Origin of the sequence: Micromonospora sp. NPDC005979 (genome assembly GCF_040614415.1) — a bacterium.
In the GTDB taxonomy this organism is placed as follows: Bacteria; Actinomycetota; Actinomycetes; order Mycobacteriales; family Micromonosporaceae; genus Micromonospora.
On sequence record NZ_JBEXUR010000008.1, the window covers coordinates 54,907 to 112,382 of the forward strand.

Annotated in this window: 50 protein-coding genes and 2 tRNA genes (2 of these 52 only partly in view); 19 read left to right on the top strand and 33 right to left on the bottom strand. The window is 72.6% G+C overall.

The features are described 5' to 3' along the window. A protein-coding gene (locus tag ABZ272_RS15210; protein WP_355050557.1) for an extracellular solute-binding protein crosses the window boundary here: on the top strand, positions 1-67 show its end. Its footprint begins 1,265 nt before the window's first position; the window shows 67 of its 1,332 coding nt (coding positions 1,266-1,332); its start codon lies off the left edge, out of view; its stop codon occupies positions 65-67. A gap of 51 nt (positions 68-118) precedes the next feature. Here ABZ272_RS15210 and ABZ272_RS15215 read toward each other — a convergent pair whose 3' ends face one another. Next, positions 119-370: a hypothetical protein gene (locus ABZ272_RS15215; RefSeq protein WP_355050558.1), complete on the bottom strand. Its 252-nt coding sequence runs from the start codon at positions 368-370 to the stop codon at positions 119-121. A gap of 172 nt (positions 371-542) precedes the next feature. Between ABZ272_RS15215 and ABZ272_RS15220 the strand changes: the two genes are divergently transcribed. Next, a complete protein-coding gene (locus ABZ272_RS15220) occupies positions 543-4,319 on the top strand; it encodes a S8 family serine peptidase (protein ID WP_355050559.1) in 3,777 nt (1,258 codons plus the stop codon). A gap of 110 nt (positions 4,320-4,429) precedes the next feature. Here the strand turns inward: ABZ272_RS15220 and ABZ272_RS15225 are convergent. From ABZ272_RS15225 to ABZ272_RS15250, 6 genes are all read right to left on the bottom strand, one after another. After that, positions 4,430-4,506 (bottom strand) — tRNA-Met (locus tag ABZ272_RS15225). A gap of 132 nt (positions 4,507-4,638) precedes the next feature. After that, positions 4,639-4,712, bottom strand: a tRNA-Met gene (locus ABZ272_RS15230). Positions 4,713-4,772: 60 nt separating this feature from the next. Beyond that, the gene (locus tag ABZ272_RS15235) at positions 4,773-5,711 is read right to left on the bottom strand and encodes a hypothetical protein (protein ID WP_355050560.1); all 939 of its coding nucleotides are present in this window, start codon (positions 5,709-5,711) and stop codon (positions 4,773-4,775) included. Then, the gene (locus tag ABZ272_RS15240; RefSeq protein WP_355050561.1) at positions 5,701-6,210 is read right to left on the bottom strand and encodes a SigE family RNA polymerase sigma factor; all 510 of its coding nucleotides are present in this window, start codon (positions 6,208-6,210) and stop codon (positions 5,701-5,703) included. The genes ABZ272_RS15235 and ABZ272_RS15240 overlap by 11 nt, the downstream gene beginning before the upstream one ends. A gap of 187 nt (positions 6,211-6,397) precedes the next feature. Next, complete coding sequence (locus ABZ272_RS15245) at positions 6,398-9,394, bottom strand: UPF0182 family protein (protein WP_355050562.1); 2,997 nt, start codon at positions 9,392-9,394, stop codon at positions 6,398-6,400. 96 nt (positions 9,395-9,490) lie between these two features. Next, entirely contained in the window at positions 9,491-10,504 is a 1,014-nt protein-coding gene (locus ABZ272_RS15250; RefSeq protein ID WP_355050563.1) for a PDZ domain-containing protein, read from the bottom strand. A 115-nt stretch (positions 10,505-10,619) separates the two neighbouring features. Here ABZ272_RS15250 and ABZ272_RS15255 point away from each other — a divergent pair, with 115 nt between their 5' ends. Continuing rightward, a complete protein-coding gene (locus ABZ272_RS15255; RefSeq protein ID WP_355050564.1) occupies positions 10,620-11,951 on the top strand; it encodes a zinc-dependent metalloprotease in 1,332 nt (443 codons plus the stop codon). Positions 11,952-12,252: 301 nt separating this feature from the next. On the opposite strand, the gene ABZ272_RS15260 is transcribed toward ABZ272_RS15255, so the two are convergent. Further along, positions 12,253-12,861, bottom strand: coding sequence for a hypothetical protein (locus tag ABZ272_RS15260; protein ID WP_355050565.1), 609 nt, complete (start codon positions 12,859-12,861; stop codon positions 12,253-12,255). A gap of 365 nt (positions 12,862-13,226) precedes the next feature. Then, positions 13,227-13,757 carry a M48 family metallopeptidase gene (locus ABZ272_RS15265; protein WP_355050566.1) on the bottom strand — a complete coding sequence of 177 codons (531 nt, stop codon included), beginning with the start codon at positions 13,755-13,757 and terminating at the stop codon, positions 13,227-13,229. 526 nt (positions 13,758-14,283) lie between these two features. On the opposite strand from ABZ272_RS15265, the gene ABZ272_RS15270 reads away from it, so the two are divergent. The 3 genes from ABZ272_RS15270 to ABZ272_RS15280 all read left to right on the top strand — a co-directional run bounded on the left by ABZ272_RS15270 (position 14,284) and on the right by ABZ272_RS15280 (position 17,115). Further along, a complete protein-coding gene (locus ABZ272_RS15270) occupies positions 14,284-14,451 on the top strand; it encodes a DUF5679 domain-containing protein (protein WP_007464795.1) in 168 nt (55 codons plus the stop codon). 209 nt (positions 14,452-14,660) lie between these two features. After that, positions 14,661-15,758, top strand: a complete 1,098-nt coding sequence (locus ABZ272_RS15275; protein ID WP_355050567.1) for a hypothetical protein — start codon at positions 14,661-14,663, stop codon at positions 15,756-15,758. A 10-nt stretch (positions 15,759-15,768) separates the two neighbouring features. Continuing rightward, complete coding sequence (locus tag ABZ272_RS15280; protein WP_355050568.1) at positions 15,769-17,115, top strand: AarF/ABC1/UbiB kinase family protein; 1,347 nt, start codon at positions 15,769-15,771, stop codon at positions 17,113-17,115. A 458-nt stretch (positions 17,116-17,573) separates the two neighbouring features. Here the strand turns inward: ABZ272_RS15280 and ABZ272_RS15285 are convergent, their stop codons facing one another. The 3 genes from ABZ272_RS15285 to ABZ272_RS15295 form a co-directional block, all read right to left on the bottom strand. Further along, entirely contained in the window at positions 17,574-17,939 is a 366-nt protein-coding gene (locus ABZ272_RS15285) for a WhiB family transcriptional regulator (protein ID WP_355050569.1), read from the bottom strand. A gap of 131 nt (positions 17,940-18,070) precedes the next feature. After that, positions 18,071-18,322, bottom strand: coding sequence for a hypothetical protein (locus ABZ272_RS15290; RefSeq protein WP_355050570.1), 252 nt, complete (start codon positions 18,320-18,322; stop codon positions 18,071-18,073). Between the two features lie 122 nt (positions 18,323-18,444). Further along, positions 18,445-20,610, bottom strand: a complete 2,166-nt coding sequence (locus tag ABZ272_RS15295; protein ID WP_355050571.1) for an ATP-dependent DNA helicase UvrD2 — start codon at positions 20,608-20,610, stop codon at positions 18,445-18,447. 93 nt (positions 20,611-20,703) lie between these two features. Between ABZ272_RS15295 and ABZ272_RS15300 the strand changes: the two genes are divergently transcribed. Further along, on the top strand, positions 20,704-20,946 hold the full coding sequence (locus ABZ272_RS15300; protein ID WP_355050572.1) for a mycoredoxin: 243 nt from the start codon (positions 20,704-20,706) through the stop codon (positions 20,944-20,946). A gap of 71 nt (positions 20,947-21,017) precedes the next feature. On the opposite strand, the gene ABZ272_RS15305 is transcribed toward ABZ272_RS15300, so the two are convergent. Next, positions 21,018-22,307, bottom strand: a complete 1,290-nt coding sequence (locus tag ABZ272_RS15305) for an MFS transporter (protein ID WP_355050573.1) — start codon at positions 22,305-22,307, stop codon at positions 21,018-21,020. A 215-nt stretch (positions 22,308-22,522) separates the two neighbouring features. Between ABZ272_RS15305 and ABZ272_RS15310 the strand changes: the two genes are divergently transcribed. The 3 genes from ABZ272_RS15310 to ABZ272_RS15320 all read left to right on the top strand — a co-directional run bounded on the left by ABZ272_RS15310 (position 22,523) and on the right by ABZ272_RS15320 (position 24,309). Further along, positions 22,523-23,503 (top strand): helix-turn-helix transcriptional regulator, encoded by a 981-nt coding sequence (locus ABZ272_RS15310; protein ID WP_355050574.1) that lies wholly within the window; start codon positions 22,523-22,525, stop codon positions 23,501-23,503. A gap of 74 nt (positions 23,504-23,577) precedes the next feature. After that, positions 23,578-23,817: a DUF397 domain-containing protein gene (locus ABZ272_RS15315; RefSeq protein ID WP_355050575.1), complete on the top strand. Its 240-nt coding sequence runs from the start codon at positions 23,578-23,580 to the stop codon at positions 23,815-23,817. 216 nt (positions 23,818-24,033) lie between these two features. Beyond that, complete coding sequence (locus tag ABZ272_RS15320) at positions 24,034-24,309, top strand: hypothetical protein (protein WP_355050778.1); 276 nt, start codon at positions 24,034-24,036, stop codon at positions 24,307-24,309. A 127-nt stretch (positions 24,310-24,436) separates the two neighbouring features. On the opposite strand, the gene nudC is transcribed toward ABZ272_RS15320, so the two are convergent. From nudC to ABZ272_RS15335, 3 genes are read right to left on the bottom strand one after another with little or no spacing between them, the layout of a single operon-like run. Continuing rightward, positions 24,437-25,396: an NAD(+) diphosphatase gene (gene nudC, locus ABZ272_RS15325; protein ID WP_355050576.1), complete on the bottom strand. Its 960-nt coding sequence runs from the start codon at positions 25,394-25,396 to the stop codon at positions 24,437-24,439. After that, positions 25,393-26,742 carry a pitrilysin family protein gene (locus ABZ272_RS15330; protein ID WP_355050577.1) on the bottom strand — a complete coding sequence of 450 codons (1,350 nt, stop codon included), beginning with the start codon at positions 26,740-26,742 and terminating at the stop codon, positions 25,393-25,395. Before ABZ272_RS15330 ends, nudC begins: the two co-directional genes overlap by 4 nt. Further along, complete coding sequence (locus ABZ272_RS15335; protein WP_355050578.1) at positions 26,739-28,049, bottom strand: pitrilysin family protein; 1,311 nt, start codon at positions 28,047-28,049, stop codon at positions 26,739-26,741. Before ABZ272_RS15335 ends, ABZ272_RS15330 begins: the two co-directional genes overlap by 4 nt. A gap of 218 nt (positions 28,050-28,267) precedes the next feature. Between ABZ272_RS15335 and ABZ272_RS15340 the strand changes: the two genes are divergently transcribed. From ABZ272_RS15340 to ABZ272_RS15355, 4 genes are read left to right on the top strand one after another with little or no spacing between them, the layout of a single operon-like run. Then, positions 28,268-29,332, top strand: coding sequence for an ABC transporter substrate-binding protein (locus ABZ272_RS15340; RefSeq protein ID WP_355050579.1), 1,065 nt, complete (start codon positions 28,268-28,270; stop codon positions 29,330-29,332). Beyond that, positions 29,329-30,108, top strand: coding sequence for an ABC transporter ATP-binding protein (locus tag ABZ272_RS15345; RefSeq protein ID WP_355050580.1), 780 nt, complete (start codon positions 29,329-29,331; stop codon positions 30,106-30,108). Before ABZ272_RS15340 ends, ABZ272_RS15345 begins: the two co-directional genes overlap by 4 nt. Then, positions 30,098-30,982, top strand: coding sequence for an ABC transporter permease (locus ABZ272_RS15350; RefSeq protein WP_355050581.1), 885 nt, complete (start codon positions 30,098-30,100; stop codon positions 30,980-30,982). Before ABZ272_RS15345 ends, ABZ272_RS15350 begins: the two co-directional genes overlap by 11 nt. 3 nt (positions 30,983-30,985) lie before the next feature. Continuing rightward, entirely contained in the window at positions 30,986-31,423 is a 438-nt protein-coding gene (locus ABZ272_RS15355; RefSeq protein WP_355050582.1) for an Rrf2 family transcriptional regulator, read from the top strand. 216 nt (positions 31,424-31,639) lie between these two features. Here the strand turns inward: ABZ272_RS15355 and ABZ272_RS15360 are convergent, their stop codons facing one another. From ABZ272_RS15360 to ABZ272_RS15390, 7 genes are all read right to left on the bottom strand, one after another. Continuing rightward, positions 31,640-31,840: a hypothetical protein gene (locus ABZ272_RS15360; RefSeq protein WP_355050583.1), complete on the bottom strand. Its 201-nt coding sequence runs from the start codon at positions 31,838-31,840 to the stop codon at positions 31,640-31,642. A gap of 201 nt (positions 31,841-32,041) precedes the next feature. Further along, positions 32,042-33,358: a DEAD/DEAH box helicase gene (locus ABZ272_RS15365; protein ID WP_355050584.1), complete on the bottom strand. Its 1,317-nt coding sequence runs from the start codon at positions 33,356-33,358 to the stop codon at positions 32,042-32,044. A gap of 224 nt (positions 33,359-33,582) precedes the next feature. Further along, on the bottom strand, positions 33,583-33,786 hold the full coding sequence (locus tag ABZ272_RS15370) for a cold-shock protein (protein ID WP_007464836.1): 204 nt from the start codon (positions 33,784-33,786) through the stop codon (positions 33,583-33,585). 226 nt (positions 33,787-34,012) lie between these two features. Next, positions 34,013-37,435 carry a UvrD-helicase domain-containing protein gene (locus ABZ272_RS15375; protein WP_355050585.1) on the bottom strand — a complete coding sequence of 1,141 codons (3,423 nt, stop codon included), beginning with the start codon at positions 37,433-37,435 and terminating at the stop codon, positions 34,013-34,015. Further along, complete coding sequence (locus ABZ272_RS15380; protein WP_355050779.1) at positions 37,432-40,932, bottom strand: ATP-dependent DNA helicase; 3,501 nt, start codon at positions 40,930-40,932, stop codon at positions 37,432-37,434. The genes ABZ272_RS15375 and ABZ272_RS15380 overlap by 4 nt, the downstream gene beginning before the upstream one ends. A gap of 126 nt (positions 40,933-41,058) precedes the next feature. Next, on the bottom strand, positions 41,059-41,604 hold the full coding sequence (locus ABZ272_RS15385) for a TIGR00730 family Rossman fold protein (RefSeq protein ID WP_355050586.1): 546 nt from the start codon (positions 41,602-41,604) through the stop codon (positions 41,059-41,061). After that, positions 41,604-42,467, bottom strand: coding sequence for a TIGR00730 family Rossman fold protein (locus ABZ272_RS15390; protein ID WP_355050587.1), 864 nt, complete (start codon positions 42,465-42,467; stop codon positions 41,604-41,606). Before ABZ272_RS15390 ends, ABZ272_RS15385 begins: the two co-directional genes overlap by 1 nt. Before the next feature lie 154 nt (positions 42,468-42,621). Between ABZ272_RS15390 and ABZ272_RS15395 the strand changes: the two genes are divergently transcribed. Continuing rightward, positions 42,622-42,792 (top strand): hypothetical protein, encoded by a 171-nt coding sequence (locus ABZ272_RS15395; RefSeq protein WP_355050588.1) that lies wholly within the window; start codon positions 42,622-42,624, stop codon positions 42,790-42,792. Between the two features lie 38 nt (positions 42,793-42,830). Here ABZ272_RS15395 and dapE read toward each other — a convergent pair whose 3' ends face one another. Beyond that, positions 42,831-43,904, bottom strand: coding sequence for a succinyl-diaminopimelate desuccinylase (gene dapE, locus ABZ272_RS15400; RefSeq protein ID WP_355050589.1), 1,074 nt, complete (start codon positions 43,902-43,904; stop codon positions 42,831-42,833). A gap of 78 nt (positions 43,905-43,982) precedes the next feature. On the opposite strand from dapE, the gene dapD reads away from it, so the two are divergent. After that, complete coding sequence (gene dapD / locus ABZ272_RS15405) at positions 43,983-44,942, top strand: 2,3,4,5-tetrahydropyridine-2,6-dicarboxylate N-succinyltransferase (RefSeq protein ID WP_355050590.1); 960 nt, start codon at positions 43,983-43,985, stop codon at positions 44,940-44,942. 51 nt (positions 44,943-44,993) lie between these two features. On the opposite strand, the gene ABZ272_RS15410 is transcribed toward dapD, so the two are convergent. Beyond that, positions 44,994-48,398, bottom strand: coding sequence for a S8 family serine peptidase (locus tag ABZ272_RS15410; protein WP_355050591.1), 3,405 nt, complete (start codon positions 48,396-48,398; stop codon positions 44,994-44,996). Between the two features lie 96 nt (positions 48,399-48,494). Here ABZ272_RS15410 and ABZ272_RS15415 point away from each other — a divergent pair, with 96 nt between their 5' ends. Then, positions 48,495-49,052, top strand: coding sequence for a sugar O-acetyltransferase (locus tag ABZ272_RS15415; protein ID WP_355050592.1), 558 nt, complete (start codon positions 48,495-48,497; stop codon positions 49,050-49,052). On the opposite strand, the gene ABZ272_RS15420 is transcribed toward ABZ272_RS15415, so the two are convergent. The 5 genes from ABZ272_RS15420 to fdxA are packed head-to-tail and all read right to left on the bottom strand — an operon-like array spanning position 49,049 to position 52,980. After that, complete coding sequence (locus ABZ272_RS15420) at positions 49,049-49,684, bottom strand: nucleoside/nucleotide kinase family protein (protein WP_355050593.1); 636 nt, start codon at positions 49,682-49,684, stop codon at positions 49,049-49,051. The genes ABZ272_RS15415 and ABZ272_RS15420 overlap by 4 nt on opposite strands. Then, positions 49,684-50,331: an SIMPL domain-containing protein gene (locus ABZ272_RS15425; RefSeq protein WP_355050594.1), complete on the bottom strand. Its 648-nt coding sequence runs from the start codon at positions 50,329-50,331 to the stop codon at positions 49,684-49,686. Before ABZ272_RS15425 ends, ABZ272_RS15420 begins: the two co-directional genes overlap by 1 nt. Before the next feature lie 10 nt (positions 50,332-50,341). Further along, a complete protein-coding gene (locus tag ABZ272_RS15430; RefSeq protein ID WP_355050595.1) occupies positions 50,342-51,535 on the bottom strand; it encodes a prephenate dehydrogenase/arogenate dehydrogenase family protein in 1,194 nt (397 codons plus the stop codon). Positions 51,536-51,550: 15 nt separating this feature from the next. Continuing rightward, positions 51,551-52,657, bottom strand: coding sequence for a succinyldiaminopimelate transaminase (gene dapC / locus ABZ272_RS15435; protein WP_355050780.1), 1,107 nt, complete (start codon positions 52,655-52,657; stop codon positions 51,551-51,553). Beyond that, entirely contained in the window at positions 52,654-52,980 is a 327-nt protein-coding gene (fdxA, locus tag ABZ272_RS15440) for a ferredoxin (protein WP_007464872.1), read from the bottom strand. The genes dapC and fdxA overlap by 4 nt, the downstream gene beginning before the upstream one ends. Positions 52,981-53,059: 79 nt before the next feature. Between fdxA and ABZ272_RS15445 the strand changes: the two genes are divergently transcribed. Then, positions 53,060-54,022, top strand: a complete 963-nt coding sequence (locus tag ABZ272_RS15445) for a GNAT family N-acetyltransferase (protein ID WP_355050596.1) — start codon at positions 53,060-53,062, stop codon at positions 54,020-54,022. Positions 54,023-54,135: 113 nt separating this feature from the next. Here ABZ272_RS15445 and ABZ272_RS15450 read toward each other — a convergent pair whose 3' ends face one another. From ABZ272_RS15450 to mshB, 3 genes are all read right to left on the bottom strand, one after another. After that, on the bottom strand, positions 54,136-54,600 hold the full coding sequence (locus tag ABZ272_RS15450; RefSeq protein ID WP_355050597.1) for a hypothetical protein: 465 nt from the start codon (positions 54,598-54,600) through the stop codon (positions 54,136-54,138). Between the two features lie 78 nt (positions 54,601-54,678). Next, the gene (locus ABZ272_RS15455) at positions 54,679-55,116 is read right to left on the bottom strand and encodes a hypothetical protein (protein WP_355050598.1); all 438 of its coding nucleotides are present in this window, start codon (positions 55,114-55,116) and stop codon (positions 54,679-54,681) included. A 17-nt stretch (positions 55,117-55,133) separates the two neighbouring features. Then, complete coding sequence (gene mshB / locus ABZ272_RS15460; RefSeq protein WP_355050599.1) at positions 55,134-56,060, bottom strand: N-acetyl-1-D-myo-inositol-2-amino-2-deoxy-alpha-D-glucopyranoside deacetylase; 927 nt, start codon at positions 56,058-56,060, stop codon at positions 55,134-55,136. Between the two features lie 87 nt (positions 56,061-56,147). On the opposite strand from mshB, the gene ABZ272_RS15465 reads away from it, so the two are divergent. After that, positions 56,148-57,476 carry the 5' portion of a prolyl oligopeptidase family serine peptidase gene (locus tag ABZ272_RS15465; protein WP_355050600.1) on the top strand. The gene runs 816 nt beyond the window's last position, so 1,329 of the gene's 2,145 nt are visible here — the first part of the coding sequence; its start codon is at positions 56,148-56,150; its stop codon lies off the right edge, out of view.

Genomic DNA, 57,476 nt, shown 5'->3' on the forward strand with positions numbered 1-57,476 from the left:
GCGGGACGGCACCCGGGAGGCCACCGCCCGCTTCCTGTCCCAGGCCATCGGCGCCCTGGCGGGCTGAGCCCGGGTCGTCAGCGCGACGGGCCGCGCCTCGACCCGTGGGCGCGACGGATCAGCGCGGCGGGCCGCCGCGACGGTTACGCGTGAGACGCAGCACCAGGAACACGATGATCGCCACCACCACGAGGCAGCAGAGCAGACCGAGGAAGCCGAAGCCGCCGCCGCCCCGGCGCCGCCGCGCGGCCTCCATCACGACCTCGCCGGTCCCCGTGGACGCCCAGGCCGCGACCGGCACGAAGACCGCCAGGACGACCGCACCGAGGACCGCGCTGAGCCGGCCCCACCACTTGCCGAAGGAAGACATGCGCCCATCCTCGCCGAAGGGCGCAACCTCGGCACGGCGGTAAACGCCAAATTCACGGGACCGGGCACGGCCGGCCGCGCAATGCGCCCGCAACCACACGGTAAAAGAGATGATCTTTACATCAATCCATCCAGATGATCGGATTCGGCAACTGGTCATCTCAGGAGGCACCGTGCGGTTCTCTCTCACCCGAAGATCTGCGACAGCAGCGGTAGGCGTCACCCTCGTCGCCGCTCTCGTCACCCCGACGACGGCCCACGGCGCTCCGGCGTCCCCACCCCCGACGGCGCCGCCGGGCCGGGCGGCTGACGCCCAGGCGGCACCCGTGACGGTCACGCTCGTCACCGGCGACCGGGTGACTCTGACCCCCGGGCGCGACGGCACGACGCCCACGGTGGACGTCGTCCGCGCCCCGGGCGCCACCGGCGCCGTACGCATCGCCACCGAGGGCCGCGACACCTACGTGTACCCGGACGAGGCGCTGCCGTACCTGGCCACCGGTCGCCTCGACAAGCAGCTCTTCGACGTCACCCAACTCGTCGCTCAGGGCTTCGACGACGCGCGAGCCGACGCGCTCCCCCTGGTCGTCACCCGCACCACGGGCTCGGCGGCGCTGCGGAGCCGCACCGACCTGCCGGGCGCGGAGACCACGTTGGACCTGCCGTCGGTCCGTGGCCAGGCGATCCGCGCCCACCGCCCCCGGGCCGCCGACTTCTGGTCGGCCCTCATCGGCGGCCGCCAGCCCGGCGGGACGGCGTCGACGGCCCGCGCCGCCGCCGCGACGCCCTCCTTCACGGCCGGCATCGACAAGGTGTGGCTCGATGGCAGGGCGAAGGCCGCCCTCGCCGACACCACCGCTCAGATCGGCGCACCGGCGGCCTGGGCCGCCGGTGGGACGGGCGCAGGCGTACGGGTGGCCGTGCTGGACACCGGAGTGGACACGACCCATCCGGACCTGGTGAACCGGATCGTGGCGTCCCGAAGCTTCATCCCCGGCCAGGATGTCATCGACCGTAACGGGCACGGCACCCACACGGCCTCCACGGTCGGCGGGACGGTCGCCGCGTCGGATGGTCGGGAGCGGGGCGTCGCCCCCGGCGCCGACCTGGTGATCGGCAAGGTCCTCGACGACTTCGGAAGCGGCTCGATCTCCGGGATCATCGCCGGCATGGAGTGGGCGGCACGGACCGAACACGCCAAGGTGATCAACATGAGCCTGGGCGTCAGCGCGTGGCACAGCCAGGACGATCCACTGAGCCAGTCCGTCAACCAACTGACCGCCGAGACCGGCGCGCTCTTCGTCGTCTCGGCCGGCAACAGCGGTCCCGACCCGTACACCCTGGGCGCGCCCGGGACCGCGGACGCCGCGCTCACCATCGGCGCGGTGGACGCCACCGACCACCTGGCCGACTTCTCCAGCGCCGGGCCCCGGATGATCGACGACGGCCTCAAGCCCGACCTGACCGCCCCCGGCGTCGACGTGCTGGCGGCGCGCTCGCAGCACATCGAGTGGGGCGAGGGCTTCTACCGTCTGGACAGCGGCACCTCGATGGCGGCGCCGCACGTCGCCGGAGCCGCCGCCCTGCTGGCGCAGAAGCACCCCAGCTGGAGCGCCAGCCAGATCAAGGACGCCCTCATGGGCACCAGCGTGCCCACGCCCGACTACAGCGCCTACCGGGCCGGTAGTGGTCGGTTGAACGTGGCCGCCGCCTACCACCAGGACCAGATCATCGCGACCGGATCGGTCGACGCCGGACTCGTCCCGTGGTCGCCCGGTGCGCAGCCGAAGCCGATCACCCGGAAGATCACCTACACCAACACCACGGACAGCGCCATCACCTTGACGCTCGCCGTCGAGGGCGCCGACGCTCCCGCCACGACGTTCGCGGTCGGTGCCGGCCAGGTGACGGTCCCCGCGCGGGGCACCTCGGCGGTCGACGTCGTGGTGGACCCGAAGGCGCTGACCGCCGGCCGGTACTCCGCCCGGGTCACCGCCCGCCACGCGGCCGGCGTCGTGCACACGGCCGTCGGGATCGCGGTGGAATCCAGGAAGTACGACCTCACGATCCACCTGAGGGACCGCGGCGGCCGGCCGATGAGCGGCGAGGTCGAGATCGTCAGCGCCGACGGCGTCTCCACCTTCATGTGGGTACGGGATGGAAAACTCGTCAGCCGATGGGCCCCCGGCTCCTACACGGTGGTCGGCGCGGTCGACGTCGAGGGCCTGCACGGCGACGGCTCCCTCGGCCTCGCGATGCTGACCGTGCCCGAGGTCGAGCTGACGACCAACCGGGTCGTCGTACTCGACGCCTCGGCGGCCCGTCAGGTGAAGGTGGCGACAGCGCAGCCGACGGCCGTCACCAACAGCCGCATCGACGTCTACCGCTCGTTCACCTCGCGCGAGCCGACGCCCAGCGACTCGAGCGCCGTGCGCGAGACGTTCTGGCCCGGCGCCACCTACGACAGTCTGTGGGCGCTCCCCACCAGGGGCGCGGTGCGGCAGGGCAGCTTCGTCTTCACCACCCGGATCCGGGCGGAGCAGACGCCACTGGAGATCAGCCACGACGGCCGTCGTACCGGTGACCCACTCGCCCAGCCGGGCGCCCGCCCGCTGACCGACGGCACCAGGCGCCTGGACGCCGTCTTCGCCGGCACCGGCGCGACGGCGGACTACGCCGGGGTCCCGGCCCGCGGCAAGGCCGTCGTCGTCCGGCGCGACGACGCCGTGTCCCCGTCGGACCGGGTCAAGGCGGCGACCGCCGCCGGCGCGGCGCTGCTCCTGGTCGTCAACGACGGCGAGGGCCGCGCCAGCGAGTGGTATGGCGAATCCGACGGTACGACGAACGGGCCGCTCCCGGTCGCGTCACTGGTCGCGGGCGAGGGCGAGAGCCTGATCGGCAAGATCACCGCCGCCGGCCGCAAGGGGGTACGCCTCACCGTCACCGCCCACCCGTCGTCGCGATACCTGTACGACCTGGTCGACTATCACCGTGGCGGCGTACCCGTCGACCCGTCGCCCAGGACCGACCCGAAGCACCTCGCCCGGATCGACCTCGTGTTCGCCCCGCCCCCTGGCCAGCAGGCCGCCGAGACCCGGACGGACTTCCCGCCGTACGAGTGGGCGGCCGCTCGTGGGTTCCGCTTCCAGCCGGTGGCCCCCGGACCGCGTACCGACTGGGTCTCCGCCGGCGACGGCGTCCGGTGGAAGCAGTTCGCCGATGTGCTCGACTGGGGGCGGTCGTACACGGATGAGATCGCGTACCGGCCGGGCAGCGTGCAGAAGGACCGCTGGTTCGGGCCCATCACGCGGCCACGCCTGCTGACGTACGACATCCCGTTCCGGGGCGAGTTCGGGATCAGCGCCTACATCCAGGGATTCGGCGACGGGGGATCCGCGCACAGCGGCGGGGCCGCCATGCTGCAACGAATCTCGTTCTACCAGGGCGACCGACAACTGGTGCAGTTCGAGAACTGGCCGGAGCTGTTCGCCGGTGACCTGCCGGCGGAGCGGTCACCGTACCGGCTGGTCGTCGAGACGGAGACCAAGCCGGAGTTCAGCCCGTACTCGTCGAGCACGCGTACCGACTGGACCTTCTTCTCCGGCGCTGTCACCGGCACGGACGTGCAGGCGATGCCGCTGGTCCAGTTGGACTACGGCACCGACGTGGACCTGGCGGGCCGCGCCCCGCGCCGGAACGACCTCACCATCACCCCGGTGGTGGTCGGCAGCACGGCCGCGAAGGACGGCGTCTCCTCGCTCGGTCTCGAGGTGTCGTACGACGACGGACGCACCTGGCAACGGCAGAGCCTCAAGGAGCGCAAGGGCGCCTGGACGGCGGCCCTGAACGCGCCGGGCCGGGCCGGGTACGTGTCGATCCGGGTCACCGCCAAGCAGCGCAACGGCGGTGGCGTCACCCAGACCGTCATGCGGGCCTTCGGCCTGCGGTGACATGTGTGCGGGGGCCGGTTCGCGCCGGCCCCCGCCCGCGCGGGCGGCGACGTCGACCGGAATGAGGAGAACCCGGTCCCCTCAGGGGACCGGGTTCTTGTCGTACCTCGTGGTAGCGGGGACAGGATTTGAACCTGCGACCTCTGGGTTATGAGCCCAGCGAGCTACCGAGCTGCTCCACCCCGCGTCGGCTGTTAAAGCTTAACCCACTCGTCCCGGCGATGATCAGCGGGGGTCACCGCCGGGCCATCGCGCGCGAGCGGACGCGACGATGACGAAAGCCCGCCTCCGGAAGATCGGAGACGGGCTTTCTCTCTCGTAGCGGGGACAGGATTTGAACCTGCGACCTCTGGGTTATGAGCCCAGCGAGCTACCGAGCTGCTCCACCCCGCGTCGGCTCGCTAACCGTAGCGCACCGACCCGGGGCACCGCAAAGCGACTCCGATACCGCCGTCAGCCCAGCCAGTTCTCGATCGCCGCCACCGCACGCCGACTGTCGGCGTCCACCTGGGCGCGCTCGGCGGCGGTGTACTCCCAGCCCTGCTCCCAGAGCACCGTCACCACGTCGTCGACCCGGACCATCCGGACCAGCCGCACCTCGTACGCGCCCGGGTCACCCATGCCCGTCGGGTACGGGGCGCGCAGCTCGAACAGCACCGACTCGTCGCCGTACGTCCCCGGGTCCAGCAGGCGCTGCCGCCACACCCTGGCGTCGTCGGGCGACTTCTGTTCCGGGCAGGCGCGGACGGCCTGTCGCAGCTCCCGCAGCGCGTCGTCGGCGCGGCCAGGACGGTAGATGGTGATGCTGTGCCGGTAACTGCCGTCCGGCACGTTCCCTGCCGGGGTCTCCGGCCGCTTGTAGGCGATCGACCGGGCGCGGCGCTGCACCACCGCCGACTCGCTGGCGTACCGGGCGCCGCACAGCGTCGGCAGGACCGGCCCGGCGGCGGTCGATTCCAGACCGGTCCGATTGGCGGCCGCCAGGACGAAGAAGGCCCGGTCCGGGATCGAGGTGGGCGCGTGGGCGGTCGCCTGGCCGGTGGGCGCGACCGACCGCGTACCCGCTGCGGTGGTGTGCGACGGCGTCGGGGACGACGATTGCGGCGTGGGCGGCGCGGACGCCGACGGGGTGGGTGTGGAACTGCCCGCGACCGACGGCGGGGCCGGCGTGTCGGCCGGTGGCGGCAGCGGCGCGGATCCGTCCACGGGAAACACCAGGCGTCCACCGACGGCGGCCCCACCGAGCAGCACCGCGACCGCCAGCGCGCTACCCGCCGCTCGGACGCGGGCCCGCCGGTCGGCGTGCCGCCGGACCACCTCGGGATGCGCCACCGTCACGTCGTCCGCGGCGACGGTGAGCGATCGGTACAGGTCGGAGAGTTCAGCGGACATCGTTCGCCTCCAGTTCGTCGATGTGGACGTCGGGCAGCAGGACGGCCAGCCGGCACCGGCCGCGGGACAACCAGGACTTGACGGTGCCGACCGGCACGTCGGCCTCCCGGGCGATCTCCTCGACCGACATGTCGAAGAGGTAGTGCAGAGCCAGCGCCTGTCGCTGCGCGGCCGGCAGTTGACGGAGCGCGCCCACGAGCAGCACCCCGTCCTCGCCCGGAGGGGGCGCGGTCGGCGGCGGACCGCTGCGGCTCAGCAGGAGCCGCCGACGGTGCAGGTGCCGCCACCGGTCGTTCGCCAACCGGGAGACCACCAGCCGCAGCCACGCCTCGGGCGCCGGGTGCTCGGCGAGCCGCCCCCATTGCCGCCACGCCCGCGCGAACGCCTCCTGCACGACGTCCTGCGCCTCGGTGTGGTCACCGGTCACCGCGTAGCCGTAGCGGATCATCCGCCGGACGGTGCCACGGTAGAAATCGTCGAAGCTCTGTGCGTCCCTCACGACTGCCCCCTTGTCCGCGCCCCGATGCATCAAGGACGGCAGGGGGCCGGCCGGGGTTGCGGGCCGGCTGGACAAAGCGTGTCGGAGAGGCGACAGGCCGGCATTCGGAACGGATGCGACGGAGCCCCCGACGTCCGGACCCGGGGGTCCGACGTCGAGGGCTCCGGTGTGCCGGACGAGCGGCTGGTTAGCCGCCCGGCGTGGCGCTCGGGGTGCCGGACGGCGGGGGCGCGCCGCCGCTCGCCTGCTGCGCCTGCTGGAACGCGGTCAGCGCCTCGTCCAACGCCTTCAGCGCGCGGCCGTACCGCTCGAAGTCCCCGGAGGTCTGCGCGGCGCGGACCTCCGTGATGGCGGACTGCACCCGGTCCGCGGCGACGGCCAGATCGCCGGCCGGCGGGGCGGTGCCGCCCGGCGTCGGGGTCGCGCTCGGGGTCGCGCTCGGCGTCGCGCCCGGCGACGGGCTGGTCGGGTTGCCACCCGTGGTAGGCGGCGGCGAGGTGCCCTGCCCGGCCTTCTTACCCTGATCGACCAACTGCTTGATGCCGTCGTTGATGTTGTCGGCGAGCGCCACGAACGAGCCGCCGTCACCGTAGGAGAGCAGCACCTTCTGCAACAGCGGGTACGCGTCCTGCTGGTTGCTCTTCACGTAGACCGGCTCGACGTAGAGCATCCCGTCGGCGAAGGGCAGCGACAGCAGGTTGCCGTACTGCACCTGCGCCTGGTTGCTGGAGAGCAGGTTGAGCTGCTGACGGATGTTCGCGTTGTTGGTCATCTGCTGATGCACCTGCACCGGCCCGGAGATCCGGGTCTGGTCCGGCAACTCCAGCACCTCGAGTCGGGGTTTCCCGTCGACGTACGACCCGGAGATCAGCGCGGCCAGGTTCTGCCGGCCGTTCGGGGTGACCGCCGAGGTGAGCTGGAACCGGGGGCTCTCCTGCCCGGGGAACTGGGTGAACAGGTAGTACGGCGGCTGCTTCTGCCCGCTGTCCGGCGCGTCCGGCACGTTCGGCACCTGCCAGAAGTCCTGCGCGGAGTAGAAGTCACCCGGGTTGGTCACGTGGAACTTGGTGAGCAGATTGCGCTGCACCTTGAACATGTCCGCCGGGTAGCGGAAGTGCTCGTTCAACTCGACCGGGATGTCCGCCTTCGGCTTGATCAGGTCACCGCCGAACGCCTTGTTCCACGCCTTGAGCACCGGGTCGGTGTCGTCGTACTCGTAGAGCGTCACGGTGCCGTCGTACGCGTCGACGGTGGCCTTCACCGAGTTGCGCATGTAGTTGACGTTCTCCCGGGCCAGTTGGAAGGTGCCCCGGTTGGTCAGCTCGTCGGTCGTCTCGACCTGGAGGTTGACGCGCTCGGCGTACGGGAAGGTGGCGGCCGTCGTGTAGCCGTCGACGATCCACTGCACCCGGCCGTCGACCACCGCCGGGTACGGGTCACCGTCCAGCGTGAGGAAGGGCGCGACCTTCTCGACCCGGTCCCGCGGGTTGCGCACGTACAGCAGCTTGGAGTCCTTGTTGACCGCCTCGGAGAGCAGGAAGTTCGACTCCTGCTCCTTGATGGCGTAGAGGAGCCGCCGCGAGAAGGAATCGAGCTTGACGCCGCCCTCGCCGGTGTAGGTGTAGGACTCGCCGCCGCCCTCACCGACGGGCCTGTCGAACTCGGCCTTCTTGTTCGGGTCGGACTGCCCGACGATCGCGTAGTCGTCGGCGGCCATCCGCTCGCCGTAGTAGATGCGCGGCTGCTTGGCGGGGATCTGCTCGGTCTGCGAGGAGCACGCCTCCTGGGTCCGCTCGCCGAGGAAGCCGGAGACGAAGAACGGCTGCCCGCCGCACACCACCTGGTTCGCCGGGGCGGCCACCAGGCCGTACCCGTGGGTGTAGACGGTGTGCCGGTTGATCCACGTGTTCTGCTGGTCGGTCAACTCGCCGTAGTTGATCTCGCGGACGCCGACGACGTAGTCGGACGTCTTGCCGTTCACCCCGTAGCGGTCGATGTCCAGCTTGGGGCCGAAGTCGTAGAAGCCCCGGACCTGCTGGAGCTGGGTGTACGTCTCGCTGACCAACTGCGGGTCGAGCAGGCGCACGTTGGACACGACTGACGTGTCGGTGGCCAGGTTCGCCGGTGGGGTGAGGTTGCTCGCCGCGTACGGGGTGGTCTCGGTACTGCCCAACCCGAACGCCGCCCGCGTCGCGTCGATGCTGCGCTGGATGTACGGCGCCTCCTTGTCCTTGGCGCTCGGCTTCACCTCGAAGGTCTGCACCGCCCACGGGTAGATGCCGCCGATCGCCACCGCGGAGACGCCGAGCAGGGCGAGCGAGATGCCCGGCCACACCAGGTTGCGCATCCAGGCGTTGGAGAACACGACGATCGCGATGGCCACGACGACCGAGATGTACGCCAGGATCTCCTTCGCCGTCAGCAGCGCGTTGACGTCCGCGTAGCCGGCGCCGTACAGCTTGGCGCCCTCGTTGTACTCGAGCAGCATCGCCCGCCGGTCCAGCACGTACGCGAGGGCCTTGAGCAGGACGAACACCGCGACAAGACTGCTCAGGTGGGCCCGCGCCGCGTTGCTCATGCGGTCCCCGACCCCCTGGAGGCGGACCCCGCCGAAGAGGTAGTGCACCGCCAGCGCGCCGATCAGCGCCAGCACCACGGCGGTGAAGCCGACACCGAGCAGGTAGCGCCAGAACGGGAGCTGGAAGACGTAGAAGCCGATGTCCACCCCGAACTCCGGGTCGACGGCACCGAAGTCACCGCCGTTGCGGAACAGCAGCCACTGGTCCCAGCGACTCTGGGCGGACAGCCCGGCGAAGAGGCCGATCACGGCGGCGATCAACGCGATCCAGGTGCCGAGGCGCGGGCTGAGCGCCATCCGGTAGCGCTCCAGCGTGGCCTGCTCCGCCGAGTGCGGTCGCAGCCGCGGCCGCAGCCGGTACGCCAGCCACAGGTTGCCGCCGATGACCACCGCCATACCGAGGCCGATGACGGCGAAGAGCAGCAGCCGCGTGACGAGCACACCGGTGAAGACCTCGGTGTAGCGCACCTCGTCGAACCAGAGCCAGTCGGTCCAGGCCTGGACGCCCCAACCGAGCAGGGTGAAGAGCACGAACACCCCGACCAGGACGGCGATGGTGACCCGGCCACGCCGGCTCATCCTCGGCAGAGGGCTGCTGCTACGCATTACCACTGTTGGCTCCGCACGCTCGATGTGATCGGCTCCGATCAGGCACCCAGAGTACGGGGTGTTCCTGAGCGTGTCGGGGCACGGTCACACGGGTCAGCAGCGGGTCGGCTGACCACCCGCGCGCAGCGTCTCCAACGCGGTCAGCGCCTCGTCCAGCGAACCCACCTTCAGCAACGGCAGGTCGGGCTGCGGGTTACGGACCGCCTCGGCGCAGTTGTCGGCCGGCACCAGGAAGACCTTGGCCCCCGCCCGCTTCGCGCCGACCAGCTTCTGGGCGATTCCGCCGATCGGACCGACCGTGCCCTCGTCGTCGATGGTGCCGGTGCCCGCGATGACCTTTCCGCCGGTGAGGTCGGCCGGGGTCAGCTTGTCCACGATGCCCAGGGCGAACATCAGACCGGCGCTCGGCCCGCCGATGTCCTCCAGGTCGATGCCGAGCGTGAACGGGTGAGGCTGCTGCTGGTCGATCTCGACACCGATCCGCGGCCGACCGTCCTGCTCCCGGCTGGTCACCGTCGCGGTGGCCGGCGTGCCGTCGCGGGTGTAACCGATGGTCAGCGCCGTACCCGCCGGCTTGGCCCGGATCAACTCGGTGACCTTGGCGGCCACTGGCACCGGCTGACCGTCGACCGAGGTGACCACGTCGCCCACCTTGAGCGCCCCGGCGGACGGGCCGTCCGCCGCGACCGTCTTGATCACCACCTGCACCGGGAAGCCCAGTTCCCGCAGCGCGGCGGTCTCGGCGCTGGTCTGCGACACCTTGAAGTCCTCGGCGTTGCGCTGCTCGACCTGCTCGGTCGACTCCCCCGGCGGGTAGACCAGCTCGCGCGGCACCACCGCCTCATCGTCGGAGAACCAGCCGGCGATCGCCGAGCGGAGCCGCACCGTCGGCTGCACCCCCACCGTCGTCAGCCGCAGTTGGCCCGCCGACGTGGAGGTCTCCCGGCCGGTGACCTGGATGACCTCCTTACCGTCGGCCGTGCCGAGGGTGTTGACGGTCGGGCCCGGGCCGAGCACCACGTACGGAATCGGCACCCGGAGCACCCCGATGCTCAGCAGGGCGGTGAACAGGGCACCGAGCAGGACCGTCAGGCCACGACGTCTCATGCGCCAGAGCGTACCGATCGCCACCGGCTGGTCCGACGGATGCGTCACACGACTTCGCCCTCAGCGGAACGCCAGCGGCGACTACCTGGGGCGCGGCCCGCGTACCGTAGAGGTCGTGCCTGATATTCCGTTCGGTTTCGCGCTCCCGGGTGGGCAACCACCAGACCCCAACGATCCCGCGCAGATGCAGCAGTTCATGTCGCAGTTGCAGCACCTGCTCTCGGCGCCGGGCAGCGGGCCGGTCAACTGGGACCTGGCCCGGCAGGTAGCGGCCAGCCAGCTCGCCGCCGCCGGTGATCCGGCCGTGTCGCCGTACGAGCGCAACGCCGTCGAGGAGGCGTTGCGCCTGGCCGACCTGTGGTTGGAGCCGGCCACGTCGTGGCCGTCCGGCATCCAGTCCCCGGTCGCCTGGAATCGCAACGAGTGGATCTTCAAGACGCTCGACGTGTGGCGCAAGCTCTGCGACCCGGTGGCCAGCCGAATGGTCGGCGCGATGGGTGACCTGGTGCCGCCGGAGGCGCGCGCCCAGCTCGGCCCGATGCAGTCGATGGTGGCCACCCTCGGTGGCGCGCTCTTCGGCGGCCAGCTCGGGCAGGCCCTCGGCTCACTCGCCGCGGAGGTGCTCTCCGCCGGCGACATCGGGCTGCCGCTCGGCCCGGCCGGCACGGCCGCGTTGATTCCGGCCAACATCCGCGCGTACGGCGAGGGCCTGGAACTTCCCGAGGACGAGGTACGCCTCTACGTGGCGCTGCGTGAGGCCGCCCACCAGCGGCTGTTCCAGCACGTTCCGTGGCTGCGCGGGCACGTGCTCAGCGCCGTGGAGATGTACGCCTCGGGCATCCGGGTCAACCGGGAGGCGATCGAGGAGGCGATGGGCCGGGTCGACCCGACCGACCCGGAGTCGATGCAGGCGATCGCCCTGGAAGGCATCTTCACCCCCGAGGACAGCCCGGCCCAGAAGGCCTCACTGGCCCGCCTGGAGACCGCGTTGGCCCTGGTCGAGGGCTGGGTGTGCCACGTGGTGGACAGCGCCGCCAGCGACCGGCTGCCCAACGTCGTACGGCTGGGCGAGGCGTTCCGCCGCCGCCGGGCCGCCGGTGGCCCGGCCGAGCAGACCTTCGCGGCGCTCGTCGGCCTGGAGCTGCGCCCCCGCCGGCTGCGCGAGGCGGCGGCCCTGTGGGCGGCGCTCACCCAGCATCGCGGCATCGAGGGCCGGGACGCCGTCTGGGGTCACCCGGATCTCCTCCCCTCGGACGACGACTTCGCCGACCCGGTGGCGTTCGCGATGAACGACATGGACCTGAGCGAGCTGGACAGCTTCGACTTCACCGCCCCGGGCGGCGCGCACGAGAAGGCGCCGGGCGAGTCCGACGACGACAGCGGCACGGACGGCGGCGGCGACGGCGACGGCACGGACGGCGGCACGGACGGCGGCACCAAGAGCTGACGCGGCCAGGCCGGGCGTCCGGCACGGGCCGGGCGTCCGGCACGCACCCGGCGCGGCCCGGGCGTCCGGCACGGCCCGGCTCGGGCGTCCGGCACGCGCCCGGCGCGGCTTGATGATCCACTCGGCTTCCTGGAAGGCGGGTTGTCCGCGCGGGCTGGACGCCGCGCTTTCCGGGAACCCGAGTGGATCACGCCCGCGACAGCCCCGGGGGGCGGCCGACGCGTCGACGGCGCGGCGGCCAGGCGGGGCAACCAGGCACGGCGACGGCCGGCCGATCAGGCGGGGCGGTCAGGCGGGGCGGTCAGGCGGGGCGGTCTGAGCCCGACAGCAGCGAGCGGGTTGCCTCCCAGCCTTCGAAGGCCGGGTCCAGCGCGGCGAGGTCGGCCGGGGCACGCTGGCGTCGCCAGCCGGCCGTGACGGCGACGCGCCCTGGTTGGGGGGCGCCGACCCGGGCGTCGGCCGGCACTGCGGTGTCAAAGTCGAGCGGTGGCAACCACTCTGGCACGGGCAGCCGTACGGCCACTCCGAGCAGACCCGGGCCGCCGCCCTCGGCCGGGGCGACGGCGACCGACCGGGTGGTGAGCGGGCGCAACAGCTTGCCGACGGTCAGCGCGGGCAGGTCGGGCACGTCACCCACGAGCACCGCCGCCTGGTCGTAGCCGTCCAGCGTGGCGAACACCGCGTTCGGCGTCGGCTCGGGCACCTCGTGGACGGCGGTGCCGGGCCAGACCAGCGCGTCCGCCAGCGGACGGTCTGCCGGGGTCACGGCGACGGCCACGTCCACCTCGTTGAGGGTCGCGACCAGGTCGATGACATCCTCGGCGAGCGCTGCCCGCCACTCCGCCAGGTCGATCCCCGGCGGCGACCACCGCACCGGCCCGACCATGACCACCACCACCCGCCGCGCCATGACCCGACCCTAGCGCCCCGACCCACCGCCTGACCCACCCCGCCGGGCCCACCTGACCGGGCCCGCCGAGCCCACCTCGCCGAGCCCCACGCACGCCGAGCGCCACGCCTCAGACCCGCCCCACCGCGCCAGCCCAGACGTGCCAGTCAGCCGGCGAGCCAGGTGATCGACTCCACATCGGCGATGTCGGGGCATCCCGACGCCAGGACACTCCAACATCGGCGATGTGTAGTCGATCAAGGCCGGGCAGGCCGGGCAGGCCGGGCGGGCCGGGCGGGCCGGGCAAGCCGAGCAGGTCGGGCAAGCCTCCCAGGCCGGGGCAGGGTCACCGGCTGGGCTGGGCTGGGTTGGGCCCGGGGGCGGGGTCAGCTGGGGACGGGGGCGCAGGATGCGGCGGCGACGCCCTCCAGGTAGCCGCGCGCACGCTCCGACTTGGGGTACCGGCCGACGAGCGCCCAGAACCGGGCGTTGTGGCTGGGCACGATGAGGTGGGTCAACTCGTGCAGCAGCACGTAGTCGATCACCCAGTCGGGCATGTCCCGCACGCGGTGTGAGATGCGGATGCTGCGGTCGGCGGGGGTGCACGAGCCCCAGCGGCCGTTCTGGTTGGTAACCCATCGGACGCTGGCCGGCAGGGCCTTCTCGCCGTAACCGCCCAGGTAGAGGTCGATCAGCCGATTGGCTCGGGCGACGAGTTCGTCGTCGGAGCGGGCCAGTCGACCCTCGCGGGCGGCGAGCCGGGCCAACATGCGGTCGACCCACTCGCTCTCCTCGGCCCGGGAGAACTGGTCCGGGATGAGGACGACCACCCGCTCACCGTCACGGTACGCAGACACCGTGCGTCGCCGACGCTGGCTGCGCCGTACCTCGACGACCGGCTTACGCGTCCCTGCCATCACTGGGCCGCGCAGCCTCGGCTACGTGTCACGAGGGAAAGCTAATGCGTACTGACCAGGGGTCCGCAAGAGTCAACCGCGCGACACGCGCCCAAAAAATGGTGATTGGTCGCCCGGCGTCCCGAAAATTTCTTGACCGGACCACCGCCGAGGTGCCATCACGCCGTCTCGTCACCCACCGTGTACGCCGACGGCGGCACCCTGCGGTCCGCCCCTCCACCGTAGGTGATCACCGCGCTCGACGCTGCCGCGGGGGCACCCGCAGGGGTGGCTGTGAGGGTTTGGTCGGCGTGTCCCCGCCAAACTGACTTATCCGACCTAATTCGCCATGCACACTCTCGACGTCGACTTGCTCACAGTGACGATGCACAGCTGACATGGAACTGCCCAGACCTGGGTAGGGTCCGCGAACCAGCGGTCACGAAGGTGGCCGTGGAGAAAGACCCAGCGCCGGCGCCCCGTGAGGTCCGCCGCCGGGCATTCCGCCGGAACCGTATTGACCGGCGGACGAGACGAGGAGGGCACCGTGGCCGACCAGGCCCAGACCTACAACGGTTACTGCGTGAAGTGCAAGGAGAAGCGGGACTTCGAGGGGCACGTGGAGGTCTCGAAGACCGGCATGAACATGGCCAAGGGCAAGTGTCCGGTATGCGGCACAACAGTGAACCGGATTCTCGGCAAGGCGAAGGTCTGACCCGTACGGATCTGCGGGGGCGGGACGGCCACACGGCCGTCCCGCCCCCGTTGCCGACCCGGGGCGCAGGTGACTCTGTCGGGTGGCCGACAGCACACGCAGTGGCCTGTGGATAACCCCGCAGATCCTGTGGACAAGGCTGGATACGGCCCCGGCCGCCTGTGGACAACGATCGACCGAGCGCATGGATGCGGTCACGATTCGTCACCATGAGTCGTACGCCGCTGCCTCGCCCCACCCTGCTGCCCGGCCTCAGCCGGCTCTGGCGGGATCGGCACACTTTGCAGATCGGCCTCGGCCCCGGGCCCGCCGTGCTGGTGGAGCTGACCAATCCGCGCACCGCTCACCTGCTTGATCTGCTCGACGGCACCCGCAGCGAGCGGGATGTGCTGACCGAGGCCGGTGGCGCCCAGGTCGCCGCCGACGACGCTCGTACGCTGCTGGACGCCCTGCGCGCGGCGGGCCTGCTGGTGCCGGCGCACACCCTGCTCCCCCGCGACCTGGCCGGCCCGGTCCGGGCCCGGCTCGCCGCCGAGGCCGGGGCGTTGGCGCTGGCGGCAGCCCGGTTGCCCGGCACCCCGGCACAGGTCCTGCGCCGCCGGCGGTCGGCCCGGGTGCTGCTCACCGGCGGCGGGGCCCTCGGCGGACCGCTGGCGCTGGCGCTTGCCCAGGCCGGCGTCGGCCAGGTGATCCCGCACCTCAGCGGCCCGGTACGACCGATCGACCTGATCGGGACGGGCATTCCCGCTACCGAGTTGGGCCGCCCACTGGCCCCGGCGATCCGGGCGGCGGTCGACCGTGTCGCACCGGGCACCGGCACCCACCCGGTCCGGGCCGCCCGGATGGATCTGGTGATCCAGTTCGGCGCGGACCGTCCGCCCGCGCTGCTCGCCGCCGGTCTCGCCCAGCGCCGCCAACCGCACCTCATGGTGACCGTCCGCGAGGGCGTACCGGTGATCGGGCCGCTGGTCCGCCCGCCCGCCGGGCCGTGTCTGCGCTGCGTCGAGCTGCACCGGGCCGACCGCGACCCGGCCTGGCCGGGGCTCGCCGCTCAACTGGCTGCGGCGCGGCCGGTGACCGCCGGCGCGACCGGCACACTGTTCGCGGCGATCGGATACGCGGTGGCGGAGGCCCTGGCGCACCTCGACGGCGGGCAGCCCGAGACGCTGGGGGGCGCTGTGGAGATCTCCGGCGCGGGCCGGTTCCGGCGCCGGGGCTGGCCGCCGCACCCGGCTTGCGAGTGTTCGCGGAGCCGGCGTACGCACCAGCCCGGCCGCACGGCAGCAGCGGGGCCCTCCGGTCGGTAACAATGGCGAAGTGACCGATATCCCGCGCCGGGCCGTTACCCGGACCGCCAAGCTCGCCGCTCTGCCGCTCGGCTTCGCCGGTCGGACCGTCCTCGGCATGGGTAAGCGCGTCACCGGGCTCGCCTCCGACGTCATCTCGGCAGAGATCCAGCAGCGCACCGCCGAGCAGTTGTTCAGCGTGTTGGGGCAGCTCAAGGGCGGGGCGATGAAGTTCGGCCAGGCATTGTCGGTCTTCGAGGCGGCCCTTCCGGAGGAGATCGCCGCGCCCTACCGGCAGGCGCTGACCAAGCTCCAGGAGGCTGCGCCGCCGCTGCCCGCCGCGAGCGTGCACAAGGTGCTGGCCGAGCAGCTCGGCCCGGACTGGCGCGACCGGTTCGTCGAGTTCAACGACACCCCGGCCGCCGCGGCGAGCATCGGGCAGGTGCACCGGGCACGGTGGCGGGAGCCGGGGTACGGCCCGTCCGGCGAGCCGAACAGCCGCGACGTGGCGGTCAAGATCCAGTACCCGGGGGCCGGTGACGCGCTCCTCGCCGATCTCAAGCAACTCTCCCGCCTCGGCGGGATGTTCCGGGCCATCCAACCGGGCCTCGACGTCAAGCCGCTCCTCGTCGAGCTACGCGAGCGGATCACCGAGGAGTTGGACTACGAACTGGAGGCCGAGTCGCAGCGCGCCTTCGCCGCCGCGTACGCCGACGACGACGAGATCTACATCCCGGGGGTTGTCTCCGCGTCCCCCCGGGTGCTGGTCACCGAGTGGGTGACGGGCACACCGCTCGCCGACATCATCCGGGACGGCAGCGAGGAGCAGCGGGACGAGGCCGGCCGACTGATGGCCACGCTGCACCTGTCCGCACCCCAGCGGGCGGGTCTGCTGCACGCCGACCCGCACCCCGGCAACTTCCGGCTCCTGCCGGACGGCCGGCTCGGGGTGATCGACTTCGGCGCGGTGGCCCGGATGCCGGAGGGCACGCCGGAGCCGATCGGCCTCATCGCTGGGCGGGCGTTACGCGGGGACGCGGACGGCGTGGTGGCGGGGCTGCGGGACGAGGGGTTCATCGGGGCCACTGACGAGATCGACGCCGAGGGGGTCCTCGACTTCCTCCGCCCGATGCTGGAGCCCATCGCCGCCGACGGGTTCCGGTTCACCCGGGCCTGGCTACGCGCCGAGGCAGCCCGGCTGGCCAGCCCCCGATCCCCCACGTACCAGTTGAGCCGGAAGCTCAACCTGCCGCCGTCGTACCTGCTCATCCACCGGGTGACGCTCGGGTCGATCGGGGTGCTCTGCCAGTTGGAGGCCAAGGCCCCGTACCGGAGCATCCTGGAACGCTGGCTGCCCGGCTTCGCGCCGGTCGCCTGAGGACGTGCGGAAGGGCGGGTGCCGGTCGGCACCCGCCCTTCTGCGTGGGGTGGTACCAGGGCCTGGTTGATAAGAACTGGCCGGCCTGCGGCGGGCCCGGACGACGACCGGCGACGTTGCGGTTGCGTCCGGATACAACACCGGTATCCGAACGCAACCGCGCCTTGCCGGATCGCCGCCCGGACTCCGCCTCGGCTCGACCGCCCTTATCAACCAGGCCCTAGAGAACGCCCAGGTCGCGCGCCGACTGGCGACGGCTGTTCATGGCGACGGTACGGGCGGATCGGGTTGCCTCAGTGCTCGTGGTGGTACGACCGGCCTGAGGCCGGCGCATTCGAGCCCTGGTCAGCGCTTCGTGGAGTAGTTGCATCTCGTAGGCGCCACTCGGAACGTTCAACATCGTCTTCTCACTCACTGCCGGTGTGACACCGGCGTCGTTGGAACGGGTCGGGAACATGTCAGGCTGCCAGCCGGACCGCGCCTCGCACCTCGGACAGCCCACTGGCCGCCAGGCGCGCCTCGGCCTCGACCCGGAGCGCGGCGTCACGAGCGACGTCCTCCTTGCGCGGACGGCCACGGGGCCGCTTGCGCGGGACGACCGCGCCACGCTCGAAGATCTCGCCGCCCCAGACGCCCCACGGCTCCGCTCGCTCCACCGCCCCGGCCAGGCACTCGACGCGCAGCGGGCAGTCCCCGCAGAGCGACTTGGCCAGCTCGAGCTCGGCAGGCGAGTCGGAGAACCACAGGTCGGGGTCGAACTTCCGGCAGGGCAGGTTCGCCTCCAACTCGACGCTCACGTCGATGGGGGCCAACGCCAGACTCATCTCCCGGTCACCTCTCTCTCACTTCGATCTCGTGGATCGCATTCCGACGTACTTACGGCGGGGCAAAAAACTGAGGCCGCGGATCCCGGTAATCGGGTTCCGCGGCCTCGAGGTGAGCCGGTGTCTGAGATTCAGACCGGTCTACCTCGAGGTGGAACGCCGCGGACATCCGTACGCTTCTTGGCGCCATCGATGCCCATGCCCGTGAAGCCACTGGTCCCCTGGACTCCGGCATTCGGCGCAACGGTCAGGTTCAGCTCGGTCTGAACCTGGTGCACCTGCGAAGCCCACGGTCGGGTGGCCACGAGAGCCACCCGGACAGTCGACAGCGGAGCGCAGACAGACGGCATCGCCGCCAGACGCTCATAGGTGAAGATCTTCACGGGTGCCACCTCCCTCACGTTCCTCGGATCGACTGGACCAACCCCCGTGAGCAGCCGGAATGGCGCCGCTCGCGTGGTGTGTCCTGAGGCTATTCCTCGCCTGGGCGCGAGGGCAAACGAATTTACGACGAGATTTCGAAAGTTTTCTCCGGGCAGACGTCGTCCACCCCCGCGCCCCCCACGAGCGCCAGCACGGACTCGCCGTAGAGGCCGAGTTTGCGGGGGCCGATGCCGGCGATCGCGATCAACTCCTCGGGCCGGCCGGGCCGCCGCTCCGCCAGCGCGGTCAACGTGGCGTCGGTGAACACCACGTACGGCGGGACCTTCTGCGCGCCGGCCACCCGCTGCCGCCACTCGCGCAGGCGTTCGTGCAGCTCGTCGTCGATGTCGGACGGGCAGGTGGGGCAGCGGCCGAGTTTGCGGTCCGGGCCGGCCAGCAGGGTGGCGCCGCAGATCCGGCAGGACACGATCTGCGTCCGACGCCGCTCGGGTCGCCGGGCCCCGCCCGTGGAGGCGCCGGCCCGCTCGGTGCCTCCGGAGCGGTCCAACTGGGGCAGGAACCGCGAGGGCCGCCGGGCCCGTCCGCCCGGCGACCGCGCGGCGGCGTACGACAGCCAGAGCCACTGCCGGGCCCGGGTGATTCCGACGTACAGCAGGCGGCGTTCCTCCTCCACCTGCTCGACGGTCTTGGCGTACGTGGTGGGCAGGGTGCCCTCGGCGAGGCCGACCAGGAAGACGGCGTCCCACTCCAACCCCTTGGCCGAGTGCAGGGACGCCAGGGTGACCCCGTCCACCGTGGGCACGTGCTGCTGCGCGGCCCGACGGGCCAACTCCTCGGTGAAGTCGGTGAGGGTGACCGGACGCTCCACCGACGCGGCCTCGCCGATCGGCACAAGTTCGGGGGTGGCCGCGTACTCCTCGGCGAGCTGGACCAGCGCGGCCAGCGCTTCCCAACGTTCCCGGGCGGCGCCGCCGGCCGGGGGCGCGTCGGGCGCCCAGCCCACGGCGGTGAGCGCCTCGACGACGGCGGTCGGCAACGGGGTCTCCCCCGGGATCGACCGGGTGGCCGAGCGCAGGGCGACCATGGCCTGACGGACCTCGGCGCGCTCGAAGAAGCGCTCGGCGCCCTGCACCACGTACGGCACGGCGGCCTCGGTCAGCGCCTTCTCGTACGCCTCGGACTGCGCGTTGGTCCGGAACAGGACGGCGATCTCCTTGGCCGGGGTGCCGGCGTCGATCAGCGACCGGCAGCGCGCGGCCACCGCGTTCGCCTCGGCCGGCTCGTCGGTGAAGATCCGCAGGTCGGGCTCCGGGCCCGGGGGCCGCTGTCCGCTCAACTCCAGTCGCAGCCTCGCCTCGGTGCCGCGCGCCTGCGAGATCACGGCGTTGGCGAGCCCGACGACCTGTGGGGTGGAGCGGTAGTCCCGGACGAGTCGTACGACGGTGGCGTCGCGGTGCCGGCGCGGGAAGTCGACCAGGTAGGCCGAGGTCGCCCCGGTGAACGAGTAGATGGTCTGGCTGGCGTCGCCGACCACGGTCAGGTCGGTACGACCGCCCAGCCAGGCGTCCAGTAACCGCTGCTGGAGCGGGTTGACGTCCTGGTACTCGTCGACCACGAAGTGCCGGTACTGGCCCCGGACCTGTTCGGCGACGTCCGGGTGCTCCTCGATACCCCACACCGCGGCGCGCAGCATGTCCTCGAAGTCGATCACCCCGTTGGAGCGCTTGAGCTGCTCGTACGCGGTGAACACCGCGGCGACCTTCGCCGGCTCGTGCGGCGTGTCCCGCAGCGCGCGGGCCGCGGCCACGACGTAGTCCCCCGGCTCGACCAGCGACGACTTGGCCCACTCGATCTCGCCGGCCAGGTCCCGCGCGGCGGCCCGGTCGGCACGCATGCCGACCCGCGCGGCGGCGAGGGTGACCAGCCGCACCTTGCTGTCCAGCAGCTCGGGCATGGCGCGACCGGCCAGCAGGCGGGGCGCGAAGTAGCGCACCTGGCGCAGCGCGGCGGCATGGAACGTCCGTGCCTGCACACCCTGCGCCCCGAGCAGCGTGAGACGGTGGCGCATCTCGGCGGCGGCGCGGGCGGTGAAGGTGACGGCGAGCACGTGCCGGGGGGAGATCTCACCGGAGAGCGCGCGGTGGGCGATCCGGGAGGTGATCGCACGGGTCTTGCCGGTGCCGGCCCCGGCCAGGATGCACACCGGGCCGGCCGGCGCGGTCACTGCGGAGCGCTGCTCCGGGTCCAGCCCGGCGAGTACGCCTTCCGACGCTGAGTGAACCCCCACAACCAGGAATCATCTCAGCTCCCCCGGATGTTGTAGCGGACAGCCTCGGCTTGATCGGCAAGCCGGCGGCCAGAGCGGTTGGAGGATCCGATCATGCTGACGATGTATTCCACTCCCTGGTGCGGCTACTGCCACCGGCTGAAGTCGCAGCTCGACCGGGAAGGCATCGGGTATGAGGTGGTCGACATCGAGCAGGACCCGAAGGCCGCGGACTTCGTGATGAGCGTCAACGGCGGCAACCAGACGGTGCCGACGCTGCGTTTCGATGACGGCAGCGCGCTGACCAACCCGTCGATCACGCAGGTCAAGCAGCACCTGGCGACGCTGGGCGCCTGACTGGCAGGCGTACCGACCCTCGACGAGCGGCCACCCCCCGCGGGTGGCCGCTCGTCGTGTCCGGCCTCGCGTCAACGCCGGAACGGCCGCCGGGTGGCCACGGTCACCGAGCTGTCGATGCCGCCGTCGAGTGGGCGGCGTGGCCCCGGAAGGGTCGGCGGTGTGGGCATCGCCCCGCCGGACGGCGCGCTGAGGTGTCGGCCCCGCCACAGATAGACGCCGGCCGCCAGCGTGGCCACCCCGACCAGCACGAACAGGGCACGATAGTCCAGGACGCCGACCAGCAGGGCGCCCGCGCCGATGGAGAGCGCCTGCGGCCCGCTGACCAGCGCCTGGGTGGCCGCGGCCACCCGTCCGACCAGGGCGGGGGGCGTACGCCGCTGGATCAGCGTGTGCAGACCCACCATCGTCAGCGGCAGCGAGACGCCGGCCAGCAGCACCGCCCCGAACCCGAGCGGCAGGTCGGGGTACGCGAGCGCGAGCGCCGCCGGAGCGAAGAAGGCCACCCCGGCGGCCAGGGTGCCGACCTCGCCGAATCGCCGGACCAGGGCCGGTGAGCAGATCCCGCCGCACAGTCCGCCGACGCCCTGCACCATCACCAGCACGCCCACGAACGCGGCGTCCCGGTCCAACCCCTGGTCGACGTACGCGAAGATCAGCGACTCGCTGAAGCCCATCACCAGCGACCCGAGCCCGTAGCCGACGAGGGCCCGACGCAGCGCCGGCTCACCGGTCAGGTGTCGCAGGCCGGCGCCCAGCTCGGCGGGCCACCGCAGCCGTACGGTGGACGGCGGCTGCGCCGGGCTCGGCACCGCGGTCACCACCACGGCGGCGGTCACGAAGCCGACCATCCCGATGCCGGCCAGCGCCCACCCGCCGAGCGCCGCGTAGAGCGCCGCGCCCACCAGGGGGCCGACCAACCGCAACCCCTGGCGTACGGTCTGCAGCACGCCGTTCGCCTCGGCCAGCAGCTCCACGGGCACCAGTTGCCGGATCAGCCCGCTGAGCGCCGCGCCGAGCGTGATGGAGGACAGGCCGTACAGGGCGGCGACCAGGTAGACGCGCCACACGTCGCCCGCGTCGCGGACGGTGAACAGCGGTACCAGCAGCACCGCGGTGACCACGTTCGCGGCCACGAAGAAGGGCCGGCGCGGGTACCTGTCGACGAACCACCCGACCAGCGGCGCCATCGTCATCGGGGCGACGACGGCGAAGATGATGCCGCCGGCCAGCCCGTCGGAGCCCGTCAGGTCCTTGACCCAGATGGCGAGCGCGAGTAGCAGGATCGACTCGGCGGTCATGCTGGCCAGTAGGCCGCCGAACAGGAGACGGAAGTCGGGGCGGCGCAGGACGGTGCGCATGGGTCCCTCCGGCAGGGTGGTGTGCCCGGCTGGGCGCGGTCGACGAGGCTGGGACCGTGGGTCCGTCATCGTCCGGCGTACCCGTGGTCCATTTTTGGCAAGACACGCCCTCGCCGGAACCTCCGACACCGGTCGCGCCGTCCATACTGACCGTGGGGGGCGAATTTCATACAGTTACCGTCGCGTCTGCGGCGGACGACGGGAAAGAGGACACTGTGCCTCCTGCCGCACCCAGCCCAATCATGCGTCGTCGACGGTTGGGCGTCGAACTGCGCAGTCTGCGTGAGATCGCAGGCCTCACCGGCGACCAGGTCATCGAGCGGATCGGCTGGGCGTCCGCGTCCAAACTGTCGCGCCTCGAGAACGGCCGTAGTAGACCGGACCCGCAGGACGTCAGCGTCCTGCTGGACCTGTACGGCGCCGACGCCGCCGCGCGCGAGGAGTTGCTCGGGATCGCCGGTGAGGCCGGCGACATGCGCGGCTGGTTGAAGAACTTCCCGGTGATGACGCAGCAGCAGCGGAGCTGGGCCGAGTTGGAGGCGGGCTGCGCGGAGATCTCCGAGTACAACCCGGTGCTGGTGCCGGGCCTACTGCAGACCGCCGGATACGCGCGGGTCCGACTCCAGTCGGCCCGTCGGGTGAGCGAGCGGGCCGGTGAGCCGGAGCCGGCCGACGAGCTGGAGACCGAGGTCAAGGCGCGGCTGGCCCGTCAGACGCTGCTGACGCGTGAGCCGCACGCGCCGACCTACACGGCCGTGCTGGAGGAGGCCGCCCTCGGCCGTCGGTCCGGGCCGCCCGAGGTGTTGCAGGAGCAGTTGCACCAACTCTGCGAGCTGGCCCTGCTACCGAACGTGACGTTGCACGTGCTTCCGCGGGACATTCAGGTGGGCGATTGGTACCTTCCGCCGACCGCCTTCTCCCTCTATCGGTTCGCCGATCCGCTCGATCCGGAGACATTGGCCATCGAAGGGGGGTTCGTCGACGTCATGTCGACCGAGTCAATCACGCTAAATCGCTATAAAGTAGTGTTCGAGTGGCTATGCACGGCGGCACTAGACGCTTCGGACACCCTCTCCTGGCTGATCGAGGCGACGGGACGGCCGACCGGGGCGGCACCCGCATCCACAGTGGCGTTCGGGCCGGCAACGGCGCCGACCCAACGTCGCCGTGATTCGGGACGACTGACGGACCGGTGATCCACGGGGGACCTTCCGTCGGGGCGTGCGGCACCACTCGTCCCATCGGATCGGTTCACATCAGGAGCAGAACCATGAACGACATCCACCAGACGCCGTCCGTCTCCGCCAGCTCCCTGGCGGACGCCCCGTGGCGTACCAGCACACGTAGCCAGACCTCCAACTGCGTGGAGGTCGCGCCGCTGGGCACCGGCCCCTCGGCGGTCGCGCTGCGCGACAGCAAGGACCGGGGCGGCCCGGTGCTGATGTTCAACCGGGCCGGCTGGCTCGGCTTCATCGCCGGGGCGAAGACGGGCCAGTTCGATCTGAACTGATCCTCCACCGTGGGGCGGGGCCGTCGGCACAGTGCCGGCGGCCCCGTCGTCGTATCCGCCGACGACCCCGCTGACCAGGGATCCGCCAATCGGACGAGGCTCGAAACCAATAGGCGCGTTTCACTTGCTGGGATGAACACGGGGCGTAACATGACCCACGAGAACGTGGAACTTCCACACACCGGCTCATCCGTCGCGGTTCATCCGGAGACCCTCATGCGGTTCCTGATCGTTCGCACCGACATCCGCACCGTCGCCGACGGTGACATCGCCGCCGCCTGGGCGGACGGCCACCGCCTCCGCGACGAGACCACCACGCCCGAGCCGCGCCGGCAGACCGTGCACGCCGAGGACCGGGACGCCGCGCTGGTGCTGGCCCGGGCCCTGTCCACCGTCGGCGCGGTGCGGGCCGGCAAGCAACGGGTCAAGGTCCTGCCGCTCAACGAGCCACAGCCCGCCTTCCGGCGCAGACCCGGCCGCACCGGCACCTGACCCACCAGACGTCCGCCGTGGTCGGCTCGGCTCCCCCGCCGCGTCATACCGCTCCCACCGACCACGGCGGCCCGTGTTCCCGGCCCGTGACCGTCGCGGCAACGGCGGCCACGGGCCGGGACCGTGCTCACCGCCCGGCGTCCACCCACCCGTCCAACCAGCGGTGGATGAGGAACAACGCGATCGACGACGGCGGCGGCAGGATCAGCTGAGCCCCGTCCCCCACGTCCACGGCCCGCCCCGCGCACGCCGCCCCGATCTCCTCCCGGGTGAACCACCGGGCGTACGCGATCTCGGACGGGTCGACCCGCACCGGGTCGGACGGGTCGGCGGTGGCCAGGAAGCCCAACATCAGCGAGCCCGGGAACGGCCAGGCCTGGCTGCCGACGTACCCGATCCGCTCGACCGCGATGCCCACCTCCTCGCGGACCTCGCGCAGCACGGCGGCCTCCGCCGACTCCCCCGGCTCGACGTAACCGGCCAGGCAGGAGTAGCGCCGCCCGCCCGGGGTGCCCGGCCAGCCGGCGTTGTTGCCGAGCAGGCAGCGGCCTTCGGGGCCGTCGACGCCGTCGTGCACCAGCACGATCATCGCCGGGTCGGTACGCGGCCAGATCCGCCCGCCGTTGCGATCCACCCGCGACCAGCCGGCCTCGTCCATGACGGTGGGCGCGCCGGTCGCCGACGAGTAGCCGTGCCGGGTGTGCCAGTTCAGCAGCGCGAGCGCGGTCGTGAAGAGGCCCGCCTCCCGATCACCCAGCAGGTGGCCAACCTCCCGCAGGTTGACCGCCCGGGTGCCCGGCAGCACCGGCAACGGGGCGTCGACCGCGAACACCGGCACCCCGTCCGGTTCGACACCGAGGAACATCGCCGTCGACTCGGCGCCGGCCGGCGCGTCGGCCGCGCCGAACAGCACCAGCGTCGGAGGCGACACGTCGGTACGCGCGAGCGTCCGCCCGTCGTTGGTCGAGTCGAGCAGCAGCACCCGGCCGCGCAGCCACGCCTCGGTCAACCACTGCGCGTCCCCCCGGCGGTGCGCGGCCCGATCCAGCGTCGAGCGCGCCAGCGGTGGCGCGCCCTCGCCGCTCACGGCTGCACCGGCTCGGTGTGCACGGGCGTCAGCGCGGTCAGCCCCGGGGTGATCCGCGCGGCGTCGCCGAGCACGACGACCACCGCCCGGGCGGGCGCGAGGTAGTGGGCGGCGGCCCGGGCGACGTCGTCGACGGTCGCCGTCGCGAGGCGGGACGCGTACTCGGCCAGGAAGTCCAGGCGCAGGCCATTGCCGGCGTACGCGCTGGTCAGCGCCGCCAGACCGGCCTGGGTGGACATTCCGAGCTGGAGGGTGCCCAGGGCGTACTGGCGGGCCTGCTCCAACTCCTCGGGCTTCGGCGGCAGCGAGGCCAGCCGACCCAACTCGTACGTGGTCTCCAGGAGCGCCGGGCCGGTGACCTCGGTGGCCACCTCGGCGCCGGCGACGAGCACCGATCCGGCCACCGAGTGCTCGATCACCGAGTGTGGGCCGTACGTGTATCCCTTGTCCTCGCGGATGTTCTCCACCCAGCGGGACGAGAAGTAGCCGCCGAAGATCAGGTTGGCCAGTTGCAGCGGTGCGTGGTCGGGGTCGGTACGCGGCACGGCGGGTAGCGCGACACGCAGCGAGGACTGCACCGAGCCGGGCCGATCGACCAGCAGCAGCGGCCCCGGCGTCAGCGGCGGGGTGGCCGGCAGGGTAGCCGTACGCCCGGCCCCGGCCCACCCGGCGAGCGCCCGCTCGGCCGCGTCGAGGGCCTTCTCCGGCTGCACGTCGCCGACCACCACCAGCTGCGCCCCGGCGGGGTGCACCCGCTCGGCGTGCAGGCTGCGCAGCGCCGCCGGTCGTACGGCACGGAGCTGGGCCGGCTCCGGGGTCTGCGTGGCGTACGGGTGCCGCCCGTAGATCCTCTTCAGGAGCGCCTCGCGCGCCAGGTGCGACGGCTGGCTCTGCGCGACCTGGATCCGGTCGATGAGCCGGTCTCGCTCGGCGGCCACCTCGTCGTTCGGGTAGCTGGCGCCGGTCAGCACGTCGGCCAGCAACTCCAGCATCCGGTCCAGGCCGGTGACCAGCCCCGCGCCGGAGATCATCAGCCGGTCCGGGTCGACTCCCGCGGATAGGCCGCCGCCCACCTTCTGCAGCTCGGCGGCGAGCTGCACGCTGGTCATCGACTCGGTGCCGGAGAGCATGGTCTGGGAGAGCATCGCGCCGCGCGCGAGGTGGGCACGGCCGAACGGCACCCAGAGCCGCAGCTCGACCAGGGGCACGGCGGGCCGGCGTACCGCGATGACGGTGAGCCCGTTGCCCAGCGTCCGCTCGGCCGCCTTGGGCACCTTCAGCTTGCGGGTGGGCCCGAGCGGGGGAAGCGTACGCGGCCCGACGGTGGCGGTGGTCGTGGTCGTCATCGGGTACCTCCGGGGATGACCTCGACGCTCGCGCGGCGTTCCGGGCGCAGGGTGGCCGCGGCGGCCCGGACCTGCTCCTCGGTGACGTCGCCGACCAGTCGGGGCAGGTCGTTGAGCAGGCCCGGCTCGCCGCGTTGCTGTTCGAGGACGGCCATCCGCAGCGCCCGGCCGAGGACCGCGTCGGTGTCGCGGAGCAGGTGGGTGGCCATCCGAGCCTGGGTGCGGGCCAGCTCGCCGTCGGTCAGCCCGTCGGTGGCCAGCCGGTCCAGCTCCTCGTCGATGGTGCGCAGCACCTTGTCCACGTCGCCGCCGGGCGGCAGGTGCGCCTGCAACAGCAGCGCCGTGGGGTCGCGGACGTCGAACGGGTCGCCCATGAAGCCGAGGTAGCCGCCCAGGCTGGTCACCGTGCGGTCGCGCTGCACGAGGCGTTCGACCAGGCGGGACGCTTCGCCGTCGGTGAGCACCTCGGCCAGCACCACGTACGGCAGGTAGGCGGCGAAGTCGCCGACCGGGTCGGGCACCCGCCACGCGCCGGCCACCGCCGGCAACGGCGCCAGGGCATCCGTGTACGAGCTGCGCCGCTCGGCGGTCAGGTCGGGCTCGGTGAAGTCGGGTCGTCGTGGCGCGGGACGGGCCGGCACGTCCCCGAAGTGCCGGGTCACCAGCTCGGTCGCCTCGGCCACGTCGATGTCCCCGCTGACCGCCAGGACCGCGTTGCCGCTGGCGTAGTAGCGACGGAAGAAGTCGGCGGCGTCGGCGACGGTGGCCGACTCCAGGTCGTCGAAGGAGCCGTAGCCGTCGTGCGCGTTCGCAAAGGTGTCGAACATGACCGGCGGCAGGGTCAGCCAGGGGAAACCACCGTACGGCCGGCTGAGCACGTTGACCCGGATCTCCTCCTTCACGACGTCGACCTGGTTGCGCAGGTTCTCCTCGGTCAGTCGGGGCGCCCGCATCCGGTCCGCTTCGAGGAACAGGGCGCGTTCCAGGGCGTTGCTGGGCAGCGTCTCGAAGTAGTCGGTGTAGTCCAGGTGGGTGGAGCCGTTGAACGTGCCGCCGGCACCCTGCACGTGCCGGAAGTGGGCCAGCTTCTCCAGGTTCTCCGAGCCCTGGAACATCAGATGCTCGAAGAGGTGGGCGAAGCCGGTACGCCCCTGGGGTTCGGAGCGGATGCCGACGTCGTAGACCACCGCCACCCCGATCACCGGGGCGCTGCGATCGGGGGTGAGGACCACCCGCAGGCCGTTGTCGAGGGTGAACCGCTCGACCGGATACTTCGTCGCTGGAATTCTGGATCTCCGCGCCGCCACGGGATCGACCCTAGCGCGTCGGCACCCCCGCCACCGGCGACCTCCGCGCAGCCGCTGCCACCGGCTTGGGAGGGCGACCATTTACCACAGCAAGACAGTAGGAAATGCCGACATAACTGAGACGCCCCTTCCCGGTATGTGGATGCCCCTTGACGCTGCCCACAGCCTGGCCCAGTCTTCCTACCAACTAAGTAGGAATACTGCGGATTGGATGGACGATGAGACGCCTCCCCCTGCGCCGGTTGGTCACCCTGGCCACCCTCACCGCTCTCGGCGCGGCGACCCTGGGCAGCACCGCCGCGTGCGGCGACGACAGCGAGGGCGCGGGGGGCGGCTCCGGCCCGGTGACCCTGCGGCTCGGCTACTTCCCCAACATCACCCACGCGCCGGCCGTCGTCGGCGTGGAGAAGGGCATCTTCGCCGAGAAGCTCGGCGCCGACGTCAAGCTGGAGCCGAAGACCTTCAACGCCGGCCCGGCCGCCATCGAGGCCGTCTTCTCCGGCGCGCTGGACGCGACCTACATCGGCCCGAACCCCACCGTCAACGCGTTCTCCAAGTCCAAGGGTGAGGCGGTCCGGGTCGTCTCGGGCGCCGCCTCCGGAGGCGTGGCGCTGGTCGTCAAGCCCGGCATCAACGGCCCACAGGACCTCAAGGGCAAGAAGGTCGCCACCCCGCAGCTCGGCAACACCCAGGACGTGGCCGTCCGCTACTGGCTCAAGCAGCAGGGGCTGACCACCACCAAGGAGGGTGGCGGCGACGTGAAGATCGTGCCGCAGGAGAACGCCCAGACGGTGGAGACCTTCAACTCCGGCGCGATCGACGCCGCCTGGGTGCCCGAGCCGTTCGTGTCCCGGCTGGTCAACGCCGGCGGCAAGGTGCTCGTCGACGAGCGGGACCTGTGGCCGGACAAGAAGTTCGTCATCACCAACCTGCTGGTCAGCACCAAGTTCCTCAAGGCGCACCCGGACGTCGTGCAGAAGCTGGTCGACGGCCAGGTCGCCGCGAACGATTTCGTCAACAGCAAGCCGGACGAGGCCCAGCAGGCCATCTCCGACGCGATCGGCAAGATCACCGGCAAGCCGCTGGACCTCAAGCTGATCAAGCAGGCATGGCCGACGTTGGAGTTCACCAACGACCCGATCGCCACCTCGCTCAAGGCCGGGCTCGACCACGCCGTCGAGGTCAAGCTCACCGAGCCGGTCGACCTCAAGGGCCTGTACGACCTGACGTACCTCAACAAGTCGCTCAAGGCCGCCGGCAAGCCCGAGGTCACCCAGCCATGACGTCGACCACGACGACGCCGCAGAGCGCGACCACCGCGGTCGCGCTCTCCGGCGTGACGAAGGTGTACGGGCGCGGCGCGAACGCCGTACTGGCCCTGGATGGGGTCTCCCTCGACGTCGCGCCGGGCGAGTTCGTCTGCCTGGTAGGCGCGTCCGGCTGCGGCAAGAGCACCCTGCTCAACCTGGTCGCCGGTCTGGACCGACCGAGCGGCGGCACGATCGGCATCGCCGGAGACGCCAACCCGGGCCTGATGTTCCAGGAGCCTGCACTGTTCCCGTGGCTAACCGTCGAGGCCAACGTGGAGGTGCCGCTGAAGCTGCGGGGCCTCTCCCGCGCCGAACGCCGCGACCGGGTGGCCGAGCTGCTGCGCACGGTGCACCTCGCCGACTTCGGCCGCAAACGCCCGCACGAACTGTCCGGCGGAATGCGCCAGCGGGTCGCGCTGGCCCGCACCCTGGCCCTGGACACGCCGGTGCTGCTGATGGACGAGCCGTTCGGCGCGCTGGACGCCATGACCCGCGACATCCTGCACGACGAGTTGGAACGCATCTGGTCCGAGCGCCGGCTCTCGGTCCTGTTCGTCACGCACAACGTGCGCGAGGCCGCCCGGCTGGCCGATCGCATCATCCTGCTCTCCAGCCGCCCCGGCCGGATCATCTACTCCACCGAGGTGGACATCCCACGGCCACGACGGATCGACTCGCCCGAGGTCGCCGCCATCGCCGCCGAGGTCACCGAACGACTCCGTACGGAGGTGGGCCGCCATGGCCAGTGACACCCTCACCAGCTCGGCGCGTACCGACGCGGAGATCACCGGACTGGACGCGCTGGAGATCGCCGGTCGGGAGAAGGAGGTCTCCCGGGGCACCCGGCTATGGGCGTCCACCTGGCCGAAGCTCGCCGCGCTGGCCATCGCCATCCTCGCCTGGCAGCTTGTGGTCTGGTCGGGCTGGAAGCCGCCGTACTCCCTGCCCGGCCCGTTGGTCGTGGGCCGTGAGCTGATCACCCAGGCCCAGGGCCCGCAGCTCTGGGAGGGCCTGCTCACGACGCTGCGCCGAGCGGCCGTCGGGTACGTCTTCTCGGTCGCGGTCGGCCTGCTGCTGGGCCTCGCGGTGGCCCGGTCCACGGTGCTGCGCGCCGCCATCGGCTCGATGATCACCGCGTTGCAGACCATGCCGTCGATCGCCTGGTTCCCGCTGGCCATCCTGCTGTTCGAGCTGAGCGAGAAGGCCATCTTCTTCGTGGTGGTGCTCGGCGCGGCACCGTCCATCGCCAACGGCGTGATCTCCGGAGTGGACTACGTCCCACCGCTGCTCCTGCGCGCCGGCCGCAACCTGGGCGCCCGTGGGCTCAACCTCTACCGGTACGTGATCGCGCCGGCCGCGCTGCCGGCGATCGTCGCGGGCCTCAAGCAGGGCTGGGCGTTCTCCTGGCGGAGTCTGATGGCCGGCGAGCTGATCGTGGTCGGCATCTCGCAGACGTCGCTCGGCGCGCAGCTCACCTACTCCCGGGAACTGTCCGACGCGCCGTGGCTGCTCTCCACGATGATCGTCATCCTGGTGCTCGGCCTGGTCGTGGACGCCGCGTTCGGCGCGGCGGACAAGGCGATCCGACGTCGCTGGGGCGTGCTCGACCAGGCGGGCAACTGAGCGGTGTACGTCTCCGCGCGCAGCGACTACGCGCTCCGGGCGATGCTCGCCGTCGCCGCCGCCGCACCGGGCGGCGACGGCGTCGGCGAGCTGGTGAAGGCGGGCAGCCTGGCCGAGGTGCAGGAGATCCCGCTCAGCTTCCTCCAGGGCATCCTGCTCGACCTGCGCCGCGCCGGCCTGCTGCACAGCCATCGCGGTGCCGATGGCGGGTACGCGCTGACCAGGCCGGCCACCGAGATCACGGTCGGGGACGTGCTGCGCGCGGTCGGTGGGTCGCTGACCACCGTGCGCGGCCTACCGGCCGAGCGGGCCGGCTACCACGGGGTGGCCGCCGGGCTCACCGACGTCTGGCTGGCGGTGCACGGGGCGATCGCCACCGTCGTCGACAGCACCACCCTGGCAAACCTGCTGGCCAACAACCAAACCCGAACCGCCCCCTGACCCCGCCCGCGCCCGCGCCCGCGATCTTGCGCTTTCTGCGGCGACGAAAGGGACGTGAAACAGCGAATCAACAATAGAAACTGCAAGATCGGCGCGATGGGGGCGCGACGGGCGTGCGGCGGTGTGGTCGGGCCGGTGCCCCGCCGGCCCGACCACACCTCGTACCGATCCTGACCGGGCCTGCCCCTCCGCCGGCACCGGTCGGCCGGTCGCTGCTCAGCCCCGGTGCTCGACCGTCGGGCCGGAGCCCGGGTCGCCGGGACTGCGCAGCTCCACCAGACCGGCGGGAGCGTTGCCCGCCGTGGTGGCATGCCAGGGGCCGAAGGCCGCGAGCATGGCGAGGAGCAACCCGGCGAGCCCGACCACGACCACCAGGATCAGTTCACGCACCGCCCCCGAGCCGGCTTCGCCCACCATTGCTGCTCCTCCCCCGCGCCGGACCTCCGCCCGGCTCCCCCGCTGGTCAGCTTCGACCACCCGGGAGCACGGCACAGTCGGCCAGCCGACCCAAGGGAGGCTGATTACCGATTCAACCGAACGGTCAAGTGGCGGGAAGCGGTACGGAACGAACCGACCCGCCCAGCCGAAGCGGGGCGGGTCGGTGTCGTGCGGAGAAGATCAGACCGTACGCGGGCGGCGCGGGCGGCGGGACCGGCCCGACGCGCGGTGCGCGGAGCGGGGCGCGCCGTCCGTGGCTGCCGAGCCACCTGCGGCCCGTCCCCGGTTGGCGGCCACCGGCGGCGCGGCGATGGTGACCGGCACACCGGAGGGCTCACGCGCCCCGGTGACCCGGGCCAGCGCCTCGTCACCGGAGCGCACCTGGACCGACTGCGGCCGGATGCCGGCGGTGGCCATCAGCCGGGACACGTCGCGGCGCTGCTCCGGCAGGACCAGCGTCACCACCGAGCCGGACTCGCCGGCGCGCGCCGTCCGACCGCCCCGGTGCAGGTAGTCCTTCGCCTCGGTCGGCGGGTCCACGTTGACGACCATGTCGAGGCCGTCCACGTGGATGCCGCGCGCCGCCACGTCCGTGGCGACCAGGGCGGTCACCTGACCGTTGCGGAACTGCTCCAGGATGCGGGTGCGCTGCGGCTGGGACTTGCCGCCGTGCAGCGCGGCGGCGCGTACACCCTTGGAGAGCAACTGGCGGGCGAGCCGGTCGGCGCGGTGCTTGGTGCCCATGAACAGGATGGTGCGGCCCTCGCGGGCGGCGATCCGGGTCAACGCGTCGGGCTTGTCGAGCGCGTCGACGTGCAGCACGTGGTGGGTCATCGCGGTGACCGTGGCGGTGCCCGGGTCGACCGAGTGGGTGACCGGACTGCTGAGGAAGCGGCGGACCAGCCGGTCCACGCCGCCGTCCAGGGTGGCGGAGAAGAGCATCCGCTGGCCCTGCGGGGCGACCTGCTCCAGCAGCTTGGTCACCTGCGGTAGGAAGCCCATGTCGGCCATCTGGTCGGCCTCGTCCAGCACGGTGATCTCGACCTGGTCGAGCCGGGCGTCACCGCGGTTGATCAGGTCGTGCAGCCGGCCGGGGGTCGCCACGACCACCTCGGCGCCGGCACGCAGCGCGTCGGCCTGGCGCTGCAACGACAGTCCGCCGACGACGGTGGCGCACCGCAGCCCGACGGCGCGGGCGTACGGGGCCAGCGCGGTGGTCACCTGCTGGGCCAGCTCACGGGTCGGCACCAGCACCAGGGCCAGCGGGCGACCCGGCCGGGCCTTGCGGCCGGCGGTGCGCGAAAGCAGGGGGAGCCCGAAGGCGAGCGTCTTACCGGAGCCGGTACGGCCCCGGCCGAGCACGTCCCGGCCGGCGAGCGAGTCGGGCAGCGTGGCCGACTGGATCGGGAACGGCTCGGTGATGCCCTGCGCGGTCAGGGCGCTCAGCAGCGCCGGCGCCAGACCGGTATGGGCAAAAGACGGAATAACTGTGGTCACGCAGAAGCCTTCCTCGACGCGGCACGTGTCGAGGGAGGGCGCCGAACCCGGCGCTGTCACCGGCGGAACAAGGCCGCCAGGACTCACAAGCACGAACCGATTAGGGTACGGGCCGGCCCGCCGCCGAGCCGCCGCCCGCGTTACGCGGGTCGACAGCGGGGCGGGCCGGTCCCGTCACCGTCACACCCGGAGGGGGCGACGGGTACTACGAACCGATCCGAAGATCAGAGCGGACGGATGTTCTCCGCCTGCGGGCCCTTCTGGCCCTGGGTCACCTCGAACTCGACCCGCTGGTTCTCGTCCAGGCTCCGGTAGCCGGAGGACTGGATCGCCGAGAAGTGGGCGAAGACGTCAGCGCCGCCGCCGTCCGGGGTGATGAAGCCGAAGCCCTTGTCAGCGTTGAACCACTTCACGGTGCCAATAGCCATGTGTTTCGTCTCCTTGACGGAACGTCGGACGCGCACTTGTTGCGCGCCCGAAGAGGAGCGCTCCGCGCGGGGATGCGCGAATCGCCTGTCGCTTCTGGTCGCCCCGCCCGGAGAACTCCGGACACAACAAAGAGCGCCTGGGGCCACAATCCCGCCAGGCGCACACAGAGTCTCTGGTAACCAAAACTGCAACCCGGTCAACGTACCACGGATTTCCCCGTGGTGGTCAAACTTGGCCGGAATCCACGGGCAAGTGAGCGATCATGGCGGTGAGCCCGGTCACGTCCAGCAGATCGGTCGGACGGACGGTCGCCCCGTCCCGCACGTAGTGGAACGCCGCGCCCACCCGCTCGACGTCGACACCGGCCAGCTCGGCCCAGGCCAGCCGGTACACGGCCAACTGGACCGCCGCCACATCCGCCGCCGGGCCGGTGGGACGCGCGCCGGTCTTCCAGTCGACCACGTCGAACCGCCCGCCCGGGCGGGCGAAGACCGCGTCCATCCGCCCCCGGACCACCACCCCCGCGATCACCGTGGCGAACGGCACCTCCACCTCGACCGGCACCCGGTCGGCCCACTCGCTGGCCAGGAAGCGCTCCTGGAGCTCGACCAGGGCTTCGTCCGGCGCGGCGTCCGCATCCGCCGCGCCGGGCAGTTCGTCCACGTCGAGCAACCGGTCGGCGCCGAAACGCTGCTCCAGCCACGCGTGGAAGGCGGTGCCCCGGCGGGCGTACGGATTCGGCTCGGTGGGCACCGGGCGGCGCAGCGTACGGGCCAGCGCCGCCGGATCACGCCGCAACGCCACCAACTGGGTGACGCTGAGCTGCCCCGGCAGGGCCACCTCGACCGCGCCGGAGAGCCGGGTCAGCTCGGCCCGCTCGGCCAGCAGCAGGTCCGCCTCCTGCCGCCAGCGCGCCACCTCCGGGTCTGCGGTCTCGACCGTCTCGGCGTCCGACCCGGTCGACGGCAGCGCGCCGGCGACCGCCGGCCCGACCGGCCCGGGCAGCGTCGACGCCGGACCGTCGGTCATCAACCGGCGGACCAGTCCGGCCGCCTCGGCCAACGCCGGCCGGCGGCCGCCCAGCGGGTCGGCCGGCCACTCCGCGCGGAGCACCACCTCGGCCGTCGGGTTCGTGGCGTCCGGGGTGGGCTCCGGCGTCCACGTGTCGACCAGGTGCCCGGGACCGCCGTCCAGGCAGGCGTCGTACACCTCGCGCAGGAAGACCGACGGACCTCGCGGTCGCTTCGTACCCTCGCCCCACCAGTAGCCGGAGCAGAGCAGCAGCCGGCGCGGCCGGGTGACCGCGACGTACGTCAGCCGACGCTCCTCCCGCTCGTCGTGGGCCCGCCAGGCATCGGTGAAGTCGGCCACCGCCCGGGCCACGGCACGCTGGTCGGCAGCCTCGTCGAGCGCCAGCTCGGGCAGCCCGTCGGCGTCCCCCCGCAACGGGAACGGCAGCACGCCCAGACCGCCCAGCCAGTGGTCGGAGTTGCGGACCGGACCGGGCCACGAGCCACGGCACAGACCCGCCACCGCCACCACGTCCCACTCCAGGCCCTTCGCGGCGTGTGCGGTGACCACCTGCACCGCGCCCTCCACGACCTCGACCTCGCCCGGGGCCAGGCCGCGCTCCTCGTCCTCGGCGGCGGTCAGGTAGGACAGGAAGCCGGAGAGCGTCGCGCCGGGCGTCTCACCGCTGAAGCGGGCCGCCACGTCGGCCAGGGCGTCCAGGTGACCCCGCGCCAGGCCGGCGTCGCCCGCGCCGTCGCGGCCGGCGCGCACCGCGACCTCCACGTCCAGGCCGATGGTCCGCTCGATGTCCGCGATCAGGTCGGGCAGCGCCTGGTCCAGGCGGTAGCGCAGCAACGCCAGCTCGGTGCCGTACGCCCGCAGCCGCGCGAACCCCTCCGCCGAGTACGCCTGCGCCGGCCCGAGATCGGCCAACGCCTCCACCAGGGTCGCCTCGTCCAGCAGGTCGGGGCTGATGTCCGAGTCCTCGTCGGCGGCCACCTGTTGGCGGGCCTTCGCGATGCCCCGCGCCCGTCGGTGCAGCGCCACCAGATCACGCGGCCCGATCCGCCACCGCGCGCCGGTGAGCAACCGCAGCAGCGCGGCCCCGTCGGTCGGGTCGGCCAACACCCGCAGCGTGCACACCACGTCGCGGACCTCGGGAGTGTCCAGCAGGCCACCCAGCCCGACCACCTCGACCGGGAGGCCGCGCTCGCGCAACGCCGACTCGATCGCCGGGATCTGGCTGCGCACGCGGACCAGCACGGCCGTCGTCGGACGCTGCGCCACCGGGATGTGCTCCGGTGCCGCACCGGGCATCCGGGCCGCGCCACGCCACGCGGCGAGCACGCTGTCGGCGATCCACGCGGCCTCGTCGGCGTACGTGTGCAGCAGCGCGCAGTGCACCGTGCCACCGGCCGCCCCACCGGGGCTGCGGTGCGGAATCGGGTCCCGGACGGTCAGCGCGGGGCGCAGCTCCGGAACCCGGGCGCCGGCCGCCCGCAACGGCGTGGACAGCGCGTTCGCCACCCGCAGGATCTCCGGGCGGTTACGCCAACTGGTGGTCAACCCCAACGCCCGCGCGGGCTCCCCGTCGACCCTGGCGAACTCGGTGGGGAACCGGTCCAGGGTGCCGGCACTGGCCCCCCGCCAGCCGTAGATGGACTGGCACGGGTCACCCACCGCGGTCACCGGGTGCCCGCCACCGAACAGCGCGTTGAGCAGCACCACCTGCGCGTGGCTGGTGTCCTGGTACTCGTCGAGTAGCACCACCCGGAAGCGGTCCCGCTCGATCTCGCCGACCGCCGGGTGATCCCGCGCCACCCGGGCCGCCCGGGCGAGCTGGTCGGCGAAGTCCATCGCCTCGAAGTCCAGCTTGCGCCGGGCGTACGCCCGCACCAGCGGCAGCAGGCGCAGCCGGGTCTGTTGCAGGGTGAGCGCCTTGCGCACGTCGGCGTAGACCCGGCCCGGTCGCGACTGCACCTCGGCGAAGAACCGGCCGGTCCAGGCCGCCAACTCGTCCGGGCCGACCAGGTGCTCGTCCAACTCCCCGGCGAGCGCCAGCACCGCGTCGGTGATGGTGCTCGGCATCCGGTCCACCTCGGACATGTCGCCGTCGTAGTTGCGTACCAACAGGTCGACCAACTGCCAGCGGGACGCCTCGGTGAGCAGCCGGGTCGACGGCTCGTAGCCGGCCCGCAGACCGTGCTCGGTGACGATCCGCCCGGCGTACGAGTGGTAGGTGGAGACGGTGGGCTCACCGGCGAGCGGGTCGTCGAGCGGGTCGCGGTTCTGCCGGCCGATCCGGCGGATCAGTTGGTCGAGCCGGGTCCGGACCCGGTGCGCCAGCTCACCGGCCGCCTTGCGGGTGAAGGTCAGCCCCAGGATCTGCTCCGGGCGCACGTACGAGTTGGCCACCAGCCAGACCACCCGCGCGGCCATCGTCTCCGTCTTGCCGGACCCCGCGCCCGCGACCACCAGCAGCGGCTCCACCGGGGCGGCGATGATCGCGGCCTGTTCCCGGGTGGGCGCCGGCAGCCGCAGCAACTTGGCCAGCTCCACCGGCGTGTAGCGGGGTCCGGAGTCCGCGAGCCGGGGTGTCGGCGCGATACCCGCGCCGAACAGGGTGGGCTGGGTCATGAATTCTCCGGGGGACGGACGGTCGGCGGCTCGACCACCTGGCGTCCCTGCCCGGAGACTGGACAGCTGGTCCGCACCGGGCAGACCCGGCACTTCGAGTTGGCGACCGCCGCGAACGTGGCGGCTGCCATCGTATCGGCGGTCCGCCGGACCAGCGCCGTCGCCCAGCCGGCTGCCGGGCCCTCCCCCGCGGCGGGCTGGTTCTGCTCCCGGGCGTCCTTGGCGGAGGTGCCGAGCTGCACCAGCGCCGCGCCACCGGACTCGTCGCCGAACTCGGCGAACGCCCCCGCCTCCACCGCAGCCTGGTACGCGCCGAGCTGCGGGTGCTCGGCCAGTTCGCTGCCGGTGACCGCGGTGGACTTGCCGGTCTTGAGGTCGATCACCACGAGGCGGCCGGCCTCGTCGACCTCCAGCCGGTCGACCCGCCCGGTCAGGTCGACCGGGCGCTGCGGATCGTCCAGCCGGACCGCGAACTCGTGTTCGATGGCGAGCAGCCGACGCGGGTTGGTGGCGAGCCAACGCAGCAGCTTGTCGACCATCGCCTCGGCGCGCTCCCGCTCGGGGCCGGCCATCCACCGGGCGGCCAGCTCGATCGCGTCGAACCGGGCGGCCACGTAGTCGAGCAGTGCGCCCCGGTCGGCGCTGGCGTCCTCGGCGAGCATCGCGGCGGCGTGCACCAGGTTGCCGACGCCCTGCGCGGTGCTGGTCGGGCCGCTGCCGCCGTGCCGTTCCAGCAGCCAGCGCAGGCTGCACCGCAGCGCGCTCTCCATCGCCGAGGGCGTGACCCGCACCGGCGCCCCGTCGTCGACCAACGGCCGGTCGTCGGAGAGCGCCCGCAGCCCCCACCAGTCGTCCGGGTGCGCGCCGGGCACTCCGGCGGCGGCGAGCCGCGCCAACTCGGCCGCCGCCGCGCGCCGCCGGGCCGCCGGCGCGGCCGGGTCGATGATGGCGGTACGTAGCTCGGCGACCAGCGCCGGCAGGGTGAGCGCCCGCGGCGGCCGGGTGACCGGCAGCGCACCGGGCTGGTCCGGCTCGTCGTCCTCGTCGCTCACGGCAGCGCCGTCGCCGGCCGGGCCGGTTCGCGGGCCGGGCGGGCTCGGCGGCGCGCTCGGCGGGTCGGGCGGGCCCGGCGTGTCCGGCGGCGCGGTCGGCGGGCTCGGCGGAGCGATCGGGCCCAGCTCGTGCAGGAACCGGCTGGGCTGCTCCTCGTGGTCGTCGCCGCCGACCGCCGCCGACGCCACCGCGCTGACCAGCAGGCGGTGTCGGGCCCGGCTGATGGCGACGTGGAACAGCCGGCGCTCCTCGTCGAGCAGCGCCGAGGTCTGACCCACGACGTTGGCGGCCCGGGCGCCGCCGACGGACCGGCCGGCCAGGACGTCGACCAGCCGTTCCGACCCGAGCAGGCTGCCGCGCAGGCGCAGGTCCGGCCAGATGCCCTCCTGCACGCCGGCGATCGCCACCAGGTCCCACTCCAGGCCCTTCGCGGCGTGCGCGGTGAGCAGTCGTACCGCCGCGCCCCGATCGGCGGTCGGCGCGATGGTGTCCGCCGGCAGGTCCTGGGCGAGCACATGGTCGAGGAAGACCTCGGTGCGCGCGCCCGGTAGCCGGTCGGTGAAGCGGGCCGCCGCGTCGAAGAGCACGAGCACGGCGTCCAGGTCGCGGTCGGCCGCCTCGGCCCGCCGACGCCGGGCCAGGTCGCCCTCGCCGGCCACCGGCCGCCCCTGGGCGATCGCGCCGGCCCAGCGTTCGGCCAGGCCGCTGGCGTCCCACACCTCCCAGAGGACGGTCTCGGCGGTGGCGCCCGGTTGGGCGGCGGCATCCCGGGCGGTGGCGAGCAGCCCGGCCACCGCCTGGGCCGGCTCCGCCCACCGCCGGTCGATGGTGGCCAGCTCCGTCGGGTCACGCAACGCCTCGACGATCAGCTCGCCGGACGGGCGGCGGTCACCCCCGGCCAGCGCCAGGGCGCGCAGCCCCTGCCGCAGCCGTCGTTCGGCCAGCGGGTCAGCGCCGCCCAGCGGCGAGTGCAGCAGCGCGACCGCGGCCTCCTCGTCGAGCCGGTCCGGTTCGAGGGCGCACCGCAGCAGCAGCAACAGCGGCGCCACCGCGGGTTGCAGGTGCAGCGGAAGGTCCTCGCCGTGCACCACGGTCGGGACGCCGGCCGCGTGCAGCGCGCGTCGCAGGGTCGGCAGTTGCAATGTGGTGGACCGCACCAGCACCGCCATCCGCGACCACGGCACGCCGTCCAGCAGGTGGGCCGAGCGCAGCATGTGGGCCAGCCAGGCGGCCTCGCTGGTCGCCGACCGGAAGGTGTGCACCTCGACCACGCCGGCCGGGGCGTCCGGCAGCGGACGCAGCCGGCGGTGCGCCGTCGGACCACGGAGCCGGCGGCCCAGCCGGGCCACCGCGTCGAGCAGAACCGGTCCGGCCCGGTACGACGTGCTCAGCAGCACCTGCGCGGCCGGCGCTCCGGAGGCCGTCCGGAAACGGTGCCGGAAGGTGGACACTCCAGCCGGGTCGGCGCCCCGGAAGGCGTACGTGGAGGAGTCGGGGTCGGCGAAGGCGACGAGCGGCTTGCCACCACCGGCGATGACCGAGAGCAGTTCGAGCTGGGCGGGGTCGGTGTCGGCCAGCTCGTCGACGTACACGTGGGCGAGGCGGTGACGCTCGGCGGCCAGCAACTCCTCGTCGTCGCGCAGCAGACCGGTGGCGGCCCGGACCAGTTCGGCGGGGTCGTACGCGATCGAACCCCGGTTGCTGACGTCGCGCAACGCGAGCACCTCGACGTACTCCCGCAGGAAGCGCGCGGCGGCCGGCCAGTCGGCGCGGCCGAGCTTCTCGCCCAGCCGGGCCAGGTCGCCCGGACCCACCCCGCGTTCGGCGGCGCGCATGAGCAGGTCGCGCAGTTGACCGGCGAAGGCCCGGGTGCGCAGTGCCGGCCGCAGGTCGGTGGGCCAGCCGACCGGATCGTCCTCGGGCGCCTCGCCCACCACGTCGAGCAGCTCGCGGATGATCAGATCCTGCTCGGGGCCGGTCAGCAGGCGGGGTGACGGCTCGCCGCGCTCGGCGGCGGCGCGACGCAGCAGCCCGAAGGCGTACGCCGGGAAGGTACGCACCAGCGGCTCCCGCAGCACCCGGTAGCCGTCCTGCGCGACCCGGGCCTCGATGCGCTGGCGCAGTACGGTGGCGCCGCGGCGGCCGAAGGTCAGCACGAGGATCCGTTCGGGGTCGACCCCCTCGGCGATCCGGGCGGCGACCGCCTCGACGAGGGTGCTGGTCTTGCCGGTGCCGGGGCCGCCGACGACGAGCATCGGCCCGTCGCTGTGCCCGACGACCTCGGCCTGGACGGGATCGGCGTGCCAGCGCGGACCCGTCGCCCCGGTCGTGTCGGCCGCGACGGCGAGGACGCCACCGTCCCCCGGTGCGGTCCCGTCACCCGGTGCGGTCCCGTCCCCCAGCGCCGGCCCCCCGGGCCGCCGCACCAACCGGTACGACTGCATCACCAAATCCCATCACCTCCCTACGACAGCAACCCCATCCCACGCCGCCACGCCGATCGTGAAGGTGACGGCACGACACGCCGACGGCCCTGCCGCCACCCTCACGACCGACGAGGTGGCCCGGAGTCAGGGTAGGTGGGACTCCAGCGCCTTCAGGGCCTCGGGGACCGTGGTGACCACGGTCAGCAGGTCGAGACCGGCCGGTTTGAGGAAGTGCTGGTCGGTGATGGTGTGCAACCAGTCCAGCAGGGGGCGGTAGAAGCCGTCGGCGTCGATCAGCACCATCGGCTTGGCATGCAGCGCCAGGGTGGCGGTGGTCCAGACCTCGAACAGCTCGTCCAGCGTGCCGAGACCGCCGGGCAGGGCGAGGAACGCGTCCGACCGGTCGATCATCAGGGTCTTGCGATCGGCCATCGAGTCGGTCACCAGCAGCTCGTCCGAGGCCAGGTCGGCGACCTCCAGGTCGACGAGCGCCTGCGGGATGACACCCACCGTGCGTCCACCGGCGGACCGGGCGCCGTCGACCACCGCGCCCATCATGCCGACGCAGCCACCGCCGCTGACCAGGACGTGCCCGCGCCGGGCCAGCTCCGCACCGGTCTCGGTGGCGAGGTCGAGCCAGCGTTGGTCGAGGGTACGGGAGGAGGCGCAGAAGACGCAGACGGCGGCCATCAGTCCTCCCGGGGCCGGTCGGCGGCCTGCTCAGCGGCGGCCTGCTGGTCGGCGCCGGTACGCGCCACGGCCTCGTCGCGGACCGCGTCCTGCTCGGCCGAGAGCGCCGCCTCGGCCTCGACGATGTGGCGGACGGCGGCGTTGACGTCGTCGGTGAGGCAGATCAGGTCCAGGTCCACCGGGCCGATCTTGCCGTTGGCGGCCATCGTGTCGCGCAGCCAGTCGAGCAGCCCCTGCCAGTAGGCCACCCCCATCAGCACGACCGGGAACCGGGTCACCTTGCCGGTCTGTACCAGGGTCAGCGCCTCGAAGAGCTCGTCCATGGTGCCGAACCCACCGGGCAGCACCACGAACGCCTGGGCGTACTTGACGAACATGGTCTTGCGGGCGAAGAAGTAGCGGAAGTCGATGGCCAGGTCGACCCAGTCGTTGATGCCCTGCTCGAACGGAAGCTCGATGCCGAGCCCGACGGAGAGGCCGCCGGCCTCGGTGGCGCCCCGGTTGGCAGCCTCCATCACGCCCGGCCCGCCGCCGGTGATCACCGCGTAGCCCGCGCGGGCCAGCGCGCCGCCCACCTCCTCGGCCAGCCGGCACTCGGCGGTGTCCGGACCGCTGCGCGCCGAGCCGAACACGCTGACGGCCGGCGGCAGGTCGGCGAGGGTGTCGAAGCCCTCGACGAACTCGGAGAGGATGCGCAGCGCGCGCCAGGCGTCCCTGGTCTTCCAGTCGCCGCGTCCACGCGAATCCAGCAGCCGCTGGTCGGCGGTGCTGGTCGGGATGGCACCCCGACGCAGGGTGACAGCGCCCCGGTGCCGCTCCTGTCCGGGACCGCGGCCGGCCTCCCGCCCGTTGTTCTGGCTCATGCAGCAACCGTAGTGGAGTGGCACACCGTCGGGGTCCGGGGCGGGGAGCCGGAGAAATAGTTCGCGATCAAGGGCAACTATTTGGCTTCCCCGTACGTCTTACTATTCGCATACCGGGTATGCCCCGGCGCGCGCCTTCGGGGGAGGAGACAGCGTGATCAGCAACAGCGAGATGATCCGGATCCGTCGACAGATGCAGCGACGGATCCGAGACGTGGTGGCCGAGCGCCGTCGCATCCGCGCCCTCGATCCCGCCTTCTCGCCGGCCGCCGCTGGATCCGGAGCCGACCAAGAGGTTCGCGCCGCCGACAACGGGCCAGGCTGACGCGAACCTCTTGGTCACCGGCAACGGGATGACCGGGATCAGGCCGGTGCGAGCCAGCGGTGCAGCGTCGCCGCGCCGTCCCGGATCTTGCTGATCTCGACGTGCTCGTCCGGGTGGTGGGCGAGGTTCGGATCGCCCGGGCCGAAGTTCAGCGCGGGAATCCCCATGGCCGCGAACCGGGCCACGTCCGTCCAACCCAGCTTGCCGATCGGGGCGGCGCCGACCGCCGCCAGGAACTCCTTCGCCGGGGCGGCGCTGAGCCCGGGCGGGGCACCCGCGATCGAGTCGGTGACCCGCACCTCGAAACCGGCGAACACCTCACGCACGTGTGCCTCCGCCTCGGCCGGGGTCCGGTCGGGGGCGAACCGGTAGTTGACCTCGACCTCGCACAGGTCCGGGATGACGTTGCCGGCCACCCCACCGTTGATCCGTACCGCGTTCATGCCCTCGCGGTAGTCGCAGCCGTCGATGGTGACCCGACGGGCCTCGTACGTCTGGAGGCGGCGCAGCACCTCCCCGGCGCCGTGGATGGCGTTGACCCCGTGCCAGGAGCGCGCCGAGTGGGCACGTACGCCTCTGGTGGTGACGATCGAACGCATGGTGCCCTGGCAGCCCGCCTCGACGATGCCGTACGTCGGCTCCAGCAGCACCGCGAAGTCCGCCTCCAGCCACTCCGGGAACGCCTGGGCGACCAGGTTCAGCCCGTTGTAGCGGGACTCGATCTCCTCGGCCTCGTAGAAGAAGTACGTGACGTCGTAGCGCGGCTCGGCCAGCGTCACCGCCAGGTGCAGCGCGTACGCCGTGCCGGACTTCATGTCGGAGGTTCCGCAGCCGTACATCAGGTCGCCGCGCATGGTCGACGGGAAGTTGTTGTTCAGCGGCACCGTGTCGAGGTGCCCGGCCAGCACGACGCGCTGCGAGCGGCCCAGGTCGGTACGGGCCATCACCGTGTTGCCGTGCCGGTGGGTGGACAGGTGCGGTACGCCCCGCAGCACCTCCTCGACGCAGTCGGCGATCGCCTTCTCGTTGAGGGACACGGACTCTATGTCAACCAGTACGCGGGTCAGCTGCACCGGATCGGCGAGGACCTCGGGGGTCAGCGGGTTCTCCATGGTTCGCACGGTACCTTCAGGTCTGTCAGCGCGAGGAGCGAGCCGAGGCCGGCGTGGCCGCGACCGAGAGGGTTAACAGTGACGTCCGCAGATTCCGCTTGGGGCATCGGCCTGGCCACCGTCACCGCCGACGGGCAGGTGCTCGACACCTGGTACCCGACCGGCAAGCTGGGCCTGGGTGAGCTGCCGCTGATCGCCGGCGAGGACAAGTCGGACGTGCTGGACCTGCCACCGGGCGCGCTGGGCGACCGGCCGCTGCCCGGTCTGCGTACCGTGCAGGTGGTCACCGTCATCGGCTCGCTGGACGACCCCATCAAGGACGCCTCCGACGCGTACCTCCGGTTGCACCTGCTCTCCCACCGCCTGGTGCGGCCCAACCAGCTCAACCTCGACGGCGTCTTCGGCAAGCTGGCGAACGTGGCCTGGACGTCCGCCGGGCCGTGCCCCCCGGAGCGGGTGGACGAGCTGCGGGTGATCGAGCGGGCCGCCGGCCGCCACCTGTCGGTGTACGGGGTCGACAAGTTCCCTCGGATGACCGACTACGTGGTGCCCTCGGGTGTGCGGATCGCCGACGCCGACCGAGTGCGCCTCGGCGCGCACCTGGCCGCCGGCACGACGGTGATGCACGAGGGCTTCGTCAACTTCAACGCCGGCACGGTGGGCACCTCGATGGTCGAGGGGCGGATCGTGCAGGGGGTGCTGGTCGGCGACGGCTCCGACATCGGCGGCGGCGCCTCGATCATGGGCACCCTCTCCGGCGGCGGCACCGAGAAGGTGAGCATCGGCGAGCGGAGTCTGATCGGCGCGAACGCCGGCGTGGGCATCTCCCTCGGCGACGACTGCGTGGTCGAGGCCGGCTGCTACATCACCGCCGCCTCCAAGATCACGTTGCCGGACGGCCGGGTGGTCAAGGGCCGGGAGCTGTCCGGCGTCGACGGCCTGCTGTTCTGGCGCAACTCGGTGACCGGCGCGCTGGAGGCCCGGCCGCGCACCGGCCGGGGCATCGAGCTGAACGCCGCCCTGCACGCGAACGACTGACGTACCCGCCGGGTCCGCGGCGCTCGGCCGCGGACCCGACGGGAGTACGCCTCAGCGCAGGCGGTACGCCTGGACGATCCGCTGCGTCACCGTGTTGCCGGCGGCGTCCCGGGCGGTGGCCCGCAGCGACACGTGGCCCTTGCCGGCCGGATGCCGCAACAGTGCCGACCAACCATCGGCCGAGGTGCGGACCAGCTTCGCCTTGTCCCAGGTCTTTCCCCCGTCGTACGAGACGTCGACGGTGAGCCCCTCCACCGGCGAGGCCGGAGCGCCCGGCTGACGCTGCACCCGCACCGGTACGACGAAGCTCCGCCCGGCCGGTGCGCTGCCGTCGACGCGCAGCGGCGGCGCGAAGCGCACCGCCATCAGCGGCAGGCGGGCCGGCGTGTCACCGGCGACGTGCCGGGACCGGAAGGTCCAGCTCGACTCCACCTCGGTGCTCAGGTCGGTGAAGCTCCGCTTCGACGACGTGACGAGCCGGTAGTCCGCCTTACCCGGTGGCACGGCGAACTCTCCGTAGCCGGCGTACTCGCTCTCGCCGACCAGCTTGCCGTCGCGCCAGAGCTTGGTGTGCTCGCTGTCGCTCAACGAGCCGCCCGGGTGACCGGCCGCGTCGCTGAAGATCGGCAGGTCGACAACGATGTTGTCGCCGGCCCGGGTAACGCTCTGGTGCGGCCAGCGCGGGTTCGGGAAGGACGGCCCGAACGGCGCCTGGTTCCAGATCTCCTGGACCGTCCGCCCGGCCCGGTACGGGGTCGGGACGGAGAGGAGCACGGCCTGCGGGTTCAGCCAGCCCTCGTCGTCGTCCCGGGTGCCGAAGTAGATGTCCGACTCCCACTGCACGCCCCGGGTGTTGTAGTACTCGACCCGCTGACCGGGCACGCTCGTGGGCAGGACCAGCGTGGAGCCGCCGACGTTGTACTCCAACACGGGGTACACGGAGCGCTCGGCCTCCAGACCCGCGTAGGCACCGAGGAACCGGTGCACGACGGCGGCCAGGTCGCTCCGGCGGTAGTCGCGGACGAAGCCGGTTGGCATTCGGCCAGGGATCGCTTCGGCCAGCGCGTACAGGTACGGGCTGTCGGGCGTCTCCGGCTTGATCCACTGGCTGCTGACGGTGGAGACGAACTGGTCGGCGGAGACCGTCCTGCCGAGCTGACCGCTGGTCAGACCGGTGAAGGTGTCCGCCCAGAGTCCGATGCCGTATCCACTGCCGTCCGCAGCCGTGAAGTTGCCGCTGACGTCGATCAGCTCCGGGGCGGCGGTACGGTCCGGAATGGTGGTCCGGACCGGTTTGGCCCGGCGGGCGTCCACGACGATCCGGGTGTCCCGCTCGATCGTCATCACGGGCTGCATCAACAGCGACATCCCGCGCTGCTCGTCCTCCGGTCCCGGCTCCAAGACCAGGCCGCTGAGGCCGTAGTGCCCCTTGGGCACCCGCACGGTGGCCACCCCGTCGGAACTGAAGAGGTCCCAGTAGCCGAAGGTGTCCATCCCGACCAGCGCGGACCAGTGGTCGGCGGTACGCGCGCCCGCCCGGTTCAGGTGTTCCACGGTCAGCGTGTAGCTCTCCACCTCCCGGTTCACGGCCAGCGGCGTGACGGCGACCGCCGACCCCGCCCGGGCCACGATCCGGCCGGTCCAGTAGCCGTCGGCGTCACCGATCCGGGTGTCCGTGGTGACGGTCGTGGCGGCCGTGCCACCCGCCGGCACGGTGAGCTGGCTGGCGCCCAACTGGAAGAAATCGGCCGGCAGCGCTCGACCGCCCGGGCCGGCGCCCTCGACGCTCAGGTCCACGGTGACCGGGGCCGGACCATCGTTACGCCAGGTCACCGTACGGGTGACCGGGGTGTCGTCGTTGTGCGGCCAGAGCGTACGCCCGAAGGAGACGCTCACCGGGTCGGTGGTGATCTGTTGGGTGATCGCGTGGGCGACGTCGACGCGCCCGGCGCCCTGCTGGTAGGCGGTCTGCTCCGGGTGCGGCTTCGCGGCGGCCATCAGGGTGGCCTTGAGCCGGTCGGCCCGCCATCCCGGGTGCTGCTGGGCCAGCAACGCGGCCGACCCGGCGACGTGCGGGGTGGCCATCGAGGTGCCGGAGAGCGTGACGTACCGGTCCCCCACCGGATCACCGATGACGCCGTTGGCGGACTTCGCGGCGACGATGTCGACGCCGGGTGCGGTGATGTCGGGCTTCAGCGCGTCGTCACCGATCCGGGGACCCCGGCTGGAGAACTCGGCCAACTCGTCGTCGCGGTCCACCGCGCCCACGGCGAGTCCGGCGTCGGCGCTGGCCGGGGAGCCGACCGAGCCGTCCGAGCCGTCGTTTCCGGCGGCGAGGACGAACAGCGTCCCGGTCTGCGCGGTCAGGGTCTGCACCGCCTCTTCGAGCGGGTCGACCTCCGGCGTGTCCCAGCCACCGAGGCTCATGTTGATGACGGCGGCCTTCTTCTCCACGGCGGCCCACTGCATGCCGGCGAGGATCGCCGAGTCGGGGCAGCCCTGGTCCTCACAGACCTTGCCGTCCAGCAGCGTCGCGTCCGGCGCCACGCCCCGGTAGCGGCCATCGGAGGCCGCGCCGGAACCGGCGATGGTCGAGGCCACGTGCGTGCCGTGGCCGACGGTGTCCCGGGCGTCGGCGACCTCGGTGAAGTTGCGCGCCTCGGCCACCTTGCCGGCCAGGTCCGGGTGGGTCGCGTCGACGCCGGTGTCCAGCACGGCCACGGACACGCCCTTGCCGGTGAACCCGGCCGACCAGGCGGCGGGCGCCCCGATCTGCGGCACGCTGTGGTCGAGGGCCACCCGTCGACGGCCGTCCAACCAGATTCGCTCGACGCCCCCCGCCGCGCCGAGTCGAGCCGCGCTGGAGCCGGTGCTGACCGCCGCCCAGACCGCGCCGAGGGAGGACTTGTCGCTGCTGAGTGCGGCGCCCTCGATCGCCGGTAGGTCGCGGATCACCCGGGTGCCGGGCAGCGCGGCCGGGGCTCGCCGGGCGGCATCCGTCGAGCCGTACGACACCAGCAGCGGCAGCGTCTTCCGGTGGGCGTCGTCGTAACCCGCCTCGATCAGCCCGGTGACGTCGAAGAGTCGTCGGTCCACCCGACCGGAGCGCAGCAACGGCAGCGCGTCCGTCGGCAGCACCGAGAGGCGTCCCCTCTCGCGCTGGACCAGGAACTGCACATCTTTACGGCCGGGGCCGGGCTGAGCCGAGGCGCCGGACGCGGTGACGGTGACGCGGTCACCGGTGATCAGCGTGACGGTCGTCGAGCGTTCGGGGCTGGTTCCGGGCGCGGTGGACTGTCGGTCGGCGCCGCCAGGTGGGGCGGGCGCGGCGGGCGCGGCTGAGGCGGGGGCCGGCGCGGCGAGCGCCAGCACCGACACGAGGCCGAGAGCGGCCAATCTTCTTCCCTGGTGCAACGTTTCCTCCTGGTCGTGCGTCGTGATTGATAGGAGTCGCATTGACAAACCAGAATTGCATACCGAGTATGCAAAAAGAAGTCGAAAATACGACGAACCTGCCACGGGACACCGCTCCCCGCCGGCATCATCGACCGGGTGACCTCCATGAAGGACCGGATGCTGGCGGGTGAGCCCTACCTCGCCGACGATCCGGAACTCGTCGCCGACCTGGACCGGGCCGCCCGCCTGATGGAACGCTTCAACACCAGCTCAGCGGCCGACCCGGCGGCCCGGCTCGCGGCGCTGCGCGACCTGCTCGGCGACCTGGGCGACGACACCTGGGTCCGTCCGCCGTTCTACTGCGACTACGGCTGGAACATCCGGATCGGGCCGCGCAGCTTCGTCAACTACCACGCGGTCTTCCTCGACGTCGCCCCGATCACCCTCGGCGCGGACGTCCAGGTCGGACCGAACGTGCAACTACTCACCCCGACCCACCCGGTGCAGCCCGGCCCACGCCGCGACAAGTGGGAGGCCGCCAAGCCGATCACCATCGGCGACAACGCCTGGCTCGGCGGCGGCGCGATCGTCCTGGCCGGGGTCGCGGTCGGCGCGAACACCGTGGTCGGCGCGGGCGCCGTGGTCACCCGGGACCTACCCGCCAACGTCGTCGCCGTCGGCAACCCGGCCCGGCCGGTCCGCGAGCTGGACTAGCCTTCCAGGCGGACCACCAGGTCGGCGTGCACGGCCGTGGGGGTGATGAGAGCCGCGTTGGCCTCGTCGCTGCCCAGCGCCCAGGCCCGGGCCTCGTCCGGTGAACGCCCGTACGCCTCGTGCCGGGCGGTCAACCGACGCTGGCGCAACTCGGCGTCCAGATCGAGGAACCACACCTCGTGCAGCAACGTCCGGGCCTCCTCCCAGGGGGAGTCCGGTACCAGCAGGTAGTTGCCCTCGGTCACCACGAGACGAACCGACGGCGGCACCTCGATGGCCCCGGCCACCGGCTCCTCCACCTCCCGGCGGAACTCCGGCGCGTACACCGAGGTCGGCTCCAGCCGACGCAACCGGCGCAGCAGCGAGACGTACCCGTTGGCGTCGAAGGTGTCGATCGCGCCCTTGCGGTCGGCGCGGCCCAGCCGTTCCAACTGCGTCTGGGCCAGGTGGAAACCGTCCATGGGCACCAGCCGCGCGCTCGCCCCGACCTCGGCGACGATCCGCTCGGCCAGGGTGGACTTCCCCGCACCGGGCGCCCCGGTGATGCCGAGCAGTTGCCGCGGGCCGGCGTCGGCCAGTGACCGCGCCCGCGCCACCAGCTCGTCGATGGCCAGCAGCCGGGCCGGCGGCATCAGCCGAGCACCGGTTCGCTGATCGTGAACCGCGCCTGCACCGCCGCCTGCACGGTCTGCGGTTGCGGGTCCAACTCCAGCTCGGGAACACCACCGCCGGCACCGCCCCCGGCGTACGCCGCGCGGGCGAACATCGGCCGGTCGGCCGGACCGGCGTCGGCCAGCTCGATGAGGGCGGTGACCCGGGCGCCGAGGGCCTCGGCGTACTCCCGGGCACGCAGCAGCGCGTCGCCGATCGCGGCGTGCCGCGCCTCCCGGTACGCCGGACTGTCCGGGCGCAGCTCCCAAAAGGGGCCGGACACCTCGACCTGCTCCTGGTCGGCGAGCCGGAGCATCAGCTCACCGAGCGCGGTGAAGTCGGTGACCGTCACGTTGGTGGTGACGCTGCCGAGCCAGCCCACCACGCGTTCACCCGAGCGCTTGGTCTGCGGCCGGACCCACAGGTCGCCGGTCTCCCGCCGGGCCACCGCCGGCTCGGAGCCGTCGAGCAGCACCCGGACGGCGGCTGCCCCCTCGGCCAACTGGGTGAGCGTCGCCTCCCGGTCCCGGCCGCGGGCTGTCACGGTGACCCCGAACCGGGCCAGCTCGGGCGGCACCTCCCGGGTCGCCTCGCCGCGCACCTGCACCACCGGGCCGTCCGTCGCCATGCCTGTCAGCCTAGTCAGCGAGCGGCAGCAGCGCCGGGTAGGAGACGACGTCCGGACCGACCCGGCAGCCGGTCAGATGGCCGCCGGCAACACCCAGTTCGCGCAGCCAGGCCACCTCGACGGTGTGGTCGCCGTCGGCCGGGAACTCCCGGTCCGCGGCGGTGAACCGCCGATCCCGCAGCGCCGACCGCGCCGCGCCGGCCTGCGCGTACCGGGCGGTCAACCCCGTCGCGTCGGCGGACCGCAGCGCGTCCGCCAGCTCATCCAGGAGTACGCGCACCTCGGCCAACTCGTCCAGGACCCGCTCCCGGTTGCCGAGCAGCATGTTGGCCGTCCGCTCGGCCGGCGTCCCGGCGACCCGGGTGCCATCGGAGAAGCTGCCCGCGGCCAGGGCCAACACCGCGTCGCGCAGCGGCGACCGCTGCGTCGCACCGGCCAACGCGCCGGCCAGCAGGTGTGGAACGTGCGAGGCGAGCGCGGCCACCGAGTCGTGCGCGGCCGGGGACATCGGCACCACCCGGGCGCCGAACAGCTCCACCAGGAGCCCGGTGAGCCAGCGGAAGGCGGGCGTCGCCGCGCCCGGCGCCGGGCAGAGCACCCAGGCGGCGCCGGCGAGCAGCGTCGGAGCGGCCGCCGCGAGGCCGGCGGACTCCGCGCCCGCCATCGGATGCCCGGGTACGAAACGATCGGTGAGCCCGAGCCGGCCGGCGGCCTCGGCCACCTCGACCTTGGTGCTGCCCACGTCGGTGAGCACGCAACCCGGCGCGGTCAGCTCGGCCACCTGCGCCAACGTCCGGGCAAGGGTGGGCAGCGGGCCGCAGAGGAAGACCAGATCCCGACCGGCGACGGCCTCCTCGACGGTGTCCGGGGCTGACACACCGCACGACCGCAGGTGCTCCCGGGTGGCCGGATCGGGATCCCAGCCCGCCACGTCGAGGCCCGCGTCGCGCAGCCGCAACAGCACCGAGCCGCCGATCAGACCGGTGCCGACGACCGCCACCCGCGTCCGGGCGGACGCCCCGCCGGCCGCGGGATTCCGGTCGTGCACCTCCGGCCCTGACCCGGCGGCCTCGCGGCGCTGGTCGCCCGCCTCGCGGCGCTGGTCGACCGCCTCGCGGCGCTGGTCGACCGCCTCGCGGCGTTGGTCGCCCGCGGGCGTGGCGGCACCGGCGTCCGGCGTCGGGACGGTCGTGCCGTCGGTCATCGCCGGACGCCCCGGTCAGGCCCGCAGCCGGCCGGCGACCGCGGCGACGTGCTCGTCGGACTCGGTGAGCGCCACCCGCACGTACCGTTGGGCGGTGGGGCCGTAGAACGCGCCGGCCGCGACCAGGATGCCTCGCCGGGCCAGCCAGTCGACGGTCTGCCAGCAGTCCTCGTCGCGGGTGAGCCAGAGGTAGAGGCCCGCCTCCGAGTGCTCGATCGTGAAACCGGCCTCGGTGAACGCGGCGCTCAGCACCTCGCGCCGGGCACGGTAACGCTCCCGCTGTTCGACGGCGTGCCCCTCGTCCTGCAGGGCGGCCACCATCGCGGCCTGCACCGGCGCGGGCACGATCATTCCGGCGTGCTTACGAACCTTCAGCAGCTCGGCGACGAGGGCCGGATCGCCGGCCACGAACCCGGCTCGGTAACCGGCGAGGTTGGACCGCTTGGAGAGCGAGTGCACGGCCAGCACACCGGTGTGGTCGCCACCGCAGACCTGCGGGGACAGCACCGAGACGGGCTCGGCCGACCAGCCCAGCGGCAGGTAACACTCGTCGCTGGCGACCACCGCGCCACGCTCGCGGGCCCAGTCGACGACCTTGCGCAGGTGCGCCGCGGGCAGCACCCGGCCGGTCGGGTTACCGGGCGAGTTGATCCAGACCAACCGGACCCGCGAGGTCGGCCCGACCGAGGTGAGCGAATCGGCGCGGACCACGGTCGCGCCGGCCAGCCGGGCACCGTCCTCGTACGTCGGGTAGGCGATCGACGGCACGACGACCACGTCGCCCGGGCCGATGCCGAGCAGGGTGGGCAGCCAGGCGACGAGCTCCTTGGAGCCGATGGTCGGCAGCACACCGAGACCGTCGACGCCCGCGCCACAGGCCCGGGCCACCCACGCGGCGATCGCGTCGCGGAGCGCCGGGGTGCCGGCGGTCAGCGGGTAGCCCGGCGCGTCGGACGCGTCAGCCAGTGCCTGACGGATCACCGCCGGGACCGGATCGACCGGCGTACCCATGGAGAGGTTGATCAGGCCCTCCGGATGCGCCGCGGCCAGGGTGGCCGCGGCGTCCAGGGTGTCCCAGGTGAACTCGGGTAGCCGTGCCGAGACCGGCGTGGGCCGGTTCAGTGGCCCTCGCCGCGCGGCGGCTGCGCGGCGACGAAGGTCGCGTCCTTCTCCACCTTGCCGATCTTCGAGGCGCCTCCGGGCGAGCCCAGGTCCTCGAAGAACTCGTAGTTCGCGCCGGTGTAGTCCTTCCACTGCTCCGGGACGTCGTCCTCGTAGAAGATCGCCTCCACCGGGCAGACGGGCTCACAGGCACCACAGTCGACGCACTCGTCGGGGTGGATGTAGAGCATCCGGTTGCCCTCGTAAATGCAGTCGACCGGGCATTCCTCGATGCATGCCTTGTCGAGCACATCCACGCACGGCTCGGCGATGATGTAGGTCACCGGTCTTCTCCTCCGCAAGACGCGCCGCGATCTCCCGCGACGGTAAGAGCCTAGTATCTCGCCGGGGAGGGGGTCGATCGTGCTCCGACAGCAGGATGTGGGACATCGGATCGTGGTACGCCGGATTGTGGGGATTCGCGAAGGCCGCCCACTGTTCTCCGACGCCCTCGGCGAGCTGGTCGAGCTGAGCGAGACCCATCTCACCCTCGCCACGGCGCAAGGTCCGCTGCGCGTCCCGGTGGCGCAGGTGCACCGGGCGAAGCGCGTACCGCCGACCCGCCGGCCGACGGCCGCGGCGGTGGTGGCGCTGGAACGAGCCGCCAACGAGGCGTGGCCCGCCCCGACCCGCGGCCGGCTCGGTGACTGGCTGCTGCGCTCGGCCGAGGGCTGGACCGGCCGGGCCAACTCGGCCCTGCCCATCGGCGATCCCGACCGGCCGTTGCCGGCGGCCGTGGACGCGGTGGAGCGCTGGTACGCCGAACGGGGTCAGCCCGCGATGATCAACACGCCGCTGCCGCTCGCCGCGCCGGTCGGTGCCGAGCTGGACGAGCGCGGCTGGACCACCCGCCCACCGACCCTCGTCCAGACCGCGCCCCTGCCCCTGCCAGCCCTCACGGTCGCCGCTGCCCCCACCGTCGACGCGGTCCTGGAGCTGGTGACCGCGCCGAGCGAGGACTGGCTCGCCATCGCGGCCGGCCGCAAGGGCGGCCTACCGGACGCCGCCCGGCACGTGCTCACCGCCGTGGACCAGGTCCGCTTCGCCCACGCGTACGTCGACGGCGTGCTGGCGGCGATCGGCCGGGCAACGGTGACCGGCCAGGGCCGATGGCTGGGCCTCAGCCTGATCGAGGTGGTACCGGCCGCCCGCCGGCAGGGCCTGGCCCGCCACGTGATCGGCGAGCTGGCCGCGTGGGGCGTGTCCGCGGGCGCGACCCACGCGTTCCTGCAAGTGGAACAGCGCAACACGCCAGCCATCGCCCTCTACCGAACGCTGGGCTTCACCACCCACCACACCTACCTGACGCGCGTCGCCCCGAGCTGACCCCCGCTCGTCGATCTTGCACTTTCGGCGGCGACATAAAGGGCATCAACCCTCATGCCGGCAACCGAAAGTGCAAGATCGACGCGAGGTCCTGGCTGGCGCGAGGTGCGGCGTCAGCGGCGGACTACGCGGCGGGGCTTGGCGGCCTTGACCTCGGCGTACCGCTTGAGCTGCTGCGAGCGGTGGTCGAGACCGAGGGCGGTCGCCACCAGGTAGCCGCCCAGCGCCCCGAGGCCGGTGGCAAGCAGGTAGAGCCAGATCTGGGCGAAGAACGTCCCCGCGCCACCGGCGAACGGGCTGTGGCCGACGAGCAGCGGCCCGACCAACACGGTCAGGGCCATGGCGATCAACACCACGACCGTCACGTCGCCCGCCCAGACGGCCAGCGGCCGGGCGCGTCCCCAGCGGAAGGCGACCACGGCCAGGGTCAGCCCGATCACCACGAACATCACCAGTGTGACCCGGTCGGCCGCAGCGTCGTCGCTGTCGAAACCGAAGCGGGTGATCAGCCGGGCAACCACGTTGACCGCGAACAACGCTCCCGCGAGCACCCCGACATCACGCCACCGTCTGTCCATCGCACGACCTCCTGCCGTACACCCCTTCGCGGGGACGCTTCCCTGGCAGGAATATCTACCACTCGTAGCTGTGTGACGTCACCAGCCGCCGAGCGTGGACGGCGGGGCGAGGACCTGCCGGAAGCCCATCACGGCGAACGTCATCGCGCCGGCCACGATCATCGCCAGGCCGACCCAGTTGTCGCCGGCCAGCAGCAGGTCGCCCTCGGTGGTGCGGATGGCCGCCACCGCCATCAGGGCGAACCACGGCACCGCCGGCAGCGCCACCGCCCAGCGACGGCCGACCACCTCGTGCGCGAACCAGCTCAGCAGGATGTTCGCGCCGACGGCGAGCAGCGCCGAGAAGCCGATGAGCTGCCCGCCGACCCGGACGGTGGCGAGCAGCAGCTCCAACACCCCCGTCACCACACCGGCCACCACCACGACGATCGCGCCGGCCACCCGTAGGCCCAGGTCCAGCAGACGCGGCGGCGGCCCCGCCGGTGGCGGGGCGTCCTGGTCGTTCACGACCGACATCGGCGCGGCGGGCAACGTCACCGGAGACCGGCCGCCGCGACCGGGGAGCGGTCCGCGTCGGCCACGTCCGGCAGTCCGGCGAAGAGGTCGTCCTCCCAGCCGTACGGGCCGAAACCCGGACCCTTCGCGCCGACGGCGAGGGTGAAGAACTCCACACCCATGAACTCGCCGCCGAAGTTGCCCGCGATCGAGTAGAGCCACGAGGTGGCCGGGATCTGGGTGCCGTGCGCCCGCATCGCCGCCTCCTTGGCCGCGTGCTGGTCGGTACCGTCGATCCGGGCGGCGATCTGCTCGTCCGGAGTGCCGAAGGGCAGCTCGGCCAGGTCCTGGATGCCGGCGAACGGATTGTCCGAAGATTCGGCGAAGTGCGACATGCCGGCCTCCAGCACGCTGAGCGGCATGGCCGTCCAGTAGACCTTGGCCGGGGCGCAGCCCTCGAGGGCGGCCAACTCGACGGCGCGCATCGCCACCCGGTGCGCCTGGATGTGGTCGGGGTGGCCGTAGAAGCCGTTCGGGTCGTAGGTGATCAGCACCTGCGGGCGTACCTCTCGCATGATCTCCACCAGGTGCCCGGCGGCCTCGTCGAGGTCGGCCTGCCAGAAGGCCCGGGGGTGCTCGTTCGTCGCGAGGCCCATCATCCCCGAGTCGCGGTAACGACCGGCGCCGCCCAGGAAGCGGTGGTCGGCGACGCCGAGCGCCGCGCAGGCTTCCGCCAGCTCCGCGATCCGGTACCCGCCGAGCTGGTCGGCCTCGGCGGCGGCGAGCTGCGCGAGCGCCGGTACGTGGATCTCGCCCTCCTCGCCGAGCGTGCAGGTCACCAACGTGACGTGCGCGCCGGCGGCGGCGTAGTGGGCCATCGTCGAGCCGGTGCCGATCGACTCGTCGTCGGGGTGCGCGTGGACCAGCAGCAGGCGGCGGTCGGGCAGCGTCGTCACGACGGTCACTCTAACCGGCGGCACGGCCCGGGAGTCGTTGGACGCGTCCGCCCAGGTCGGCCACATCACGCCCGGCGCGGCTCTACGATTTGGCCTGTGGACTTTCCGGAGCTGGCCGCCCGTACCCGCCGGTTCAGCCACGGCGCGCCCCGGGCTGTCTCCGTGGCCGCGGACGGCTCCCGGGTGATCTTCCTGCGCTCGGCCGGTCCGGAGGATCCGGCGGACGCGCTCTGGCTGCTGGACGTGGCGACCGGCGAGGAGCGGCTGGTGGCCGACCCGGCGGCCCTGCTGGGCGACGACGGCGACGTACGGGCGCTCACCCCCGGCGAGCGGGCGCTGCGGGAACGGCTCCGGCTCAGCGCCGCCGGCATCGGCTCGTACGCGTTGGACGCCGCCGGCCGGGTGGCCGTGTTCGCGCTGGCCGGCCGCCTGTTCCGGGCGGATCTGGTGCACGGCGACGTGGTGGAGGTGGCCACCGTCGGTCCGGTGCTGGACCCCCGACCCGATCCGACCGGCGAGCGCCTGGCCTACGTGACCGACGCGGCCGAGGGCGTACGCCGGGGTGAGCTGCGGGTGATCGACGCCGACGGCGCCGACACGCTGCTGGCCGGCGAGGACGCGGGCGTGAGCTGGGGGTTGGCCGAGCACATCGCGGCCGAGGAGTTCGGCCGGTACCGGGGCTACTGGTGGGCCCCGGACGGGCGCATGGTGCTCGCCGCGCGGGTGGACGAGTCCCGGCTGGAACGCTGGCACCTGCACGACCCGGCCGAGCCGGGCAGTCCGCCGACCGCCGTCGCGTATCCCCGGGCCGGCGGCCCGAACGCCGAGGTGAGCCTGCACCTGCTGGACCTCGACGACGGCTGGGTCGACGTGCACTGGGACCGCGAGACCTACCCGTACCTGACCGGGGTGAGCTGGGGTGAGGGCAGTCCGCTGATCACCGTGCTGCGCCGCTCGCAGCAGCACGGGCTGGTCCTCGCGGTGGACCCGCGTACCGGTGAGACGCAGGTCCACGCCGAGCTGGCCGACCCACGCTGGGTGGAGCCGATCGCCGGTACCCCGGCGCACCTGCCCGACGGCCGGGTGCTGGTCGGGGGCGAGTTGGCCCACGACGGGTACGACGCGCGGTGCCTGTTCGCCGACGGCACGCTGCTCACCCCGCCCTCGCTGTACGTGCGGCGGGTCGTCGGTCGGCTGCCGGCCGTCAGCGGTCCCGCCGACCTGCTCGTGGAGGCGAGCGATGGCGAGCCCAGCGAGCGGCACCTGTTCCGGGTCCGTACGACGATCGGCGGCGGGGTGGACGCCCGGCGTATCACCACCGACTCGGGCTGGCACACGGCGGCCGTGGGCGGGGACGTGTTGGTGGTCGGGACGGCGTCGCTGGACCACGCCGGGGTGCGCTGGACGGTGTCGCGCGGCGGCCAG

Coding starts and splice junctions, on each gene's coding strand:
- ABZ272_RS15215 (WP_355050558.1), bottom strand. CDS start 370: ATGTCTTCCTTCGGCAAGTGGTGGGGCCGGCTCAGCGCGGTCCTCGGT.
- ABZ272_RS15235 (WP_355050560.1), bottom strand. CDS start 5,711: ATGTCCGCTGAACTCTCCGACCTGTACCGATCGCTCACCGTCGCCGCG.
- ABZ272_RS15245 (WP_355050562.1), bottom strand. CDS start 9,394: ATGCGTAGCAGCAGCCCTCTGCCGAGGATGAGCCGGCGTGGCCGGGTC.
- ABZ272_RS15250 (WP_355050563.1), bottom strand. CDS start 10,504: ATGAGACGTCGTGGCCTGACGGTCCTGCTCGGTGCCCTGTTCACCGCC.
- ABZ272_RS15260 (WP_355050565.1), bottom strand. CDS start 12,861: ATGGCGCGGCGGGTGGTGGTGGTCATGGTCGGGCCGGTGCGGTGGTCG.
- ABZ272_RS15265 (WP_355050566.1), bottom strand. CDS start 13,757: ATGGCAGGGACGCGTAAGCCGGTCGTCGAGGTACGGCGCAGCCAGCGT.
- ABZ272_RS15275 (WP_355050567.1), top strand. CDS start 14,661: ATGAGTCGTACGCCGCTGCCTCGCCCCACCCTGCTGCCCGGCCTCAGC.
- ABZ272_RS15285 (WP_355050569.1), bottom strand. CDS start 17,939: ATGAGTCTGGCGTTGGCCCCCATCGACGTGAGCGTCGAGTTGGAGGCG.
- ABZ272_RS15300 (WP_355050572.1), top strand. CDS start 20,704: ATGCTGACGATGTATTCCACTCCCTGGTGCGGCTACTGCCACCGGCTG.
- ABZ272_RS15305 (WP_355050573.1), bottom strand. CDS start 22,307: ATGCGCACCGTCCTGCGCCGCCCCGACTTCCGTCTCCTGTTCGGCGGC.
- ABZ272_RS15315 (WP_355050575.1), top strand. CDS start 23,578: ATGAACGACATCCACCAGACGCCGTCCGTCTCCGCCAGCTCCCTGGCG.
- ABZ272_RS15320 (WP_355050778.1), top strand. CDS start 24,034: ATGCGGTTCCTGATCGTTCGCACCGACATCCGCACCGTCGCCGACGGT.
- ABZ272_RS15330 (WP_355050577.1), bottom strand. CDS start 26,742: ATGACGACCACGACCACCGCCACCGTCGGGCCGCGTACGCTTCCCCCG.
- ABZ272_RS15340 (WP_355050579.1), top strand. CDS start 28,268: ATGAGACGCCTCCCCCTGCGCCGGTTGGTCACCCTGGCCACCCTCACC.
- ABZ272_RS15345 (WP_355050580.1), top strand. CDS start 29,329: ATGACGTCGACCACGACGACGCCGCAGAGCGCGACCACCGCGGTCGCG.
- ABZ272_RS15350 (WP_355050581.1), top strand. CDS start 30,098: ATGGCCAGTGACACCCTCACCAGCTCGGCGCGTACCGACGCGGAGATC.
- ABZ272_RS15360 (WP_355050583.1), bottom strand. CDS start 31,840: ATGGTGGGCGAAGCCGGCTCGGGGGCGGTGCGTGAACTGATCCTGGTG.
- ABZ272_RS15370 (WP_007464836.1), bottom strand. CDS start 33,786: ATGGCTATTGGCACCGTGAAGTGGTTCAACGCTGACAAGGGCTTCGGC.
- ABZ272_RS15375 (WP_355050585.1), bottom strand. CDS start 37,435: ATGACCCAGCCCACCCTGTTCGGCGCGGGTATCGCGCCGACACCCCGG.
- ABZ272_RS15380 (WP_355050779.1), bottom strand. CDS start 40,932: ATGCAGTCGTACCGGTTGGTGCGGCGGCCCGGGGGGCCGGCGCTGGGG.
- ABZ272_RS15385 (WP_355050586.1), bottom strand. CDS start 41,604: ATGGCCGCCGTCTGCGTCTTCTGCGCCTCCTCCCGTACCCTCGACCAA.
- ABZ272_RS15390 (WP_355050587.1), bottom strand. CDS start 42,467: ATGAGCCAGAACAACGGGCGGGAGGCCGGCCGCGGTCCCGGACAGGAG.
- dapE (WP_355050589.1), bottom strand. CDS start 43,904: ATGGAGAACCCGCTGACCCCCGAGGTCCTCGCCGATCCGGTGCAGCTG.
- ABZ272_RS15410 (WP_355050591.1), bottom strand. CDS start 48,398: ATGCGACTCCTATCAATCACGACGCACGACCAGGAGGAAACGTTGCAC.
- ABZ272_RS15420 (WP_355050593.1), bottom strand. CDS start 49,684: ATGCCGCCGGCCCGGCTGCTGGCCATCGACGAGCTGGTGGCGCGGGCG.
- ABZ272_RS15425 (WP_355050594.1), bottom strand. CDS start 50,331: ATGGCGACGGACGGCCCGGTGGTGCAGGTGCGCGGCGAGGCGACCCGG.
- ABZ272_RS15430 (WP_355050595.1), bottom strand. CDS start 51,535: ATGACCGACGGCACGACCGTCCCGACGCCGGACGCCGGTGCCGCCACG.
- ABZ272_RS15450 (WP_355050597.1), bottom strand. CDS start 54,600: ATGGACAGACGGTGGCGTGATGTCGGGGTGCTCGCGGGAGCGTTGTTC.
- ABZ272_RS15455 (WP_355050598.1), bottom strand. CDS start 55,116: ATGTCGGTCGTGAACGACCAGGACGCCCCGCCACCGGCGGGGCCGCCG.